This window comes from Amycolatopsis sp. NPDC052450 (genome assembly GCF_044547565.1).
Classification (GTDB): Bacteria; Actinomycetota; Actinomycetes; order Mycobacteriales; family Pseudonocardiaceae; genus Amycolatopsis.
In genome coordinates, this window is sequence record NZ_JBIUAQ010000016.1 from 1 (window position 1) to 56,167 (window position 56,167).

Consider the following 56,167-nt stretch of genomic DNA (forward strand, 5'->3'; position numbering starts at 1 on the left):
CGAATGGTGTGTGCCCTGACATCGCGCCGATTTGGTCCGTGAAGGCCTCCTTGAGGGACTCTGGGTCCCTCAAGGAGGCCTTCACGGACAGCCGGCCGGCGCGACAACCCGAGCGGCTAGCCCTTGCCGGAGCGGCGGTGTACCCGCGGTGACACGGTCCCATCGGCCAGACGGCGCGCCGTCAGCAGGAACGCGGTGTGCGCGACCATCCGGTGATCCGGCCGCACCGCGAGGCTCACGACGTGCCAGGGCCGCATGAGGGTCTCGAACGATTCCGGCTCGGTCCAGCACTGCTGGTCCCGCAAGGCTTCCGTGATCCGCGAAAGCTGTGTGACCGTCGCCACATAAACCGTCAGCACGCCTCCGGGCACCAGATGCGCGGCGACCGTCTCGAGCTGGTCCCATGGCGCCAGCATGTCGAGGACGACCCGGTCGACCTCACCGGTGTGCGTCGACAGGTCAGCGACCGTGAGCGACCAGTTGTCCGGTTTGTGGCCGAAGAACTTCTCGACGTTCCGCTCGGCGTGTTCGGCGTGGTCGTCCCGGATCTCGTAGGACTGCACGGTGCCTTCCGAACCGACCGCCCGCAGCAGCGAACAGGTCAGCGCGCCGGAGCCGGCGCCCGCCTCGAGCACCCGCGCTCCCGGGAAGATGTCGCCCCACATCACGATCTGCGCGGCGTCCTTCGGGTAGATCACCTGCGCGCCACGCGGCATCGACAACACGTAGTCCGGAAGCAGCGGGCGAAGCGCCAGATAGTGACTGCCGCCCGCCGAGGTGACGACCGAACCTTCCTGCGCTCCGATCACGTCGTCGTGCGCCAGCGCGCCGCGATGGGTGTGATACTGCTGCCCCTCGGCGAGGACCATGGTGTAGTGCCGCCCCTTGGAGTCGGTCAGCTGAACCCGGTCACCAATACGAAACGGCCCACGGACCGACACTGAACCTCCACACGCGCGCGAACAACTGCTGAGCCCCTGCGTCCTCGGCGGGAAAGAGTGCCTCGGACGGGACGACCGATCCTCGCAGGTGGCCGCACCGCGCTACGCCGGGGGTCGGCTCCGGGTCATCGCGGCACGCAGGTCCTCACGCCGGAGCACCCCGGCGGGCCTGCCTTCGTCGTCCACGACGAGGAACTGCCACGCGGCGGTTTCCCGGACCCGCTCGGCGATCTCCTCCCCCGACTCCGAGGAAAGCAGCACCGTGTCGGCGCGGATCGGTTCCGCCGCCATCTCCGCGGGCGCGTGTGGTGACGTCCCGGCCAGTTGCGCGGCGGCCGTCTCGTCGAGCAGCCCCGCCGCGACGCCGTCGGCACGGACCAGGACCACCCCACGGCCCGCCGAAGCGGCCAGCGCGTCCGAGACGGGGCTTTCCGCGGGAAGCTGGAGAACAGGCCGGACGAGTTCGCTCAACCGCACGCCTTCAGGCCAGCCTCGACGTGTTTCGGCGGCGAGTTCGCTTCGTGCGCCGAGGATCACGAACCACGCCGTCACGACGCAGACGCCGAGCCGGAGCCAGCGGTCTTCGCTGCCCGCGGCCAGCCCCCACAGCGCCCAGACGACCAGTCCCGCCGCGACGACACCGCCACCGACGACCGCCGCTCGCGTGCCCTTCTCCCGGTGGCCCGTCGCCGCCCAGACCCCGGCGCGGACCAGCCTGCCGCCGTCGAGCGGGAGCCCGGGGAGGAGGTTGAAGATCCCGACGGCGAAGTTCGCGACGGCGCATTCGGCGATGAGCAGCCATGCCGCGCTTTCCGGTGGGACGGCGAACATGAGCAGCGCGCAGAAACCGCCGAGCAGCAACGAAACCACCGGTCCCGCGGCGGCGACGAGCCCTTCCTGCCGCGGCTGGCGGGGTGTCCTGGCGACCTCGGAGAGTCCGCCGAGCAGGAACAGGCGCAGCCGCCGGACCGGGATGCCGAGGCGCAGCGCGACCAGGCAGTGCCCGAGTTCGTGCGCGAGCACCGAGAGTCCGAGAAGGACCGCGAACGCGGCCGCCAGGAGCCAGGAGGTCAAAGTCGTCGCGCCCGGCAAAAGCCTGCCGACCAGCGGCGTGTAGAGCACCACGATGATCAGGGAGCCGATCCACCACGAAGGGGCCAGCAACACGGGGATCCCGGAGACGCGGAACAGCAGGAGACCGCCCTCTGGTGCCACGCCTCGTCGAGGCGGGCCCTGCTCACCCGTCACCGCCATGGATGAGAGCGTAGATGCCCAGGTGTGGGGTGCCGGTAACCCGCCCTTCCCGTCCGGGTGGTGTCGGTCATGCCGCTCCGGTGCGTTGCGGTCCCGAAACTGTCGGTGCCCGGCGATACGCTCACCCCATGCCCGACACCGACACGGTCACCGCCGATCCGCCGCCCGGCGCCGAAGTCCCGCGCCGTCGGCCGGCCCTGTCCCCGTCGCGTGCCAGCGACTTCAAACAGTGCCCGCTGCTCTACCGCTTCCGCGCGGTCGACAGACTCCCCGAGACCCCGACGAAGGCACAGCTCCGCGGCACGCTGGTGCACTCCGTACTGGAGCGGCTGTTCTCGCTCCCGCAGGCCGATCGCACGCCGCCGCAGGCCAAGGAGCTGCTCGCGCCGGCGTGGGAGGACCTTTCCGCGGAACGTCCGGAATGGATCGAGCTGTTCGACCAGGAGGACCCCGAGGCCGTCACCTCGTGGCTCTCCTCGGCGGAGCAACTGGTCGACACCTACTTCGGCCTCGAGGATCCGCGTCGGCTGGAGCCCGAAGCGTGCGAGCTGCACGTCGAGATCGAGCTGGGCTCCGGGGTGCTGCTCCGGGGCTACGTCGACAGGCTGGACGTGGCGCCGACCGGCGAGATCCGCGTCGTCGACTACAAGACCGGCGCCGCGCCCCGCGAGATCGGCGAGGCCAAGGCGATGTTCCAGATGAAGTTCTACGCCGTGGTCCTCTGGCGGCTTCGCGGTGTCGTGCCGCGCCAGCTGAAACTGATGTATCTCACCGACGGGCAGTCACTGGCCTACACCCCCGACGAGGGCGAGCTGATCCGCTTCGAGCGCACGCTGGAAGCGATCTGGCAGGCGATCCTCAAAGCGGGCAAGACCGGCGATTTCCGGCCCAATCCGAGCAAACTCTGCGCGTGGTGCGATCACCAGGCACTGTGCCCGCAGTACGGCGGCACTCCCCCGCCGTATCCCGGCTGGCCGGAGCCGGATCCCGGTGAAGAGTCCGTTTTGGACCGTGCGGATTAGGACACGACCTAGGGTGCCTTTGTGACAGAAGCCTTCTACGTGCCGTCAGGTGACGGCGTCTTCCTCCCGACCCCGCACACCGCCGGCCCGTGGACGCCGGACGCGCAGCACTTCGGGCCGCCCTCGGCGCTGCTGGTCCGCGCGCTCGAAGAGCTCGACGCGCCGCACGCGAGCCAGCTGGCACGAGTGACGGTCGAGATCCTGGGTCCCGCGCCGCTCAAAGAGCTTTCGGTGCGAGCTTCGGTGAAGCGACCGGGCCGGTCGGTCGAGTGGCTGGAGGCCGAGCTCTCCCACGGCGAGCGAGTCGTCGCCCGTGCCGCGGCGTGGCGGATCGCGACCTCGGACACCACCGCGGTGGCCACTCCCGAAGGTCCCCCGCTGCCGTCGCCGGACGGCCTGCCCACGTCGAGCTGGCCGGAAAGCTGGCACGGCGGCTACCTCGACGCCGTCGAATGGCGGCGGATCAGCGGCGCGCTGGACACGCCCGGGCCGGCGACCGTCTGGGGCCGCCAGCGTGTCGCCCTCGTCGATGGGGAGAAGCCGAGCGCGCTGCAGCGGCTGTTCGTCCTGGCGGACTCCGGCAACGGGATCTCGAACTTCCTCGACCCGCGCGAGTGGTGGTTCATCAACTCGGAGCTGACGGTGCACCTCCGCCGCCCGCCGCTGGGCGACTGGATCGGCGTCGACGCGGCCACGCTGGTCGGCCCGAACGGGATCGGCACGGCGACGACCACCCTGCACGACGCCTCGGGCCCGATCGCCTCGGGAGCGCAGGCGTTGCTGGTGCGGCCGCGACAGGCGGGCTGATAGACGCGCTTTCCGAGCCCGTTTCCAATAGCCTTCCCGGAACAACAGACGCAGGGAGCGCTTCGGCATGCAGATCACCTCGGTGGTCAACCAGAAAGGCGGGGTCGGCAAGACCTCACTCAGCGTGGGCGCGGCGGCCGCACTGGCCGAACGCGGCCGCCGGGTGCTGCTGATCGACCTCGACCCACAGGGCCACGCGACCACCGAACTCCTCGGGCTGGACGAGGTGGCTCCGAACATGCCCAGCCTGGCGAAAGCCCTGACCAAGGTGTGGAAAGGGCCGATCGAGGAGCTCGCCGTACGGCATCCGCGCAGCAACCTCGGGCGGGGCGGGGCGTTCGACGTCATCCCCACGTCGCCGGGCATGTTCGACCTGATCCGGCGGCTGGACCAGTTCCGCGTCCCTGGCTGGCAGCTGGCCAGGGTCATCCAGTTCGCGAACTACGACCACGTCATCATCGACTGCCCGCCCGCGCTCGACGTGCTGACCAACAACGCGCTGGCCGCTTCGCACGGAATCCTCGTACCGGTGCAGCCGGACCGGACGAGCATTCGCGCGCTGCGCCTGCTTTCGGACCAGGTGCGTTACGTCGAACAGACCGTCGGCCGTCCGCCGATCGCCTACTACGGCCTCGTGCCGGGCCTGTACCGCCGACCGATCTCGCACTACGCGGCGGCGGCGTTGCAGGAGCTGTACACGTTCGGGATCCCGATGCTGTCGCACGTGCCGCTCGGCGTCGTGATGAACGAGGCCGCGGCGCACGGCGTGCCCGTGACGACGTACGCGCCGGAAACCTTGCAGGCGCTGTCGTTCCGGGAGATCGCGGAGACGCTGGACGGCTACCTGCGGAACCATCCGGCCGCGGCGATCGTGCCGGCGGACGAGGACTTCGTCTTCGAGGATTTCATCACCGAGGTGTCGGTGACTCGCAGCGCGAAGGACAACGGGACGCGCAAGAAGCTCTACGACCTCATGCCCAAGAAGCCGAACCGGCCCCGCTGACCAACGCCATGAAAGGTCCTTTCCTTGCGAAATTCGCAAGGAAAGGACCTTTCATGGCGTCCGAGGTCAGAGGCGACAGGCCCGGATGTCCGAGGCAAGCACGGCCTTGGCGCCGGTTTCGGCGAGTTCGTCCATGATCCGGTTGACCTCCTTGCGCGGCACCATCGCACGCACGGCCACCCAGTCTTCGTCCGCCAGCGGCGCGACGGTCGGCGACTCGAGGCCCGGCGTGATCGCGATGGCGGCGTCGAGCAGCGGACGCGGGCAGTCGTAGTCCAGCATCATGTAGTGCTGGGCGAAGACGACGCCCTGCAACCGCGCCTTCAGCTGGTCCTTGGGCCGGGTGTGTTCGGTGCCCGCGCGTTGCAGCAAAACCGCCTCGGACACGCAGATCGGGTCCCCGAAGGCCACGAGGTTGTGCTGGCGCAACGAACGTCCGGACTCGACGACGTCGGCGATGGCGTCGGCCACGCCGAGCTGGATCGAGATCTCGACGGCGCCGTCGAGACGGATGACCTCCGCCTCGACCCCGTGCTGCTTCAGGTTCTCGCGGACGAGCCGCGGGTACGACGTCGCGAGCCGCTTGCCCTGCAGGTCCTGCGCCTTCCAGTCCCGGCCCGCGGGTGCGGCGTACCGGAAGGTGGAACCGCCGAAGCCGAGGCCGAGGATCTCCTCGACCGGGGCACCGGAGTCGAGCGCGAGGTCGCGGCCGGTGATGCCGAGGTCCAGCTCGCCGGATCCGACGTAGATCGCGATGTCCTTGGGGCGCAAGAAGAAGAACTCGACCTCGTTGACCGTGTCCAGCACGGTCAGATCGCGGGCCTCATGTCGCTTGCGGTAGCCGGCCTCTCCGAGCATCTCCGACGCGGCGGCGGCGAGGGCTCCCTTGTTCGGCACGGCGACACGCAGCATTGTCTCTCCTTGGTTCTCCGGACGCGAACGCGTCACAGGTACCGGTACACGTCCTCTGTCGACAGTCCTCGGCCGAGCATGAGCACCTGTACGCGGTACAGCAGCTGTGAAATCTCCTCCGCGAGCCTGTCGTCGGATTCGTGCTCGGCGGCGATCCACACTTCGCCCGCCTCTTCGAGCACCTTCTTGCCCTGGGCGTGCACTCCCGCGTCCAGCGCGGCGACGGTGCCGGAACCGTCGGGGCGCGTACGGGCGCGCTCGGCAAGCTCGGCGAACAGCTCATCGAAGGTCTTCACAGTCTGGAGATCCTTCCATCCGCGCCCGCGTCGCGCTGCCCCGGGCCGGTGTGGTGCCGGTCGCGTCACACTTCAGAACAGCACCGGGCCGCCACGTTCGAAGTCGAGCAGGTGCCGCTTCCGTTCGACACCGCCGCCGTAACCGGTGAGATCGCCGTTGGAGCCGATCACGCGATGGCACGGCACGATGATGCTGATCGGGTTCTTCCCGTTCGCGAGCCCGACCGCGCGCGACGCGGTCGGCCTGCCGAGCCGGTCGGCGAGCTGACCGTAGGAGACCGTCTCGCCATACGGGATCCCCAGCAGCCCTTCCCAGACCATCCGCTGGAACGCGGTGCCGCCGAAGCTCAGCGGGAGATCGAAGTCCATCCGCTGGCCGGCGAAGTACTCCTTCAGTTGTTTCTCGGTGTCGACGAAGACCGGAGAGCCCGGATCCGGATGGCCGAAGCTCTCCTCGGCCGGACGGTGCCGCTGCTGGACCATGTAGACGCCGCAGAGGCTTTCGCCGTCCGCGACCAGGGTCAGCTTGTCGTACGGGCTGTCGATGACGGTGTGCGTGCGCATGGCGCTCCTCGGAACTCAGGCGGCGGGCAGCCGGTTGATCGGGTGATCTCCGGTCGCCCAGAGGTGCTGAACGGCGTAGGCGCGCCACGGGCGCCAGTGTTCGGCGTGCGCGGCGAACGCGGCCGGGCCGAGCCCGAGCCCTTTCGCGGCGATCTTGACGCCGAGGTCGGTCGGGAGGAAGGCGTCCGGGTCGCCGAGTGAACGCATCGCGATGCTCTCGACGGTCCACGGGCCGAAGCCGGGCAGCGCGTGCAGCCTCTCCCGGGCCTGCTGCCAGTCACTTCCCGCGCCGAGGTCGAGTCCGCCGTCGTTCAGTTCGGCGATGAGGCCGAGCAGGGTCCGCTTGCGGCTCTGCGGCATCGCGAGGCTTTCGGGATCGATCTCCGCGAGCGCGGCGGCGTCCGGGAACACGTGGGTGAGGCCGCCGTCCGGATCGTCGACGGGTTCGCCGTGCGCGAGCACCAGCCGGGCGGCGTGGGTGCGGGCGGCGGCGGTGGACACCTGCTGACCCAGCACGGCCCGGACGGCGAACTCGTCGCCGTCGACCGTCCGCGGCACCCGCCTGCCGGGTGCCGCGGCCACAAGCGGCCCGAGCAGCCGGTCCGCGGCCAGCGCTTCGTCGACCGCGACCGGGTCGGCGTCGAGATCGAGCAGGCGACGGCAACGGCTGATCGCGGTCGAGAGATCACGCAGGTCCGACAGCGTGAGACGGCAGCCGATATAGCCGTCTTCCGGTTTGAGGGCGACGACGGCGGGGCCGTGCGGGAGCCGCAGCGTCCGGCGATACGCGCCGTCGCGCCATTCCTCGACGCCGGGGACACCGGTCGCGACCAGATGGCCGAACAGGTTGTCCGGGAACAGCGGCTTCCGATACGGCAGGCGCAAGTTCAGCGTCCCGGGCGCGGTCGACGGCTCGGTGCGGCCCCGGGCCCGCAGTTCGGTCGGAGACAGCGCGAAGACCTCGCGGACGGTGTCGTTGAACGTCCGAACGCTGCCGAATCCCGCCGCGAGGGCGACGTCGATCATCGACAGGCCGGTCGTCTCGATCAGCAGCCGCGCCGTCTGCGCCCGTTGCGCACGGGCGAGGCTGAGCGGGCCCGCGCCCAGTTCGGCACGCACATGCCGCTCCACCTGCCGGACGCTGTAGCCGAGCCGGGCGGCCAAGCCGCTCACCCCATCGGTGTCGACGACGCCGTCGGCGATCAGCCGCATCGCCCTGGCCACCAGGTCCGCGCGCTCGTTCCACCGCGGTGAACCGGGGCTGGCGTCCGGACGGCACCGTTTGCAGGCGCGGAATCCGGCCTCCTGCGCGGCGGCCGCGCTCGGATAGAAGGTCATGTTCTCCGGTTTGGGCGGGACGACCGGGCAGCTCGCCCGGCAGTAGATCCGCGTCGTCAGGACAGCGGTGAAGAACCAGCCGTCGAACCGGGCGTCCTTCGCCTGGACCGCGCGGACACAGCGCTCGAAATCCTCATGCACCCGATCAGCATCACCGACCGCACGGGCCGCGGTCTAGCGGAAATGCGACATGGCGGTCAGGGCAGGAGCGCGGTCAGCGCGGGCACGTCGAGACCGACCAGCGAGGAACGGAACACGCGCCGCTCTCCCGGTTCGACGTCGACGTCGTTCGGGATCACCACCACCGTGCAGCCCGCCGCGGCCGCGGAAGCCGCGCCCGGCGGGGAATCCTCGATCGCGACGCACCGGGAAGCCGGTACTCCCAGCAACTCCGTGGCCAGCTGATACGGCCTGGCGTCCGGCTTGTTCAGACCATCGACCTCGTCACCGCAGACGGTGGCGGCGAAGTGCTCACGGCCGATGGTGTTGAGGGCGAGTTCGGTCAGCGACCGTTCGGTGGAGGTGACCAGGGCCATCGGAACGCCGTTGGCCCGCAACAGTTCGAGCAGCTCCTGCGCGCCGGGACGCCACGGAAGCGGGCCGTCGAAGAGATTGGCCGTGCGGGCGCGGATCCACTCCCCCATCTCCGCGATCGACTCCGGGGTGACGGGCCTGGCGCACACTTCGAGCAGGAACGCGGCCGTGTCGTCCATATTGGACCCGACGAGACTCAGGCGCTGTTCCTCGGTCAGTGTGCCGCCGAGGGTTTCGACGGCTTCGTAGAGCGCGACGTCCCACAGCTTCTCCGAGTCGACCAGCGTGCCGTCCATATCCCACAGCACGGCGGCGAGTCCGTCCGGTGTGGACGGTTCGGTCACGGCTCCCCCTCACGATCGGATAAACCTTCCGGGGCCCACGGTAGCCGAGACGGATTCACGTCGGCGCCGCGGTCGTTGCCCGAAATGTCGCATTGCGTCGGCTCCGCGCGTTTCGTCGCGGCGAAACGCCATCGGACATGCCCAACGGCGCACGGCCGCCTGGTCGTAGGCTGGTCCGGTGAGTGAGCCCGTCGACGAGACCCAGCGGCCCGGCCGCGACCAACCGGATGACACAAAGCCGATCATGATCGTCGCCTTCGAAGGATGGAACGACGCAGGTGACGCGGCCAGCCGGGCGGTCGAGCATCTCCAGCTCAACTGGGATGCGACCCCGCTGAGCGAGCTGAGTCCTGACGAGTACTACGACTTCCAGGTCAGCAGACCGACCGTACGCATGGTGGACGGCGTCACCCGGAGGGTCGACTGGCCGACCACGCGGCTCTCGGTGTGCCGCCCGGAGGGCATCAGCAGGGACATCGTGCTGGTCCAGGGGCCCGAACCGAATATGCGCTGGCGCGCCTTCTGCGCCGAACTACTGGAGTACATCCAGCAACTGGACGTCGCCACCGTCGTCACCCTCGGCGCGCTGCTGGCCGACACCGCGCACACCCGGCCCGTCCCGGTCACCGGGACGGCGTACGACAAGGACACCGCTTCGCAGTTCGGCCTGGAGCTGAACAACTACCAGGGGCCGACCGGCATCGTCGGCGTCCTGCAGGACTACTGCGTGCAGGCGGGCGTCCCGGCGGTGTCGATCTGGGCGGCCGTGCCGCACTACGTCTCGCACCCGCCCTCGCCCAAGGCCACCCTCGCGCTGCTGCACAAACTCGAGGACGTCCTCGACGTCGAGATCCCGCTCGGCGCGCTTCCCGAGCAGGCCGAGGAGTGGCAGCGGACGGTCACCGAGATGGCCGAGGAGGACGAAGAGATCAGCGAGTACGTCCGGGGACTCGAGGAGCGCGGTGACGCGGAGACCGAGTTCACGCTGGACGACGTGAGCGGGGACAAGATCGCGGCCGAGTTCGAGCGGTACCTGCGGCGGCGGCGCCCGGGTCAGGACGGTCCCGGACGAGGCTGAGTTCCCCGTCTCGTGAGCGGCACCGCCCTGCCGCAAGTGTCATGAAAGGGTCGTTCCTGACGTTTTTCGTCCTGAACGACCCTTTCCTGACATCCGGGACTCACCCCGGCCCGGGCGCAGGCTGCCAGCCCTCTCAAGCGCTATGAAAGGCCCCTTCATTGCAAAATTTGCAATGAAGGGGCCTTTCATAGCATCCGGGTGACCGCTCAGAAGATTCGCCGCAGCGGGATCGGCCCCCGCGACCGCTTCCGCCATTCCCGCGGATAGCCGAGCGAGACCTCTTCGAACCGCACGCCGTCCGCCTCGGTGGAGCGCGGGATGTGCAGGTGCCCGTAGACGGCGACCTCCGCCCGGAAGCGCAGGTGCCAGTCCTCGGTCTCGGTCGTCCCGCACCACAGCGCGAACTCCGGGAAGTACAGCGGCTCGGTCGGGTGGCGGTGCAGCGGCCAGTGCGACATGAGAATCGTCCCGTGGTCCTCGGGGATCGCCTCCAGCCGTTCCGTGCTGATCTTCACCCGGTCGGCGCACCATGCCTGCCTGCTGGGGTACGGGTCGGGGTGCAGGAAGAACTCGTCCGTGCAGAGCACGCCGGCCTCGCGCGCCTGCTCGATGGCGGCCAGCATCGGCAGCCCGTCGGCCGCGGGGGTCCGCCAGCTGTAGTCGTACAGCACGAACAGCGGCGCGATCGTCAACGGCTTGTCCTGGTGCTCCCACACCGGGTACGGGTCCTCCGGGGTGAGGACGTCGATCTCGCGGCAGCGCTCGACCAGATGCTCGTAGCGCGCCTGGCCCCGCAGCTGACATTCATCCTTCTGGGTGGTCCACAGCTCGTGGTTGCCGGGGACCCAGACGACCTTCGCGAAACGTTCACGCAGGGTCTTGAGCACCCCGATCACCGATTCGACGCGTTCGGCGACGTCACCGACCACGAGCAGCCAATCGTCCGGGGTCCGGGGGACGACCTCGTCGACGAGCGGGGCATTGCCCTCATGGGTGACGTGGAGGTCGCTGGTGGCGAAGAGATGCGGCACTCCACCACCGTAGCTTCACCCGGACCGGGGAATCACCGAAACCGCGTCACGACGCGGCCGGCCCGACGCCGACACGCCGAGCACCACCAACGCCGAGACGGTGTGCAGACCCGCCTGGACGTTCAGCAGCACTCCGGTACCCAGCACGTTCACCAGCGCGCCCGTCAACAACGCCCCCAGCGCGGTGAACCCCGCCGTGCCGGCGAAAACGGTGCTCAGGACGCGGCCGGACCGTTCGGGGGACGCGGTCGTCTGGACCAGTGAGAGCAGCCCGGAGCCGGCGAGCACGCCAGGGGCGCCGACCAGGCCGAAGAGCCCGATGAAGACACCCAGCGACGTGGTCAGTGCCGGCAGGTTCCAGATCACCGCCGACAGCAGACCGAGTGCCAGTCCGCCCCAGCCGAGCAAGGCGGCGGGTGCGACCTTGCGGGCGACGGTGGCGACGGCGAATCCCGCGGCCAGCCCACCAAGCGCCTGCACACCGCGAAGCAGGCCGACGTCGCCTTCGGTGCCGTCGAGGATGTCGAGCACGAAGACCACGAACAGGACCAGGAACATCCCTTGCGCCAGTGACGTCAGCACCACGACCACCCCGGCGAGGCGAAGGCGTCCTTCGCGGCCGATCTCGCGAAGCCCGTCGATCCACGCTCGCAACACCGGCTCGTGCGGTCCTGCCGCTTTCGGCGCGGCGACGCGCGGAAACGGGCGCGCCAGCAGGGCCGAACCGATCACCAGCACGCCGAGATAAGCCACCACGACCCAGCCCAGACCGCCGAAGCCGAGCAGAAGACCGCCCGCCCAGCCGCCGGCGAGCCGCGCGACGCTCCCGTTGATGCTCATGAGGCCGTTGGCGCCGATCAGTTCCCCGGGGGCGACCAGTTCGGGCACGAGCGCGTTGCGGGCGGGCTCGAACAGCGAAGCCAGCCCCGCTTGCGCGGCCATGACCGCGTAGATCACGTACACCGGGCCGCCGGACGCGACGAAGAGCAGCGGCAGCGCCACGAACGCCTGGCCCGCGCACACCACGCACAGCACCAGCCGCCGGTTCCAGCGGTCCGCGATCACACCGGCGACCGGGCTGAGCAGCACCGCGGGCACCAGGCCGAGGACGATGCTCAACGCCGTGGTGGCCGCCGAACCCGTCGCCTGGAAGACGAACACGGGCAACGCGATCTGCAGCATCCACTCGGCGGTCTCGGAGAAGAAGGCGGCGATCCACAACCGCGCGAAGGCGGGTTCCCTCAACGGTTTCATCTGCTCGGCTTCCCCTCGGCGTCGATGCGGAGGAACGCCCGCAGTCCCAAGTGGACCGGCAGGGCCCCCGTAGGAGCGTCTTCACGGATCGCGCTGACGTAGGGCCGCACGAGCGCGTCGATCCCCTGCACCAGCTCGTCCAGCTCCGCCGCGGTCACCCGCAGCGAGTAGTTGTTGATCCCCGACGCGTCCCGCCAGTCCTTGTCGAGCCGGTCGGCGGCGTCGAGATAGCGCTCGGTCAGCTCCTTCTCCCGCGCGAGGGTGGTGCCCACGACCGCCAGTTGCGCGCCGTGCAGCTCCGGGTCGTCGCCGAACTCGATGCCGACCTGACACGCCCGCCAGGGCCGCTCGCGTGCGTCCTCCCCCTCGACCCGTTCCACGAGGCCGTGCTGCGCCAGCTGCCGGAGATGCCAGCTGCAGTTGGAAGCGGTCGACCCGACGGCCGCCGCGCATTCGCTCGCGGTCCGTGGACCGACCGCCATGAGGTGGTCCACCAGCGCCGAGCGCAGCGGATGCGCCAGCGCCCGCATCAGCTCGACGTCTTCGATCCGCTTGCGCGGCGGCAACCCGGTCATCGCCAGATCCAATCTGAAAGACTTCTTTCGAAAGTTATCTTTCAGATTCACAGGTGGCCGACGGGATGTCAAGCGAGTCGCCGGGTATCCTTGCCTGGACAGTTGCTGCACGTAACAGTAACTGCGCCAATCAACTACTGACTCAGGGAAGCGCATGCCCGACCAGCGAGAACTCGCCACCGCGGCGGCTTTGGAGATCCCCCGGTTCGTCAGCGCGACCGTCCTGTTCCAGACGGCCATGGCGGAGCGACTCGGGATCAGCGCCACCGAACTGCACGGGCTCCAGCTGGTCATCAGCGGCGCCGCGACCTCGCCGACCGGGCTCGCGCGAGCGCTCGGCATGACCACCGGCGCGGTGACCCGGATGCTCGATCGGATGGAGACACAGCGACTGGTCGAGCGCGTCCCCGATCCCGCGGACCGCCGCCGGATCGCGATCCGTCCGCTGCCCGACCGGCTCGACGACGTCGCCGGCCTCTACTCCCCCATGGCCAGGTTCTTCGGCGACCGCCTCGGCAGGCTCGACCGGCGTCAGCTCGCCGCGCTTCTCGGCGTCATGACCGACGGGCGCGCGTTCGCCGAACAAGAGGCCGCGCGACTGCGATCCGATTCCGCTGAAAAGAGGGGTTGACTAACGCTACATAGGTTGCGTTAGACTGCTCGCATCATGGACAACTGACATCGCACCTTCCCCGCTCCGAGGCGGCTTCGGTCGAGCGCTGCTCCCGTAAGCCACGACGCCCGGCAGGGATCCCTCATGTCCGAAGAAGCACGGTGATGTCGTATGTCTCTTTCCCTGATCGCCAAGGACCTCGTCCACTCCTACGGTGCCCGCGTCGTGCTCGACGGCGTGAACCTGACGGCTTCGGCCGGGCAGCGGCTCGGACTGGTCGGCGAGAACGGCGTCGGCAAGTCCACGCTCCTGCGCTTGCTGGCCGGGGTCGAAGAGCCCGACGCCGGCGAGGTGCTGCGAGGCGACGACCTCGGATTCCTCTTGCAGGAACTGCCTTTCGCGTTGACCGCGCGGTTCTCCGACGTCATCGACGACGCACTCGCCGAAATCCGGCAAGCGTCGGCGAGACTCGACGAACTGACCGAAGCGCTCGCTCGGCATCCGGACGACGCCGCCGTGCTCGACGAGTACGGGACCGTCCTGGAATGGGCCCAGGCGCACGATCTCTGGGACGCCGACCGGCGAGCTGAGATCGTCTGCGCGGGTCTGGGGCTCGCCGGGATCGACCCGGCGCGCGAACTGGGCACGCTGTCGGGCGGGCAACGGTCGAGGCTCGGCCTCGCGGCGTTGCTGATCCGGCGGCCGGGCACGCTCATCCTGGACGAGCCGACGAACCACCTCGACGACGCCGCGATGGAGTTCCTGGAACAGCATCTCGCGTCGCTGACCGGTGTCCTCGTGCTGTCGTCGCACGATCGCGTGTTCCTCGACGCGGTGTGCACCGACATCGTCGACCTCGACCCGGCGCTGGGCGGCCCGACCCGGTACGGCGGCACCTATTCCGACTATCTGGACCAGAAGCGGGCCGAGCGGGCGCGCTGGGAACAGCGCTATGCCGAGGAGCAGGACGAGCTCAAGGAACTGCGCGAATCGGTGGCCGTCACCGCGCGCGCCGTCGCGCACAACCGGCCGCAACGCGACAACGCCAAGATGCTCTACGACTTCAAGACCGGGAGGGTGCAGAAGCAGATCTCACGCCGGGTCCGCAACGCCCAGTTGCGGCTGGACGAACTGGAGCGTGACCAGGTGCGGAAGCCGCCCGCGCCGCTGCGGTTCCAGGGCGGCCTGACCGGCGAACCCGGGGAGGACAAGACGGCCATCTCGGTGCGGGACATCGAGATCGCCGGACGGCTGCGGCTGGAGACCCTGGACGTCACGACGACGTCGAGGTTGCTGATCACCGGCGGGAACGGCGCCGGGAAGTCGACGCTGCTGTCCGTGCTCGCCGGCTCGCTGACGCCGGACTCCGGGACCGTCCTTTCCGGACGCGGGGTGCGGATCGGTCTGCTGGCGCAGGCTGTCTCGTTCGCCGAGCCGGAGAAGAGCGCGCAGCGGACCTACGCCGAAGCCCTCGGCGAGGACGCTCCCCCGTTGCGCGGCCTTGGCCTGCTGGCTCCGCGCGATCTCGGGACCCGGGTGGGCGCGCTGTCGGTCGGGCAGCGGCGGCGGCTCGCGCTGGCGCTGCTGATCGCCGATCCGCCGGAGGTACTCCTGCTGGACGAGCCGACGAACCACATCTCGCTCACGTTGGCCGAGGAGCTGTTCGCCGCACTCGATTCCGCGCCGGGTGCCGTCGTCATCGCGTCGCATGATCGGTGGCTGCGGCGGGATTGGGCCGGTGACCACCTCCGGCTGGAGGCCGGCCGCGTCGCCGTGTAGGGCGTTATACGGAGGTCATGAAAGGGTCGTTCAGGACAAAAGATGTCCTGAACGACCCTTTCATGACGTTTTCAGAGCTCGATGCCGAGCAGCGCGTCGACGGCGTTCCGGATCAGGCCGGGGGCCGCCGGGTCGGTGCCGGAGCGGTTCAGCGCCTGCTCCGCCCAGGCGTCGACGGCCGCGAGCGCCTTGGGCGTGTCGAGGTCGTCGGTGAGGTGGTCACGCAGTCGCGCGACGGTGTCCTCCGCCGACGGACCCGTGCCGATGGAGACGGCTTCGCGCCAGCGGGCGAGGCGCGCTTCGGCGTCCGTGCGCAACTGCTCCGTCCACGGCCGGTCCTCGCGGTAGTGACCGGCGAACAGCGCGAGCCGGATCACGCCGGGGTCGACCTTGTCGGCACGCAGCCGCGAGACGAACACGAGGTTCCCGCGCGACTTCGACATCTTCTCGCCGTCGAGGCCGATCATCCCGGCGTGCACGTAATGCCGCGCGAACGGCCGGTCCCCCGCGACGGCCTCCGCGTGCGCGGCGCTGTACTCGTGGTGAGGGAAGATCAGGTCCGAGCCGCCGCCCTGGACGTCGAAGCCGAGGCCGAGCCGGTTGACCGCGATCGCGCTGCACTCGATGTGCCAGCCGGGCCGCCCCGCGCCCAGTTCGGACTCCCACGACGGCTCGCCCGGCCGCGCCATCCGCCACAGCAACGCGTCGAGCGGATGCTGCTTGCCGGGGCGATCCGGGTCGCCGCCGCGTTCGGCGAAGAACTTGGCCATGGTCTCGGCGTCGTAGTTCGACTCGGACCCGAAGTGCCCGGTCGCGTTGTGGGCGAAGTAGATGTCCGGGTACTCCGCGTCGTCGGCGCGGTACGCGCTGCCGTTCGACAGCAGCTTGGCGATGACCTCGACGATCTCCGGGATGCTCTCGACGGCGCCGACGAACTGCCGCGGCGGCAGCACCCGCAACGCGGTCATGTCCTCACGGAACAGCGCCGTCTCGCGCATGCCGAGGACGACCCAGTCGTCCTTGTCCCGCTCCGCTCGCTCCAACAGGGGTTCGTCGATGTCCGTCACGTTCTGCACGTAGTGGACGTCGTGCCCGGCGTCCCGCCACAGGCGGTTCACCAGGTCGAATGTCAGATACGTGGCGGCGTGCCCCAGATGGGTGGCGTCGTACGGCGTGATGCCGCAGACGTACATCCGGGCGGTCGACCCGGGCGCCGTGGGGCGGATCTGCCCCGTCGCCGTGTCGTGGAGCCGCAGCGGACGGGGGGTGCCGGGGATACGGGGCACGTCGACCGATGACCAAGTCTGCATACCCCGACTGTAAGCGGAGCCGCCACGCCGTTCCCGTCCGGTGGGAGCCGGACACGGCCGGAGTAACCGAAGACGCTTTTCCGGCACCCTGGCCGTACTTGGGGAACGACTTCGCGCGCCATCGTTGTGCCTGGTGGGGCTACTGGGGCTGGAGGCGCATGTTTCGAGTCCGTGAAGGCCTCCTTGAGGGACCCAGAGTCCCTCAAGGAGGCCTTCACGGACCTGCGGTCCCGCGATCAGCCGAAGCCGGAGCCGCCGTGGCCCACCCCTCACTACCGCTTCCTGACCCGCAGGTAGTCACCGACCACGGCGGCACCGAGCCCGTCCAGATCCGGAGCGACGACGCGGCCGCCCGAGCGGCGGGCGATGAGGTCGACGAACTCCGTCAGGCGCGGGTCGTCCCCGAGCCTGAACACCGTCACCGACGCGCCCAGCTTCGCCATCCGGTCCACTTCGGACAGCGTCTTGAGCAGCGTCCTTGGCTGGGGCGGATAGTCGAACTCCGCCGAACCGTCGGGTTCCAGATGCGCCGTCGGCTCACCGTCGGTGACCATCAGGACCACCGGCTGCGCGTCGGGATGCCGCCGCAGATGCCGTCCGGCCAGCAGCAGGGCGTGGTGGGCGTTGGTTCCCTGCTCCCAAGCGCCCTCCAGCCCGACGAGTTCAGCCAGTTCGACCGATGTCGCGTAGCGGCCGAAGGTGATCAACTGGAGGGCGTCGTTGCGGAACCGGGTGCTGATCAGCTGGTGCAGCGCGAGCGCCGTCCGCTTCATCGGCAGCCAGCGGCCCTCCTGCACCATCGACCACGAGGTGTCCACGAGCAACGCCACCGCCGCCCGCGACCGGTGCTCGGTCTCGATCACCTCGACGTCGGAGACGTCCATCCGGACCAGCCGCTCCCCCACCGAAACCGAGCGCAGGACGGAGTTGCGGACCGTCCTGGAGACGTCCCACGGCTGCATGTCCCCGAACCGCCACGGTCTGGTCGCACCGGTCGGCTCGCCCGCGGCGCCGGCGGACTCGGTCTCCCGCTGCCCCGTCTTGCCGCGCAGCGCGTTCACGACATCGGCGAGCGCTGTCTCTCCGAGTCGACGCAAAGCTTTGGGAGACAGGCGAAGCGTGCCATCGGGGGCACGTTCGAAGAGACCTTGCCGCCGGAGCTCGCGTTCCAGCTCGGATAGCCGCCGAGCGTCCACGCCCGCGTCCGGTCCGAGCTGGCGTTCGAGCGCGTCGACGTCGATGTCCTCCAGCCGCGCGCCGGGATAGGACTGGCCGAGCTGTTCGGCCAGCGCGTCCAGTTCGGCGAGATCGGACATCGCGCGGGCACCCTCACCGAGACCCAAGGGATCGTCGCCCCGGAACCGTTCCGAAGACGTCCAGTCCTCGCCGGGCCGCAGCGCGCGCAGCTGGGCGTCCAAAGTGGACAGCTGCTGCGCGAGCCGGGGATCGCCGAACGCCTGCTGCGACAGTTCGGCCAGTTCGGCTCGTTGCTCCGGTGTCATCGAGTTGAGCATCCGCTGCGCGGCCGCGGCACGAGCGGCGAGGACGTCGATCAGCTCCTCGACGTCCTTCGGGTTCTCCGGGAAGAATTCGCCGTGCTCGCGCATGAACTCCCCGAACCGCTCCGGGACGTCCTCACGGCCCTGCGCGTGCGCGGCCAGCAAGTCGTTCAGATCGGCGAGCATCCGATTCACCCGCTCGGCCTCTTCCGGCCCGGCGTTCCGCAGCGCCTCCTTCATCCCCTCGAAGCGGGAATCCAGCAGCTCACGGCCGAGCAGGTCACGGATCTTCTCGTAGTTCTCCCTGCCCTCCCGCGAACGCCAGTCGTACTCGGCGAGTTCGCGTACGGCCGCCGCCGTCCCCGGCGGCAACGCGTCCAGCTGAGCCTCACGGAAACGGGCGTCGTCGTCCGGATCGGGGAACAGCTCGCGCCGCTCGGCCTCCAGTGCCTGGTCGAGCAGCCGCTGGACCTCCTGGAGCGTGCCGTCCAGCCGGTGCCGCCGCTGGATCTCCGACCGGCGCTGCCAGAGCCGCCTGGTCAGTTCGTCGAGCCCGGCAGTGCGCGGGGTGCCGCGCCGCAGCAGCTCTTCCAGCGCGGACCGGGGCGAGGCGCCCGCCATGACGTCGCGGCCGATCTCGTCGAGCGCGTCCCGCAGATCCGCCGGCGGCGCCAGCGGATCCGGACCGTCGTGCCACGGCCCGTACGAGTAGCCCTCCGGGGCGGCGCTCATCGGCCGTAGACGGTCGTGCCGTCGTCGGAGTCCTTGGCGAGTTTCCTCGACAGGAACAGGGATTCCAGCGCCAGTTCGACCGCGGCCGCGATCCGGCCCGCCGGTTCGTCCGGGCCGACACCGGCGCGCGCGGCGACGTCGTGGAGCACGGGCAGTTCCGGCAGCGCGGCGAGGACGTCCTTGCCGGGCACGCGTTCCCCGGTGGAGACCAGATGCCCGGACTCGACGGCATCGGCCAGCGGCAGCAGATCCAGGCCGGCGAACCGCGAACGGGCCGTCTCCGCGACCGCCCGGCGCAGCAGGTGCACGAGGTGCTCGGTCTCGCGGCCCTCCTCGCCCGGCTCGAATTCGAGCTTGCCGCGCAGGACGGCGGGCACCGCGTCGAGGTCGACCGGACGCGCCACGGCGGGTTCCTCGCCGGTCAGCGCGGACCGGCGCAGCGCCGCCGCGCCGACCGTTTCCGCCGCCGCGACGGCGAACCGGGCCGAGACGCCCGACCGCTGGTCGATCACCGGCGACTCGCGCAGGTTCCGCACGAACCGGGCCAGCACCTCCAGGAGCGGCTCGCCGACCTCGGCGACCAGATGCGCCTCCTGCCGGACGACGGCGATCTCCGACTCGACGTCGAGCGGGTAGTGCGTCCGGATCTCGGCGCCGAACCGGTCCTTGAGCGGGGTGATGATGCGGCCGCGGTTGGTGTAGTCCTCCGGGTTGGCCGTCGACACCAGCAGCACGTCCAGCGGCAGGCGCAGGGTGTAGCCGCGCACCTGGATGTCGCGCTCCTCCATCACGTTCAGCAAGGCGACCTGGATGCGCTCGGCGAGGTCCGGCAGCTCGTTGATCGCCACGATGCCGCGGTGGGCACGCGGGACGAGTCCGAAGTGGATGGTCTCGGGATCGCCGAGGCTGCGGCCTTCGGCGACCTTCACCGGGTCGACGTCGCCGATCAGGTCACCGACCGAAGTGTCCGGTGTGGCCAGTTTCTCCGTGTACCGCTCGTCGCGGTGGCGCCAGGTCACCGGCAGGGCGTCGCCGAGTTCGGCGGCGCGACGGCGTGATTCCGGGGTGATCGGGTCGAGCGGATGCTCGGCCAGCTCGGCCCCGTCGATGACGGGAGTCCATTCGTCGAGAAGTCCCGCGAGGGTGCGCAGCAGCCGGGTCTTGCCTTGGCCGCGTTCGCCGAGCAGGACGACGTCGTGCCCGGCCAGCAGCGCGCGTTCCAGCTGCGGCAGCACGGTGCGCGAGAACCCGACGATCCCGGGCCAGGCGTCTTCCCCGGCGCGGAGCTTGGCGAGCAGGTTGTCGTGCAGTTCTTGTTTGACCGACCGCGGCAGGTGACCCGCCGCGCGGAGGTCCCCGGCGGTCCGGGGCAGGTTTGCGGGAACATCGTTCACCCGTTCGACGCTACGTCGCGACCGTGGCCTCTGTCGACGTGAAGCAACTCCAGCTCCGGTACGTTCACCTGCCCTCCCCCTCGATAACGCGCCCATTTCCGGGTTTCGCCGGAAGCACGACTAAAATCAGTCCAGTGTGCCGTCCTAGTGCGACCCTCGCGGTCTGGTCTTCGGCGTGGCTGAACGGAGCCGCCGCCTCCGACGACATCCTTGACGCCCTTCAGGTCTGGGGCGAAGCCCACGACTTCGTCGCCGCGGACGCGGCGGCCGCCGAGGCGTTCGACCTGCCGCTCGCGTTCAACCGGGCGGCGACCCCGGTCCAGCTGCTGCTCGCCCTGCGCGCGCAGGGCGCCAAGAGCATGCACCTGCTGCTCCCGGTACCCGGCGACGTGCGGGGGCTGGGCGGCGGTGGACAGTTCACCGAGGCCGCGCTTCGGACCGGTGAGGCCGTCCTGCTGCCGGATCTCGGCTACGGCGTCGTACCCGAGGCCATCGCCGAAGGTCTCATGCGGTGGACCGTGTACTCGGTGCCCACGCCGGGCGTCCTCGAGTACCGCCCGCTCGGCGAGGCCGAGCACGGCCTGACCGACGCGATCCGGGCGAGCGCGGGCGCACTCCAGACCCTGGACGTCGCCAGCGAACGGCCGGGTGTGCGGGCGGAGCTCTCGGCCCGGCTGCGGGCGGTCACCGACGCGCCCTGGCCCGCGGGCATGCCCGGCAGGGCACTACGGGTGCTCCAGCGATCCCAGGAGATCGCGGCGATCCTCGCCATCGCCGAATCCGACGATCCAGGCGGAGCGCTCTCCGCGTCGGCGGCGCTTCGGCGGGCGGAGGCCTTGCGGCCGCTGACCGAAGCCGTCCGCTACGCGCGGTGCGCGGCGATCAACGAAGCCGTGCGGGAGTTCACCGAGCAGGCGGACAGGCACCCGTAGCCGTTCACGTGGTCACGGAGTGCTTTTTCTGGATCTTCTCGGCATACCGGACGGACCACAGCGAAAGCCCGCCGATGACCGCGATCAGCAGGACCACGCTGAGCGCGTTCATCACATCCGCCGACAGGGTGTAGACCAGCGGCACGCGGACCGCGGCCTCCAGCAGCAGCACCACTCCCCACACCGCCGACATCCGGGTGAACGCCCGGCGGAAAGCGGGCACCTCGGCGGTGAGACGGTCGATCTCGGCACGTTTGGCCGCGTTGGAACCGGCCCGCACGGCGACGAGCACCATGGGCGTGCGGCTGAAGCAGCTCACCAGCAGCACGATCGCGGCGGTCGCGGTGGCGAAGGATTCCTTGAGCAGCAGGAATTTCGCGTCACCGCTGACCAGCGAGAGCACCAGCCCGACCCCGAGCACGCCTGCCAGCAACGCGGCGAAGCCGTCGAAGGACCGGTCGCGGACGGCGACCCACGCGATCCGGGCCGCGGCCACCACCGCCCCGGCCAGCAAGGAGACCTGCTCGCTCTGCCCGGCGAGCCGGAGCCCGTAGTACGCGGCCAACGGGAGCGCGACATCCCAGAGCAGCAAGGAAAGCGTCGGATTCCTGCCGTGCCCGGTCATGACGGTGTTTCCTCCACCGCCAGGAACGCCAGGATCCGCGCGTTGACCTCGTCCGCCGCTTCGCCAGCGATGGCGTGGGTCGCCGACGGCCATAGTTCGACTTGCCCCCGCGGCAGAAGCTCACGAGCCCGTGCGGCCGCGCGGTCCGGGTGGTGGATGACGCTGCGCCCGGCGATCAGGGCCAGTACGGGCATCCGCAGTGAGCGCAACTGCGCGTCGGTGATCAACCTGGGTGACGGCAGGGCGATGCGGTAGGTCCGCATCCCTTCGTCGATCACCCGCGCGACCGGATCCGTGGTGTCGACCTCCGCGCCACCGGAGATCCAGTGCAGGAACGACGGCCGGGCCCACCGGTTGATGCCGGGGATCGCGGTGAGCGTGGCGCGGACGACCAGCCCCGCGGTCAACCCGCCGAACGTCAGCACAGGGTCGATCAGCGTGAGCGACCTCAGCCGCTCCGGCGCCCGCGCGGCGAGGTTGGCCGCGAGCCAGCCACCGAACGAGTACCCGATCAGGTGCACCGCCGCCAGGTCGAGTTCCGCGAGCACCGTACTCAGCCAAGCGGCTTGGTCCACACCGTCCCGGATCGGGGCGGTCTGTTCACTGCGACCGGGTTCACCGATCAGGTCCACCGCGTAGACCTCGCCGTGCCCGAGCAACGCGGTGAGGTTGGGTTCCCACATCACCGCGGTCCCGGCACGGCCGGGCAACAGCACGATCGGCGTTCCACCCGGCTGCCCGAACCGGTACACGCGCGCCACCCCGAACGCCGTCTCGACGTCATGGATCCCGGCCGGCGCGGGCAAAGCCGCCAGACCTCGTTCATAGACGACCTCGTACTCGGCCCGTGCCTCCGACGAGGCGAAACCGCCCACCTTCATGTGCGCCCCTCCTTTTACGATACGATCGGATTGTAAACAGTTGGTGAGAAGTTTGCAATCCGATCGGACTGCCAAAAGGAGGAGCGGGTGCCCAAACGAGTCGATCACGAGGACCGGCGGCAGCAGATCGCCGCGGCCGTCCGGCGTATCGCGGCCGACCGGGGACTCGAAGGGGTCAGCCTGAACGAGGTCGCGGCCGAGGCGGGCATCTCGAAAGGGTTCGTCCAGCACTACTTCGCGTCGAGAGACGACATGCTGCGCTTCGCGACGACCACTTTGCGAAGCGGGCTCGAGGAGCGCATCGCGACCCCGTCAGGACTCGGCGTCCGGGACCTGCTCATCGCCCTGCTCCCCTTGGACGAGGCCGCCAGGGTCGACGCGCTGGTCGCCAACGCCTTCCTGATGCGCGCGCTCAAGGATCCGGAGATCGCCGGCCACTTCCGGACCGGCCACGGCCAGCTCCGCGACGCGGTGGCGGCCATGCTCACCGCCGCCAGGGACGACGGCGAACTCGTGCCCACCGTCGACCCGGTCACCGAAGCCGCACTCCTGCTGGCGCTGGTCGCCGGCCTCGGCGACGCGGTGCTGCTCGGCTATCAATCCGGCGAAGAGGCCATCGCCCTGGTCGACCTCCACCTGTCGAGGATCGCCACCTGACGACGATCGACCCCGTGAGTGGTGATGACGGTTCGGGCCAGCCGTGTCATAGGTACCTACGTGGATCCGGCTGCGGTTGATGCCACGCCCAAGTCCGTGAAGGCCTCCTTGAGGGACTCTGGGTCCCTCAAGGAGGCCTTCACGGACTCGATAACCGCCACGTTCACCCCACCTGCACCAGCAGTCACAACAGCTACGCGTAAAGGCCCCTTCCCTCGGCTCAGCCGAGGAAACTCGACCTTCATGTACCTCGGGCGGGCAAGGTACCGAGCCGGTCAAGCCTCGTGAGTGACAAGGAGGGTCTAACCGTCTTACCACTCACGAGGCCTGGGCTGCCTCAAGGGCGTGCGGGCCTCTTCGCGGGTTCGCAGCAGCCGATCGCACAAGGCGCACCGTTGACCGTGCACCCGGCAGACGGGAACGGCGACAGTTTCCGCGCGGGCACCCCGTCGGTGTGCTCCCGGATCAGTTCCACGACGAGCTCGGCGAAACGCGGGTCGGAGTCCGGCGTCGCGGCGCGCGCGAAGCCCATGCCGTGCTCCGCGGCCCGTTCGGCGGCCTCGTTGTCGAGGTCCCAGATCACCTCGAGGTGGTCGGACACGAAACCCACGGGGCAGACCACCACCGAGGTAACGCCTTCCGCGTGCAGCGCGTCGATGTGGTCGACGATGTCCGGCTCCAGCCACGGCACCTGCGGCGGGCCGGAGCGCGACTGCCACACGACGTCGTAGGTCTCGATCCCCGCTTCGGCCGCGACGAGGCGCGCGGCCTCGGCGATCTGACGCGAGTAGCGCCGGCCGCCTTCCGCGGGCGGTCCGGACGCGGTGTCGGCGGATTCGGGCACCGAGTGGGCGCAGAAGACGGTCCTGGTCCCAGGCTGGTTCCCCAGCTTCGCGTGCGCGGCGCGAACGGCGTCGGCGAAGGCGGCGATGAACAGCGGGTGGTCGAAGAACTGCCGCAGTTTCACCAGTTCCGGCGCGCCGTCGCCGACCGCCGCACGGGCGCGTTCGATGTCCTCGTCGTACTGACGGCAGGCGGAGTAGCCGCCGTACGCACTCGTGGGGAAGACCAGGACCCGCCGGGCCCCCGCCTTGGTGATCTCGGCGAGGGTGTCCTCGACCATCGGCCGCCAGTTGCGGTTGCCGAAGTGGACGGGCAGCTCGATCCCGGCGGCCGCGAGCTGCTTCTCCACCGCGGAGATCGCGTCCCGGTTCAGCCGGTTGATCGGCGAGACCCCGCCGAAATGCTGGTAGTGCTCGGAGACCTCGAGCAGTCGTTCCCGGGGGACCCCACGGCCCCGCGTGACGTTCTCCAGGAACGGCATCACTTCGTCAGGCCCCTCGGGACCACCGAACGAAAGCCAAAGCAGCGCGTCGTAACCCACCCTGTCATCTTGCCGTTGTGGCGCCCCGCACGCTGACCCGGCCCGTTTTGAACCGAGCGATCCAAAACCTGGTACGGTCACTTCCATGGCCAGGCCGAAGGAATTCGACGAGCGCGCCGCGGTCGGGCGCGCCATGGACGCGTTCTGGCTTCGCGGCTACGAGGGCACGTCGACGCAGGCCCTCTGCGAAGCCACCGGCCTGGGCCGCAGCAGCATCTACAACACCTTCACCAGCAAGCACGAACTGTTCATGCGCGCGCTCGACCACTACGCCGAACGCGGGATCGTGGCCAGGACGGCCTTGCTGGAGGAGTCCGGGACCGGCCTCGAACGGTTCCGCACCCTGTTCTCGTACACGATCGACGAGGAAGTCGCGAACCACGGCCGAGGCTGCCTCGTGGTCAACACGGTGGCCGAGTTCGGTGATCGCGATCCCGAGATCAAGGCGCGGATCGACGCCGACACCGGACGGCATCTCACCCTTCTCTCGGCCTGCGCCAGGGAAGGACAGCTCGACGGGACGGTCGACGGCGACCGCGAACCCGGCGCCATCGCCGAGTTCGCGCACAGCACCGTCGCGGGACTGCGGCTGATGTCCCGCCGCGGCGCCGGACGGGCGGCCATGGAGGCCGTCGCCGCCATCGCGCTGGACGCGATCGCCGCGAAGTAGCACCTGGAACGAAACCCCTGTGCGCAACGCTGCCCATATTTTGGACTGATCAATACAAAACTGGAGGGAATCCCCGTGCCTTTGGCAGTCTGCGTACTCGGACTGAGCGTGTTCGCGCTCGGCACGTCCGAGTTCATGATCACCGGCCTGCTGCCCGGGATGGCGGCCGATCTGAACGTCGGCATCCCGGAGGCCGGGCTGCTCATCTCGGCTTTCGCGATCGGCATGGTCGTCGGCGCTCCCCTGCTCGCGATCGCGACGCTGCGGGTGCCGAGGCGCGCCACCCTCATGGCCTTGCTCGTCGTCTTCGGCATCTCGCACGTGGTCGGCGCGCTGGGCTCGGGATACGCCCTGCTCTTCGCGACCCGCGTGGTCAGCGCCGTCGCCTGCGCCGGATTCTGGGCGGTCGCGGCGGCCACCGCCGTCGCGCTGGTCCCGGTCGAGCGCCGCGGCCGCGCGCTGGCCATCCTGGTCGGCGGGCTCACCGTCGCGAACATCGCCGGCGTGCCCGCCGGGACCTTCCTCGGCCAGCACGCGGGCTGGCGGGCCGCGTTCTGGGCGGTCACGGCACTGACCGTCGTCGCGCTGATCGGGGTCTTCGCCTTGGTCCCGGAGACGCAGAACGGCGAGACCAAGACCGACGTGGCGACCGAACTGCGGCTCTACCGCGGCGGCCGGTTCTGGCTGGCACTCGGCGTGATCGCGTTCGCGCAGGCGATGATCTTCGCGACCTTCAGCTACCTCGCGCCCATGCTCACCGAAGTCGCCGGACTGCCGGAAAGCTGGGTTCCGGGCGTGCTTTCCCTGTTCGGGCTCGGCGCACTGATCGGTATCACCGTCGGCGGACGGCTCGCCGACGCGAGGCCCTTCGCGACCCTCTACGGCGGCCTCGCCGTCGCCCTGCTCGCCCTCGTGCTGCTCGCGTTGTCCGGCCCGGCGACCCCGGTCGCGATCTTCGCCGTCTTCCTGTTCGGCGTCGCCGGATTCGGGGTCAATCCCGCCTTGAACGTCCGCGCCTTCGCCGTGGCGGGCAACGCGCCCACGCTCGTCGGCGCGAGCACGACTGCCGCGTTCAACGTCGGCAACACCGTCGGCCCGTGGCTCGGCGGCGAGTCGATCGACGCCGGTCTCGGCTATCCCAGCGTCGCCTGGGTGAGCGTCGGCCTCGGTGTCGCCACTGTCGTCGCGCTCACCTTCGCCGCCGGTGTCCAGCGCACCGACGACACCCGCCTGCTCCGCGAACCCATTACCCAGTAAGGAGAATCATGTCCGAACGAACCCGAGCCATCCTCGAAGAGTTCTTCCGCCGAATGTCCACAGGGGACACCGACGGTGCCACGGAACTGTTCGCCGACAGCGTCGCGTGGGACATCCCCGGTGCGACCGAGCTGGTCCCCTGGATCGGCCCGCGCCGGAACGGGGCGGAGATCCGCGAGTTCTACGAACTGCTCGACAAAGGACTCATCAAGGACCGGTTCGACGTCGAACGCGTCCTCGTCGACGGGCCGCACGCCGTCGCGATCGGCCGTCTGCGCTCGACGATCCGCAGCACCGGCAAGGTCATCGATTCGGCCTTCACCATCGAGTTCGAGGTGAACGACGACGGGCTGATCACCAAGTACCTGCTGCTCGAAGACTCGTGGCACGTCGCCAACGCCGTCCTGCCCTGATGCGTGTGAAGGCCCCCTTCCCTCGACTGAGCCCGAGGGAAGGGGGCCTTCACACGCATTGAGAGAACCTAGAAGCCGGTGGCGTGCAGACCGCCGTCGACCATGATCATCGAGCCGGTCGTGGCAGGCAGCCAGTCCGACAGCACGGCGCAGACGGACTTCGCCGTCGGGTCCGGGTCGGAGCTGTCCCAGCCGAGCGGAGCCCGGTCGCCCCAGCCGTTCTCCAGATCCGCGAAGCCGGGGATCGACTTCGCGGCCATGGTCTTCATCGGGCCGGCGCTGACCAGGTTGACCCGGATGCCCTGCGGCCCCAGGTCGCGGGCCAGGTACCGGTTGACCGACTCCAGCGCGGCCTTCGCGACGCCCATCCAGTTGTAGGCGGGCCACGCGACGCGCGCGTCGAAGTCCATGCCGACGATCGACGAACCGCGCGACAGCAGCGGCAGGGTCGCGACGGCGAGGGCCTTGAAGGAGTACGCCGAGACGTCGACGGCCACCTTCACGTCCTCGCTGGGGGCGTCCAGGAACGGCGCGCCGAGGCAGGACTGCGGGGCGAACCCGATCGAGTGCAGCACCCCGTCGAGGCCGTCGACGTGCTCACGGACGCGGTCGGCGAGCGAGTCGAGGTGCTCCTGGTTGGTGACGTCCAGCTCCAGCACCGGCGCCTCCTCGGGGAGACGCTTGGCGATGCGCTCGACGAGCGACAGCCTGCCGAAGCCGGTGAGCACGACCTTCGCGCCCTCCTGCTGCGCGATCTTGGCCGCGTGGAACGCGAGCGAGGCGTCGGTGATGACGCCGGTGATCAGCAGGCGCTTGCCTTCGAGCAGTCCTGGCACGGGACCTCCAGTCCGGGTGGTTTCGATCGGTACGGGAAAACGGGGACGTCAGTGGCCCATGCCGAGGCCGCCGTCGACCGGCAGCACCGCGCCGTTGACGTAGCCGGCCTCTTCGGAGGCGAGGTAGCGGACGGCGGCGGCGATCTCCGACGGCTCGGCGTACCGGCCGGAGGGAACCTGGGCGAGGATCTCCTTCTTCCGGTCCTCGCCGAGTTCGTCGGTCATGTCCGTGGCGACGAAACCCGGCGCGATGACGTTCGAGGTGATGTTGCGTGAGCCCAGCTCACGCGCGAGCGAACGGGCGAGACCGACGAGACCGGCTTTGCTCGCCGCGTAGTTGACCTGGCCCGCCGAGCCGGTGAGGCCGACGACGGACGAGATGAAGATGTAGCGGCCCCACTTGCCGCGCAGCATGCCGCGCGAGGCGCGTTTGGCGACCCGGTAGGCGCCGGTGAGGTTGGCGTCCACCACGCGGGTGAACTGCTCCTCGCTCATCCGCATGAGGAGGGTGTCGTCGGTCATGCCCGCGTTCGCGACGAGGACCTCGACCGGGCCCTGGTGCTCCTCGACGAGCTTGAAGGCGGCGTCGATCTGCTCGGCGTCGGTGACGTCGGCCTGCACGCCGAAGAGACCTTCGGGTGCTCCGGAACCGCGGTGCGTGATCGCGACCTTGTGCCCCTGCGCCGCGAGGTCCTTCGCGATCGCCAAACCGATGCCGCGGTTGCCGCCGGTGACCAGTACCGACCGTCCCACAGAGCTCTCCTCGCCTCGTCGTGTCGCGCTGACGGCACTGAGGTTATCGGCTCGCCCGGCGCCCGCCGGAGCCGCGCCACCCCTACCTCCGGGTAACCGCGACCGTCCTAAGCGGATGTTAGGAACCGCGCCGAAACCTTGCCCGGCGGTCACGGATTGTTCACCGTGAGCCGGAACACAGGAGGTCAAAGATGACAACCCGGATCGGCGAAGCGTCGCCGCCCGTAAGCGAGAGGCGAGTCGTCGGCAACGTGCTGCGCGGCTCGATCGGCAACCTGGTCGAGTGGTACGACTGGTACGCCTACGCCGCCTTCACCACGTACTTCGCCAAGTCCTTCTTCCCCACCAAGGACACGACTGCGGCCTTCCTCGGCACCGCGGCGGTCTTCGCCGTCGGTTTCCTCATGCGACCGCTCGGCGGCTGGATGCTGGGCCGCTTCGCCGACCGCTTCGGGCGACGAAGCGCACTCGTGCTTTCCGTCACGTTGATGGCGGCGGGGTCACTGATGATCGCGGTCACCCCGACCTACGCCTCGATCGGGATCGCCGCACCGATCCTGCTCCTGGTGGCCCGGCTCATCCAGGGGCTCTCGGTCGGCGGTGAGTATTCGACCTCCGCGACCTATCTGTCCGAAGTGGCCACTCCGGGCAAACGCGGCTTCTACTCCAGCTTCCAGTACGTGACGCTGTACGGCGGCCAGTTGCTGGCGCTCGGTCTCCAGTTGCTGCTGCAGGCCATCCTGACCGAACAACAGCTGACTTCGTGGGGCTGGCGGATCGCGTTCGTCGTCGGCGCGCTCGCCGCGGTCGTGGTGATGTTCCTGCGCCGCGGGATGGACGAGTCGGCAAGCTTCGAAGAGGCCAAGGCGTCCGGCACCGGCAAGGAGGCGGGCGACAAGGGCACGCTGCGCGCGCTCATCAAGTACCCCAAGGAGATCGCGCTCGTCGTCGGCCTCACCCTCGGCGGCACCGTGTCGTTCTACACGTTCGCCACCTACAGCCAGAAGTTCATGGAGAACACCGCGGGCATCCCGCGCCGGACGGTCACGCTGATCCTGTTCTGCGCGATCCTCGTGGCCGCGATCCTGCAGCCGTTCGCGGGCAAACTCTCCGACCGCATCGGCCGCCGTCCGCTGCTGATGTTCTTCGGCATCGCCGGCACGCTGCTGACCGTCCCGATCATGACGCTGATGGGCGGGACGAAGGAGCCGGTGCTCGCCTTCCTGCTGATGCTGGCCGGGCTGGTGATCGTCACCGGCTACACCTCGATCAACGCGATCGTGAAGGCCGAGCTGTTCCCGACGAAGATCCGCGCCATCGGCGTCGGTCTCCCCTACGCGCTCACCGTGGCGATCTTCGGCGGCACCGCCGAGCTCATCGCGCAGGCGTTGAAGGGCGCCGGTCACGAATCGGTGTTCTTCTTCTACGTCGCGGGCTGTGTCCTGGTGTCGCTGATCGTGTACGGCACAATGCGGGAAACCTCGAAGACCTCGGAGCTGGACAAGAAGAGCCGGCCCGAGCCCGAGCTCGTGTCCGGCCGCGAAGGCTAGGCGGGAAGGTATGGCCGTGCGGGTGCTGCTCGTCGAAGACGACGCCGGTGTCGCCGACGCGCTCTCCGAAGCCCTGCAATCGCGCGGCCATACCGTCTCCCACGCGATCCGCGGCAGCGACGCGCTGCACCGGCATCGCGCGGCCGACGTGATCCTGTTGGATCTCAACCTGCCCGACATGAACGGACTCGACGTCCTCAGGAAGGTCCGGCAGGTCTCGCCGGTTCCGGTGCTCGTGCTCACCGCGATCGGGGACGAGCGGTCCGTGGTGCGCGGGCTGCGGCTCGGCGCCGACGACTACCTGACCAAACCGTTCCGCCTGGCCGAACTGCTGGCGAGGATGGACGCGGTCGTCCGGCGTGCCGCGGTCTCGGCAACGCCGCAGGACGGCGTCGTCCGCGTCGAGGACGTCGAGATCGACCTCGGCGCGCGGCGCGTGCTCGTCGCCGGGACCGACATCGGGCTCACCGCCAAGGAATTCGCCGTCCTGGCCGTGCTCGCCGCGCGGCCGGGCACCGCGGTGAGCCGCCAGCAGCTGATGGACGAGGTCTGGGGCGACGCGTACCTCGCCGTCTCCCGTTCGCTCGACGTGCACCTCACCCAGCTGCGCGCGAAGCTCGACCGGCCGGGACTGCTCACCACGATCCGGGGTTTCGGCTACCGCCTCGGCCGGGACTGACCGGTGCGCACCCGGCTGCTGGTCGTCCTCGTCGCGCTCGCGCTGACCGTGGTCGCCGCGTTCGCGATCCCGCTGTTCGGGTCGACCGCCGCGCAGCGGACCCAGCAGCTGGTGATCGCCCGCAACGCCGACGTCGACCGGTTCGTCGTCCTCGCCCAGCAAGCCGTCGACGCCGGCGACACGACCACGCTGATGGTCGACGCCGCGCGGTATTCGTCGTTATACAGCGAGGCCGTCGTGGTGGTCGACGCGCGCGGCGGGCCGCTGGTCGAAACCGGCGGGATGACCGCCGCGGAACCGGGGGTTCGCTCACTCGTCGAGGCCGCGCTGCGCAACCAGCCCGCGAAGGGACCAGAGCAGCTGAGCCCGTGGTCGGCGGATCCGGTCTACTTCGCCCGCCCGGTAGGCACCGGGACCCGAGTGGCCGGAGTGGTCGTCCTTCGCGCGTCGGTGACCGCGGCCGCGGCCGACGTCGCCACCCGCTGGGCCACGATCGTCGCGGGTGCGGCGCTGGTCGCGGCGCTGTTCGTGCTGCTCGCGGTCCTGCTGGCCCGCTGGATGGTGCGGCCGCTGCACGAACTGGAGACCGGCGTGCAGGCGGTGACCGAGGGGCATCGCGCCCAGGTCCCCGACCGGGCGGGGCCCCGTGAGCTGCGTTCGCTCGCGACGTCGTTCAACCGGATGTCCGACGCCGTCGTCGAGGCCTCCGAACAGCAGCGGCGGCTCGTCGCGGACGCGTCGCATCAGCTGCGCAATCCCATGGCCGCCTTGCGGTTGCGGGTGGATTCACTGGCCGCGCGGATCGATGGGGACGGCCGGCGGGCCTACCGGGCGACCGTCGCGGAGGTCGAGCGCCTCGAGTCCCTGCTCGACGGGTTGCTCGCGCTGGCGCTCGCCGAAAGCGCGGCGACCCGGCTCGCCGCGGGTGAGTCCGGTGACGAGCCCTGCGATCTCCCTGCCGTACTGGCCGAACGGGTCGACGCGTGGCGTCCCTCGGCGGACGACGCGGGAGTCCGCCTCGCGGGGTCGGAAGGCCACGACGAGCCGGTGCCCGTGCGGTGCCCGGAAAGCGATCTCGCCCAAGTGCTGGACGTCTTGCTGGACAACGCGGTGCACTACGCGGGCCGCGGCGCCACGATCACCACCGGCTACGAGACCGGCGACACGACCGCCACGGTCTTCGTGTCCGACAACGGTCCTGGACTGTCCACAGAGGATCGTGAACGGGCGATCGAACGGTTCTGGCGGGCAGGCGGCGACGGCGCGCCGCGCGGGACGGGACTCGGCCTCTCGATCGCGAACCAGCACGTGCTCGCCCGGGGCGGGAAACTCGAACTGCGCCAAGCCGAACCGCACGGACTCGAAGTCCGCGTCGAACTCCCTCTCGCCACGGGAGGGACACCGTGACCGTCACCAGGCGTACGGCGATCCTCGCCGGGCTCGCCACGCTCGCGGGCTGCTCGACGGCGAGCTACCGGGGGGCGGAGCGGGAGGTCGTCATCGCGGCGGGCGAGAGCGGCGGTTTCTATCTCGCCTTCGCGGAGCTGCTGGCCCAGCAGCTGAACCGGGCGGAGCCGCGGCTGCGCGCGACGGCCGTCGCCACCGAGGCCAGCGTCGAGAACCTGCGGCGGCTGCGGGACGGCCGGGCCGATCTCGGGCTCGTCCTCGGCGACGTCGCCGAGGCCGCCTTCACCGGCGCGGAGCCGTTCTCCGTCCCGATCGCCTTCTCGGCCATCGGCCGCGTCTACGAGAACTACCACCAGCTCGTGGTCCGCGCGGACGGCCGCGTGCGGTCGCTCGCCGATCTGGCCGGACGGCCGGTGGCGATGGGCGCGAGCGGCTCCGGCGTGGCGGTGTTCAGCTCACGGCTGTTCGGCCGCGCCCAAGTACCGGTGAAGGCGAAGAACCTGCTCCTGGGTGAAGCGATCAACGCGTTGGCGGCGCACGAGGTCGACGCGCTGCTCTGGTCCGGCGGGATCCCGACCCCCGCGCTCACCGAGCTCAACCGGACCACCGCGATCACCCTGCTCCCCCTCGACACCCATCTGCCGGCGCTGCGGGCGGGCTACGGCCCGGTGTACGACCAGGTCCACGTCCCGGCGCAGGCCTACCAGGGCGTCGGCGAACTGCGGACGATCGGCGTCGCGAACCTGTTGCTGGCCGCGCCTTCGCTGCCCGACGACGTGGCGGCCGCGGTCGCGCGCGTACTGGCCGGACACGCCGCCGACCTCGTCCCGGCACCCGCCGTCGGAACCCAGTTCCTCGACGTCCGGACGCTGATCGGCACCGGCAAGGTCCCGCTGCACCCTGGTGCCGCGTCGGCCTACCGTGCCCTGCACGGGTGACCCACGCTCCAACCTCAGAGGGATGCGCGCCGACCTGGAGCACTGCCAGGGTCGGAGGCAGGCGGCCACCGGGCCGCCCCGATCCGGAAGGACTCCAGCAGTGTCATTGAGACACACCAGGGTGGTGCGGGGTTCGGCGCTGATCGCGGGCCTCGCGCTCGCGGGCGGGCTCGCCACGGCGGCCCCCGCAGTCGCGGCCGACCAGGCCAAGCTCGCCGCACCGGCCCTCACCGGCCACCACGACGTCGGCACCACCGACCTCCACCTCGTCGACCAGTCCCGCCCCGATCCGTGGAAACCGGAACGGCGCCGGGAACTCATGGTCACCGTCACCTATCCGGCGGACCGGTTCGCAGACGGCCCGCGCGCGCCGTGGCTCACGCCCGGCATCAGCGGCGTCGTCGACCAGACGCTGGCGAGCAAGGACTACCTCGATCTCCCGGCAGGCTCCATCGACTGGGCTTCGGCGAAGCGGCGGGCCGAGCTCGGTGTTCCCGCGGCGCACGGCGCGCCCAAGCCGGTCGCGCTCTTCTCGCCCGGTTTCGGCGGGCCCCGGGAGACGTACTCGGCGATCGTCGACGATCTGGCCAGCCGCGGCTACCTCGTCGTCTCGCTTTCGCACACCTACGAGAGCGCGGCGGTCGAATTCCCCGGCGGGCGGCTCGAAACGGCCCTGCCGCCGGGCGAGGGACCCGAGTACATGAAGAAGGCGCTCGACGCACGGGTCGGTGACACCCGATTCGTCCTCGACCAGCTCGCGAAGATCGCCCGCGGCGAGAATCCCGACGCGGAGCAACGGCAGCTCCCCCGCGGCCTCGGCTGGTCACTCGACCTGTCCCGGGTCGGTGCCTACGGGCATTCCTACGGCGGGTTCACCTCCGGCGAGGCGATGGTGCACGACCGCCGGATCGACGCCGGAATCAACCTGGACGGCGCGATGGCGACCGCGTTCGGCTACCCGCCGGGCAGTGCCTACGTGCCCGGCGAGGTCACGAAACGCGGCCTGGACCGGCCGTTCATGCTGATGGGCGCCGAGGGCGTCGACGAGAACGGGAGGCCGCTGGAGCACACGCACAAGCAGCCCGATTTCGACCGAAGCTGGGCGGACTTCTGGGCCAACCAGCGGGGCTGGAAGCGGGACCTGCTGCTGCGCGGCGGCAGCACGCACATGGCCTACAGCGATCTTCAGATCGTCGTGCCACAGCTCGGTTCGCGAGTGGCGCCGGAGAAACGTGAGGCGGTCATCGGCACCATCGATCCCCGCCGATCGCTGGCGGCGCAACGGGAGTACATCGGCGCGTTCTTCGATCTGCATTTGAAGGGCCGCGACCGGCACCTGTTCGACGGCGAGTCGCCGCGCCACCCGAATATCGATTTCATCGAGTAGCCGAAGGGCGCTTTCATCGCGTGGATGCGGTGAAAGCGCCCTTCAGCCTCTAGGTTGGAATCCGTGACAGAGCCACGGAAACCGATCGTCGAAATGCCGCTGCGCGTGCGCTACCACGAATGCGACGGACAGGGCATCGTGTTCAACGCGAACTACCTCGCCTACGTCGACATGGCCATGTTCGAAGTGGAGAAAGCCCTCTTCGGCTCCCATGAAGCGGCACTGGACCGCGGCGTCGACGTCGTGGTCGCCGAGTCGAACCTCCGCTACCGCGCGCCCTGCCGCTACGACGACGAATTGGTCGTGGCCGTGTACCTGAACCACCTCGGCACGACGTCGCTGATCATCGATTTCGAGATCACCCGCGGCGGCGACCTGTGCACGGAAGTGAAGACCCGCTACGTCTTCGTCGACCCGAAGACGCTCAAGAAGGCGGCGCCACCCGCGTCGGTACGCGAGGTGTACGCCGCCCTCCTACCCGCTCAGGCGGACTGAACGCCGGGGCGCCGATCCTCGACGACGTAGCTGGCCCGCGTGCTGATCGGCGCGCCGGGGGTGTTGACGAACGGCACCACCCGGAAGTCGCTCCGCCAGCGCTGCCGGTTGACGTTGACCCGGACGTATCCGCGCTGGCTGTTGAAGAACTTCATGTGCGGGTTGGCCTTCAGCAGGTTCTCACCGCCCGGCGTCATGTCGGCGCCGTTGCCCCCGCTGGTGATCGACGTCCCGACGAACTCGCTCGCGACGGTGGGCGAACCCGGGTCGCCGAAGTCGCGTTTGAGGTCCCAGGCGTAGTTCTGGTGCCTGTCGCCGGTGATGACCACCAGGTTCCGCACCCCGCGGTCCTGCGCGGCCGCGAGCACACGGTCGCGGTCGGCGACGTAGCCGTCCCACGGGTCGAGGTAGACGTTCGTGGCCTCGCCGGCGTCGGTGTCGGTCTGGCCCATCGGCGCCTGGTTGCCGAGGATCTGCCACCGCGCGCGGGACCGGGAGAAGCCGTCGAGCAGCCAGTCCCGTTGTGCCGAGCCGAGCAGCGTGCGGTCCTGGTCGAACCGCTCGGTGCAGTTCGCCGACTGGCCGTCACCGCACGGTTGGTCGTCGCGGTACTGGCGGGTGTCGAGCATGGTGAAGTCGGCCAGCGTGCCGTAGCTCAGCCGCCGGTGAAGCCGCGCGTCCGGCCCCTTCGGCAGCTGGGCGATGCGGTACGGCAGGTGCTCGTACATCGCCTGGAACGCCTCGGCGCGCCGCTGCCGGAACACCGCGCGGTCCTGGTCCGGTTCCTTGTCGATCTGCGAGATGTCGCCCGCCCAGTTGTTCTCCACCTCGTGGTCGTCGTTGACGTGGATCCACGGGAAGGCGGCGTGCGCGGCCATCAGCGGTGCTTCGGATTTGTAGAGCGCGTACTGGAGCCGGTAGCGGGCCAGGTCGAAGGTCTCGCCCTTGAACTGCGGCCCCACCGGCGTTCCGCGGCCAACCCCTGTGACGCCGCTTTCGTAGAGGTAGTCGCCCAGGTGCACGACCAGGTCGAGGTCCTCCGCCGCCATGTGCTCGTACGCGGTGAAGTGCCCGGCCTCCCAGCTCTGGCACGACGCGAACGCGAAGTTCAGCTCGCGCGGCGACGACCACGCGACGGGCGCCGTCCGGGTGCGGCCGACCGGAGAGATCTCACCGCCCGTGCGGAAGCGGTAGAAGTACTCGTGGTCCGGCGCGAGACCGTGGATCTCGGGATGCACGGAGTGGCCGAGTTCGGGCGTGGCGACCACGGAGCCGCGGCGGATCACAGCGCGGAAACGCTCGTCTAGCGACACTTCGTACTCGACGCGGACCGGCGTCCTCGGCATACCGCCGAAGCCGTCCGCCTCGTAGGGCTTCGGCGCGAGCCGGGTCCAGAGCACGACACCGCCGGGCAACGGGTCACCCGACGCGACACCGAGGGTGAACGGATTACCGGCACCGCTGGCGAGCGGCATCGCGCCGGCGGCGTTCCAGGCACCGGTCCCCAGCAGGACGGCGGCCGCGCCGGCGGAGCCATAACCGAGGAAGCGACGCCGCGACAGGGGGTGAGGGAGCGAAGGCATGAAGCCCTCCTGTGGTGGGATGGTCACGGGCGGGCCTCATGCTCGTCCGGCTTGATGGCCACCCGGCCGCGCTCAGGCGAAGCGCCCGTGAACGAAAGACGATCAACCCTCGTGTTCCGCATCCTGTTCTACCGCCCCGAAATCCCGCCCAACACGGGTAACGCGATCCGCTTGACCGCGAACACCGGCTGCGAACTCCACCTGGTGGAGCCGCTCGGTTTCACGCTGGAGGACAAGCAGTTGCGGCGAGCCGGGCTCGACTACCACGACCTCGCGCGCGTCCGTGTCCACGCGGATCTCGACGCGGCTTGGGCGGCCTTGCTGCCTGCCCGGGTCTTCGCGTTCAGCGCTTCGGCGACACGGCTGCACACCGACGTCGCGTACGAGCCCGGAGACGTGCTGATGTTCGGACCGGAGTCGGCCGGGCTGCCCGCGGAGGTGCAGGAGTCCGCGCAGGTGACCGACCGGGTACGGCTGCCGATGCTGCCGACGAGCCGGTCGCTGAACCTGTCGAACACCGCGGCGATCGCCGTCTACGAGGCTTGGCGGCAGAACGGCTTCGGGACCCTCTGAGGGCTCTCGCCCCACTGCAATGAAGGGGCCTTTCATAGCAAATTTTGCTATGAAAGGCCCCTTCATTGCAGAGCCTGAGCGTCTACGGCAGTCGCTGCCCCAGGAAGAGCGAAGCCGCCGCCCCGATCATCAAGACCAGCGTCCCCAGAATCACCCAGGGCCGGCTCGCGTCGGCGTCCTTCAGCTCGTATCCGATCTGCTCGCCGAGGTCGTCGTACACGCGTTTCAGTTCGTCCGCGCTCGCCGCCTTGTAGAAGTCGCCGCCCGAAAGCCGGGCGATCTCCTCCAGCGATTCGTCGTCGACCTTCACGTCCTGCGGTTTGCCGTCGATGTCGACCGAGCCGTGCGTGGTCCCGAACGAGATCGACGAGATCGGCACTTGGGCCTGCTTCGCCGCCTGGGCGGCCGTGTAACCGCCTCGTGGGGCGTACAGGTCGTCCGGGACCGTCTGCTTGCCGTCACTCATCAGGACGATCCGGGCGGGCGGCGGGCCTTCCGCTCCGCCGACGATCGCCGAGAAGCTCTCGATCGACTGCAACGCGGCGAAGATCCCCTCACCGGTGGCCGTCGACTGCGCCAACTTGAGGTTGTCGATCGCCTTCACCACGCCACCGCGGTCGGTGGTCGGCGCGACCAGCACGGTCGCCGTCCCCGCGAAGGAAATCAGCCCGAGGTTCACCCCTGGGGTCATGTTCTGCGCGAACGACCGCGCCGACTCCTGGGCCGCCTTCAACCGGGTCGGGGCGACGTCGGTCGCTTCCATCGACAGCGAGGTGTCGATCACCAGCATCACGGTCGCCCGGTTGCGCGGCACCTTCTGCTCGGCCGTCGGCCCGGCGAGCGCGACGGTCAGCACCAGCAGCGAAAGCACGATCAGGATGGCGGGAACGTGCCGCACCCATCCCTGGCTCTTCGGCGCGACCTTCTCCAGCAGTTCCAGGTTGGCGAACCGCATGGTGCGCTTGCGCCGCGCGCGCTGCGAGAGTACGTACCCGACGGCCACCGCGGCGACCGCCAGCAGCAGCAGGAACCACCACGGCGACGCGAATCCGGTCAGGCTCACGCGACACCACCGGACCAGCGGCGCTTGCGGGCCACCACGAACCGGACCATGTCCGCGATCCAGTCCGAATCGGTGCGCAGCACCAGATGCGCGGCACCGGCCCGGCGCAGCGCGGCCGCGACCTCCTGCCGGTGAGCATGCGCCGCGGCGCCGAATTCCTTGCGCAGCAAGGCCGAAGCGTGCACTTCGCGCTGTTTCCCTGTCTCCGGGTCGGCCAGCACGACGGTGCCCACGTCGGGCAGGTCGATGTCGCGCGGGTCGAGGACTTCGATGGCGATGAGGTCGTGGTGCCCGCCGAGCGCGCGCAACGGACGCTGCCATTCCATGTCACCGAGGAAGTCGGAGATCACGACGGCGAGCCCGCGACGGCGGGGCGGGCGGCGCAGCTTCTCCAGCGCCGCGGCGAGATCCCCGCGGACACCTTCCTCGGCACGCGGGGTTTCGGCGATCTTGCGGACCAGTCCCCGCGCGTGCGGGAGCCCGCCGCGCGCCGGGATCCGCGTGAGGCTGCCCGCCCCGTTGGACACGAGCGCGCCGATCCGGTTGCCGCCACCGCCGGTCAGGTGGGCGACCGCGGCCGTCGCGCAGACGACCAGGTCTCGCTTCTCGCACAGCGCCGTGCCGAAGTCGAGGCTCGCGGACACGTCCGCCACCAGCCACGTCTCCAGTTCGCGGTCGGCGACGGTCTCCCGGATGTGCGGGCTCGTCGTGCGCGCGGTGACCGCCCAGTCCATCCGGCGGACGTCGTCACCGGGCTGGTACGGCCGGGCCTCCCCCGGTTCCGACCCGGGCCCCGGCACCAGGCCGAGATGGTTTCCCTGCAGCAGACCGTCGAGACGGCGGCGCACGTCGAGTTCGAGCGTGCGCAGGCCCGCCTCCATCCGCTCCCCGCGGAGTACCGGCGGAGCCCAGGAAGGACGTTCGCCCTTCTCGTTCTTCACGCGAGTTCCTTACCTGACGGGTGCGCCGGCCGGGACCGGGCCGCTCTGCCCGGCGCCGCCCTGCGGACGGGCCGAGACCTGCGGCAACGGCACGGTCTGCAGCACCCGCGTGATGATGTGGTCGATGGGGACGCCGTCGGCCAGCGCGTCGTAGGACAGCACGAGCCGGTGGCGCAGCACGTCGGGAACGACGTCGACGACGTCCTGCGGCAGCACGTAGTCCCGGCCGCGGACCAGGGCCAGCGCCCGCGAGGCGGCGATGATGCCGAGGCTCGCCCGCGGCGAGGCACCATAGGACACCCAGCCCGCGACGTCGGCGAGGCCGTGGTCGTTCGGGGTACGGGTGGTGAGCACGAGACGGACGACGTAGTCGACCAGCGCGTGGTGCACGAACACCTGCGAGGCCACGCCCTGCAGGCGGACCAGTTCACCCGGGGACAGCACCTCTTGCGGGGTGGGCGCGGTGACGCCCATCCGGTAGATGATCTCCCGCTCTTCCTCGGCGGTGGGGTACTCGACGACGATCTTGAACAGGAACCGGTCGCGCTGCGCCTCGGGCAGCGGGTACACGCCCTCGTTCTCGATCGGGTTCTGCGTGGCGAGCACGAGGAACGGGTCGGGCATCGCGAAGGTCTGGCCGCCGATCGACACGTGCCGCTCGGCCATCACCTCGAGCATCGCCGACTGCACTTTGGCAGGCGCGCGGTTGATCTCGTCGGCGAGCACGAAGTTCGCCACCACCGGGCCGAGTTCGACGTCGAACCGCTCGGCGCCCTGCCGGTAGATCCGGGTGCCGAGGATGTCGGCGGGGACGAGGTCCGGGGTGAACTGCACGCGCGAGAACGAGCCGCCGACCACTCGCGCGAAGGTCTCGACGGCGAGGGTCTTCGCGACGCCGGGAACGCCTTCGAGCAGGAGGTGCCCCCTGGCCAGCAGGCCGACCAGCATCCGTTCGACCAGCCTGTCCTGGCCGACGATGATCCGCTTGACCTCGAACACGGTCCGCTCCAGCAACTGGGCGTCCCGCGCCGGCGTTCCGGGCTGCTGCTGCGCGCCATCGGCGTAGCCGGGCTCGGTCACTCGTGCCTCCTGTGTTCCCCGCTTGCGTTCTTGCGTCCGGATGTGACCGTAGTGGTCGGTGACACAGCCGTTCGTGAAGGTAGCCAACCCGATCAGCGGTATGACGGCTGTGAAGGCCTCGGTGACGTCTGGGGGCCTACGGCGAACATGGCGCGCGAAGGCCCAAGTACACGGAGGCCCCTTTCAGGACCAAGGGGGCTTAGGCACCTACGTGGTTTCCGGTTGCGATCGACTCACGCTGCGTCCGTGAAGGCCTCCTTGAGAGACCCAGAGTCCCTCAAGGAGGCCTTCACGGACGCGGCAATCGCCACATTCGCCCCATATGCACCAACAGTCACAACAGTGGCGCGTGAAGGACCCATTCCCTCGGCTCAGCCGAGGAAACTCGACCTTCACACCTTGCCGGAGGGCAAGGACACCGGTGCCGAGCCGGTCAAGCCGCGTGAGTAGTAGGAACGGACAGAACCGACCACACCTAGGAGAGCCGGTCCAGATCCTCCGGCGTGTCGATGTCGTCGCTCTCACCCGGCTCCTCGGGCACCTCGACGATGTCCAGCCCGCCCAGCGTCCGCCGCAGCGAGGCGTTCTCCACCGTCTCCGGCAAGGCCGCGCGCAGCGCCTCCGCGCGCCAAGCGCCGAGCAGCCACTGCCGCTCCCCCGAACCGTCGACCAGAACCGCGCCCGAGGCGGCACCGAGTGCGGCCACCAGCCGATCCACTGTGGACTTCCGGACGCCGGCGAGGTCGCCGGCCAGCACCACGACGATCTCCGTGCGCACCAGCGCGAGTCCGGCGGCCAGCGCGGCCACCGGACCCGTTCCTGGCGAAGTTTCCCGGGTCCAGACGACGTCGCCGAATCCCGGCCGTTCCGGGCCGACGACGATCACCGGATCCGCGTCCTCGAGCGCGGCCAGCGCCCTGGCCAGCAACGGTTTTCCCCCGACGGGGAGCGCGGGTTTGTCCACACCGGACAGGCGACGCGCGGCGCCGCCCGCCAGCACGACCCCCGCGTGAGTCACGCTCAGCCGATCAAGCGGGTCGCGTACGGCATGATGCCGCCGTAGCGCACCGGCGCGATGCGGACCCGCAGACCCGACTGCGGCGCCTCGACCATCTGCCCGTTCCCGAGGTACATCGCGACGTGGTGGATGCCCCGCGCGCTGCCGCCCCAGAAGAGCATGTCACCGCGGCGCATCTGCGAGAGCGGCACTTTCCGCCCGGCGTTGTACTGGTAGCCGCTGTAGTGCGGGAGCGACCGCACCCCGGCGAACGCGTAGATCATCAGGCCGGAGCAGTCGAAGCCGATCTTGTTGTAGTCGCCGTAACGGTCGGCCGTGCCACCGTCGCGGATGCCGCGGGTCGGACCGGCCGTGTTGCCACCGCCCCAGGCGTAGACCACGCCGAGTTGCGACAGCGCCCGCCGGACGACGGCTTCGACGCTCGCCCCGGCGGGGGCCGACTGGACGGGCCTGCCCGTCGGACGGCCGCCTCCACCCTGGCTGGGGCTGGGCCTCGACGCGGCGAGAGCGGCCTGACGAGCGCGTTCCTCGTCCTCGCGGGCCTTCTGCGCCTTCCAGTCCTCGTAGCGCTGCCGCTGCCCCTGCAGGCCGCTGACCTTCTGCTGTGCTTCGAAGAGCTGCTTCTCGACGCCCGCCTTGTCGGCTTCGAGCTTCTGGTTCTGTGTGGCCTGGTTGTCCTGCGCGTGCTGAGCGGCGCTCTGCGCGTTGTCGGCCTCGTGTTTGGCCGCTTCCGCCGCGCGCTTGCGCTCCTGCGCGATCTCCAGCTTCTTGCGCGCGGTCGCGTCCTTGTTGGACTTGTCCGTCTGCGCGCGCTTCATCGTGTCGAGCGCGTTGAGCCTGCTGCCGCCGACCGCGTCGAGCATCTGGGCGCGGCCGAGGAGCTCCTTCGGGCTGTTGGCCGTGAGGTACGCCGACACCGAGCCGACGGTGCTGCCCTGCTGGAAGCTGGCGGCGGCGAACTTGTCGAGGTCGGCGCGAGCCTTGTCGATGGTCGCCTGCGCGGCGTCGGATTCGGTGCGCGCGGACCGCGCCTCACGATCGGCCTGCGCGGCTTCGTCCTGCGCGGTCTCCGCGTCGACCCTGGCCTTGTTCGCCTCTTCCATCTTCAGCTCGACGTCGTCGTTGAGCTGAGCGAGCTTGGACTCGGCCTGGGCCAGCTGGTTCGTGAGCCTGCCGACGTCGCCCGCCTTGGCGTTGGCGTCGGCCTTGCTGGAGTTGATCTCGGAGTCGCTGGGGTTCGGCGGAGGCGGCGGAACCGCGACGGCCGTGCCCGTCACCCCCAGCAACAGGGCGATGCCGAGCGCGCCGATGGTCATGCCACGGCGGGCGACGGCCCCGGACCCGGCTTCACCACGCACGATCCACCCACCTCCTGATCTTGAACAATGGACTCACTGTGCCACTGCCGTCACAGCATTACCAGAAGCACCACCAGGAACTTACACACCGTAGGCACCATTTCCCCTCAACGGGGGACGAACAGACGAACGTTTCGTCACTCGAACGGCCGCAGGTCGGTGAGACCTTCGCGACCCGCGTGTCGGCTTGCTTCCCAAAGTGAGCGGGAAGGGTCCGGAACCGGGGGCCGACTTGAATTTAAAAAAGGACGGGCGTACTGTTTGAAGAGACGAACGAGGTGTGCCATCCCGCGTCCGGACTTACGGTGGGGGTGCGCAAGACTCGCTCCCGGCCGACCCGAACGGCCTGGAGAACTCACCGAACTGACCCGCCACTGGAGTTAGAAGTGACCGCACCCGCCAGCAAGGACAGCTTCGGCGCCAAAGACACGCTGAAGGTGGGCGACGCCTCCTACGAGGTGTTCCGCCTGAACAAGGTCGAGGGCTCCCAGCGCCTTCCCTACAGCCTGAAGATCCTGCTCGAGAACCTGCTGCGGACCGAGGACGGCGCGAACATCACCGCCGACCACATCCGCGCGCTCGGCAACTGGGACGCCAAGGCCGACCCGTCGATCGAGATCCAGTTCACGCCCGCCCGCGTGATCATGCAGGACTTCACCGGCGTGCCCTGCGTCGTCGACCTCGCCACCATGCGCGAGGCCGTCACCGACCTCGGCGGCGACCCGGACAAGGTCAACCCGCTCGCCCCCGCCGAGCTGGTCATCGACCACTCCGTCATCATCGACGTCTTCGGCCGCGCGGACGCCTTCGAGCGCAACGTCGAGATCGAGTACGAGCGCAACCGCGAGCGCTACCAGTTCCTGCGCTGGGGCCAGGGCGCCTTCGACGAGTTCAAGGTCGTCCCGCCGGGCACCGGCATCGTGCACCAGGTGAACATCGAGCACCTCGCGCGCACGGTGATGGCCCGCAACGGTCAGGCGTACCCCGACTCCTGCGTCGGCACCGACTCGCACACCACCATGGTCAACGGCCTCGGCGTACTGGGCTGGGGCGTCGGCGGCATCGAGGCCGAGGCCGCCATGCTGGGCCAGCCGGTCTCCATGCTCATCCCGCGTGTCGTGGGCTTCAAGCTCACCGGCGAGATCCCGACCGGCGTGACCGCCACCGACGTCGTGCTCACCATCACCGAGATGCTGCGCAAGCACGGTGTGGTCAGCAAGTTCGTCGAGTTCTACGGTGAGAGCGTCGGCGCGGTGCCGCTGGCCAACCGCGCCACCATCGGCAACATGAGCCCCGAGTTCGGCTCCACCGCGGCGATCTTCCCGATCGACGAGGAGACCGTCCGCTACCTCAAGCTCACCGGCCGCTCCGAGGAGCAGGTCGCGCTCGTCGAGGCCTACGCCAAGGAGCAGGGCCTCTGGCACGACCCGTCGCACGAGCCGGAGTACTCCGAGTACATCGAGCTGGACCTGTCGACGGTCGTCCCGTCGATCGCCGGCCCGAAGCGCCCGCAGGACCGCATCGAGCTCACCGACGCGAAGAACTCGTTCCGCAAGTCGATCCACGACTATGTCGGCGGCGAGCAGGACACCCCGCACACCAACGTCGACGAAGCCGTCGAGGAGTCCTTCCCGGCCAGTGACCCGGCGGCCCTCTCGTTCAAGGACGAGGGCGCGGTCGACATCCAGTCCGCGGCGAACGGCCACAGCGGCCGCCCGAGCAAGCCGGTCAAGGTCAGCACGTCGGACCGCGGCGAGTTCGTCCTCGACCACGGCGCCGTGGTGATCGCCTCGATCACCTCCTGCACCAACACCTCGAACCCGTCGGTCATGCTCGGCGCGGCGCTGCTCGCCCGGAACGCGGTCGACAAGGGCCTCGCGGTCAAGCCGTGGGTCAAGACCTCGATGGCGCCTGGTTCGCAGGTCGTCACCGACTACTACAACAAGGCCGGTCTCTGGCCGTACCTGGAGAAGCTGGGCTACCACCTGGTCGGCTACGGCTGCACCACGTGTATCGGCAACTCGGGCCCGCTCTCGGACGAGATCTCCGCGGCGATCCAGGAGAACGACCTCACCGCGGTCTCGGTGCTCTCGGGCAACCGGAACTTCGAAGGCCGGATCAACCCCGACGTGAAGATGAACTACCTCGCGTCGCCGCCGCTGGTCATCGCCTACGCGCTCGCCGGCACGATGGACTTCGACTTCGAGAACCAGCCGCTCGGCCAGGACACCGACGGCAACGACGTCTTCCTGAAGGACATCTGGCCCTCGGCCAAGGAGATCCAGGAGACCATCGACTACGCGATCACGCAGGAGATGTTCACCAAGGACTACGCCGACGTCTTCGACGGTGGCGAGCGGTGGAAGTCGCTGCCGACCCCCGAGGGCAAGACCTTCGAGTGGGACGCGGAGTCCACCTACGTCCGGAAGCCCCCGTACTTCGAGGGCATGCAGGCGAAGCCGGCCCCGGTCACCGACATCGCCGGCGCGCGCGTGCTGGCGAAGCTGGGCGACTCGGTCACCACCGACCACATCTCCCCCGCCGGCGCGATCAAGCCGGGCACCCCGGCCGCGCAGTACCTGACCGAGCACGGCGTGGAGAAGAAGGACTTCAACTCCTACGGCTCGCGTCGCGGTAACCACGAGGTCATGATCCGTGGCACCTTCGCGAACATCCGGCTGCGCAACCAGCTGCTGGACGACGTGCAGGGCGGCTACACCCGCGACTTCACCCAGGACGACGCCCCGCAGGCGTTCATCTACGACGCGGCGCAGAACTACGCGGAGCGGAACATCCCGCTGGTCGTACTGGGCGGCAAGGAGTACGGCTCCGGTTCGTCGCGTGACTGGGCGGCCAAGGGCACCTCGCTGCTGGGTGTGCGCGCGGTGATCACCGAGTCGTTCGAGCGCATCCACCGGTCGAACCTGATCGGCATGGGCGTCATCCCGCTGCAGTTCCCGGCGGGCGAGTCGGCCTCGTCGCTCGGCCTCGACGGCACCGAGACGTTCGACATCTCGGGCATCACGAAGCTGAACGACGGCGAGACCCCGCGCACGGTCCACGTCACCGCGACGAAGACCGACGGCACCAAGGTGGAGTTCGACGCGGACGTCCGCATCGACACCCCTGGTGAGGCGGACTACTACCGCAACGGCGGCATCCTGCAGTACGTCCTGCGGAAGATGACCCAGGCGTAAGCACCTCCCACGTCGGCCCCTTTCCCCGCACTTCAGGGAAAGGGGCCTTCGTCGTTCTTCGGTACCGTGCGGTATGACCACGGGGAGAATTCAGGTCGAGAACGGCGAATTGGCGTACGAGATCCGCGGCGAAGGCGATCCGGTGATCCTGCTGCACGGCGGGATCCTCGACTCCCGGATGTGGGACGCCGAGATGGCGGCGCTCGCACCGCACCACACCGCCATCCGGTACGACGCGCGCGGACATGGCGAATCGTCCACGCCGACAGAACGGTTCAAGCACTACGAGGATCTCCGCGAGCTGATGGCCGCGCTGGAACTTCCCCGCGCGTCACTGGTCGGCTTGTCCGGCGGCGGGCGAATCGCGGTCGACTTCGCGTTGACGTACCCGGACCTCGTCGAGAACCTCGTCCTCGTGGCCACCGGCCTCAGCTCGATGGTGACAAGGGACCCTTTCGTCTTGGAGCAGACCAAGAAACTCGAGGAGGCGGGCGCGCGAGGTGATCTTCCCGCCGCCATCGAATGCATCCTGCGCATGTGGGTGGACGGGCCGCGGCGCGCGCCCGCGGCCGTCGATCAGGACGTCCGGCGGCTGTGTCAGGAGATGTACACGCAGACGATCGTGCGGCACGGGCTCTCCGGCTTCACGCTGATGGACGAACTGCGGGCCATCGAGCGCATCGGCGACCTGTCCCCGCGCACGTTGACCTTGGTGGGCGATCTGGATTCCTCGGACATCCTCGCCATCTCTGACCAGATCGAAAGCGAAGCACGCGACGCCCGGAAACTCGTCGTTCCCGGGGTCGCGCACATGACCAATCTGGAGAAACCCGCCGAGTTCTCGCGGATATTGCTGGAGTTCCTGGCCTGCTCGTGAGGTGACCCCGCAGGCCGTGTCGCGGTTCCGGTCCGTGAAGGACTCCTTGAGGGACTCTGGGTCCCTCAAGGAGTCCTTCACGACCCAGCCGACGAGCAGGCGACGCTAGGCGGTTTCCCGCTCTTCCTCGTTCTGGTGGTCCGGGCGGCGGTCCACCACGCGGCCGAGCGGCCGCAGCAACACGTTGACCCCGACGATCACTACGGTCCCGGCGAGCGCGACGACGTAAAGTCCCGCTCCCGCAAGGGATCCGACGGCTGCGGAGCACCACAGGGTGGCGGCGGTGTTGAGCCCGCGCACGTTGAGCCCGTCCCGCAGGATCACGCCGGCGCCGAGGAATCCGATGCCGGAGACGATCTGGGCGGCCACCCGCGTCGGGTCGGCGTCACCACTGGTGTTCAGGCCGCCGAAACCGTGGGCGGACAACAGGACGAAGAGGGTCGCGCCGACGGCGACGAGGGCGTTGGTGCGGAGACCGGCCATCCTGGCGCGGTACTGGCGCTCGATCCCGATGACCGCGCCGAGGCCGACGCCGGTGCCGACCCTGAGCAGCATTTCGAAGGTGTTCATGATTCCGGCTCTTTTCTGGCGTGCGTACACAAAGCCAGACAGGGAAAGGCGACCGGAAAAGGTCAGCGCACCGCGCACACGGGTGAACGGCGACCGCTTCCGGTCGATCCAGAACTGTCTTCCGGCATGTGCCGCTCACCTCGCTTTCGTACTCGAACGGTGTTGATCAACCTTCGGAAGATACCACGCCGCTCAGGGCTTCCAGCGCACGGCGACCGCGCCGGACCGGCCGACGATCACGCCGTGAACGTTGACCGAAGTCGCGAAGGTGATGGTTCCCGGCCCTGCTCCAGCCGCCCTTCCGAGGTCGGTGAGGCTTCCGTCGGAGTTCCAGCGGACGGCGGTGTAGCGACCTTCTGTGTCCTTCGACATACCGACCGCGGTGTTGTCCGGGCCTGCTGCCCGCGCTTCGCTGGACGGCTTGTCGGTGAGCGGGAACCCGCCGAGGTCCGTGACGACACCGTCCGCCTTCCACCGCGTGGCGGACACGCCATAGCTGGAGCCGATCGACCGCTGCACCCGGCCGACGATCGTCCCGTCGGCGGCGATGTCCATCGCTTCCGCGAAGTAGCCCGACGGCAGGTATCGCAATTCGGCGACGGTGCCGTCCGCCGACCACCGGGTCGCGTGCGTCGCGTGGTCCTGCGCGTTCGACCAGCCCGCGACGGTGCCGTCGTCGGCGATCGTCAACGCCCGGCCGGAGGTCCCGCCGGCGAGGGTGGCCAGTTCGGTCACCTTGCCGTCGGCGCTCCAGCGGACCGGGCGCCCGTAGTAGCTCGAGTCGGAAGCCGAGCAGTAGCCGGTGATCTCACCGGTCGCGTTGATCGCGTCCGCCTGGCAATACATGGTCTCCGCGAGGGAGTCCAGGACCGTGACCCGGCCGTCGGCGGCCCAGCTGACCGCGCGCTTCCCCTTGCTGTTCGAGGACAGTCCGACGATGGTGCCCGCGTTGTTGATCGCGGTGGCCTCGCTCCGGGTGTCGCCAGCCGCGGTGCCGAGATCGGTGACCTTGCCGTCCGCGCTCCAGCGCACGGCGTGCGAGGTGCCGCCCGCCCGTGACCAGCCGGCCGCCACCCCGCTGTCGTTGATCCCGGCCGCGCCCGCGACCGACGAACCGGGCAGCGCGGGAAGCTCGGCAAGGACAGGGGCCGCCGAGGCCGAGCCGGGCACGAGCACGGCCAGCGCGACAGCCGACACTCCGGCGATGGACAGAGTTCTCTTGGTACGCAAAAGGTTTCCTTCCCCCATTTGCGGCACACGCCGCAGAACCAAGATCACCTTAACAACGGGACAGCAGTCGTTCCAGGCCATTTCCGCACTGGGAAAACAGGAAGAAACGGCGTCAGGGCCGGGGGCTGAACGCGTCGCGGATCGTGTCGCGCAGCCAGCGCTGGGCCGGATCGGCGTCGAGCCGCGCGTGCCAGAGCTGGCAGACCTCGATCGCCGGGAGATCGGCGGGGACCGGGAACCAGCGGATGCCGAGTGACCGGCCGTACTGCTCGGCGAGCCGCTGCGGCGCGAGACCGATGTAGTCGCTCGAAGCGACCAGGAACGCGGCGACGGCGGAAGTGGGGACGACCGCCGCGACCCGGCGCTGGAGACCGGCCGCTTCGAGCACGTCGTCGAGCGGTCCCCTGCCTCTGCCGCGCCGGGAAGCGGAAACATGGGGATATCGGCAAAGCCGCGCCAGCGTCGGACGACGTACGCCGCCGAGCGGGCCGTCCGCCCGGACGATCGCGACCACGCGTTCGTGGTACAGCAGGGTCGAATGGATGTCGGGCGCCGCGATGTCGCCCGCGCCGATGTCCAGGTCCACCGATCCGTCTCGCAACGCCTCGGTGCTCTCGCTGCCCTCGGCGACGAAACGCAGGACCACACCCGGCGCGACGGCGGCGGTCGCCTCGACGGCCGCCGTCGCCAGCGTCGCCGCGACACCGTCGTTGATGCGGATGGTGAAGGTGCGTTCGAGGTCGGTGATCGCGAGGTCACGGTCGGCGCTGATCAGTGCCGATGCCTCGTCGAGCAGCGACCGCACGCGCGGGGCGGTCCGGAGTGCGAACGGCGTCGGCACCATCCCGCGTCCGGCGCGTACCAGGATCGGATCCCCCATCGCCCGCCGCAACCGGCCCAGCGCCCGGCTCGCCGCCGGGATCGACAGGTGCAGTCGTTCGGCGGCCGCCGTCACGCTGCCCTCCCGCAGCAGGGCGTCGAACACCCGCAAAAGGTTGAGGTCCAGTTGATCCATAGTTGCACGGTACGCAACTACTACTTGTCAAAGTTGCGTGGCACGAAGAATGTGCTGGCCCATAGCGTCGTGGACATGCCACTCCGACTCCAACTCCGTGACGCCCCCGAAGCCGCAGCGGACCGACGCGGCCTGCTGACCGCCATGTGCGCCTGTGTCGTACTCGTGGTCGGGATGGTCGCCGCCATCAACCTCGCCGTCCCGATGCTGGCCGCGAGCGACCTCCACCCGTCCGCGTCGGCGCTGATCTGGATCGTCGACACCTACGTCGTCTTCTTCGCCTGCCTCGTGATCCCCGGCGGCGCGGCGGGCGACCGCTTCGGCCGCAAGGGGGTCCTGCTCGCCGGCCTGGCCCTGTTCGCGATCGGCGCGCTGCTGTCGGCGATCGCGCCGAACGTGCCGATCCTGCTGGCGGGCCGGGCTGTCACCGGGATCGGGGCCGCCGCGGTGCTGCCCAACACGCTCGCCGTGCTGCTGCACGCCGTACCCGCCGAGCGCAAGGGCGTGACGATCGCGACCTGGGCGTCGATGACCGGGATCGGCGGTGTCGTGGGAAACGCCGGCGGTGGCGCGCTGCTGGCGGGCGGATCGTGGCGCTGGTTGTTCGCGGCCGTCGTCCCGCTCACCGTCGTGCTCGCCGCGTTCGTCGCCCGGATCGCGCCGGTGTCCCCTCGGAACGACCGGCCGCTCAGCCTCCTCGGCGCCGCCCTCCTCGTCGGCGCGTCGGTCGCGTTGTTACTCGGCATCGTCGAAGGGCCCGAAGAGGGTTGGGGAAGCCCGATCGTCCTGGCCGGATTCGCCGGCGCGGTCCTGCTGTTCACCTTGTGGACGGTCGTCGAACTGAGGGCCCGGCACCCACTGCTCGATCCCCGGTTGTTCCGTGTGCCCGCGCTGCGCAGTGCCTGTCTCGGCATGACCACGATCTTCTTCGGGATGTTCGCGCTGTTCTACGTCAACGCGTCCTTCCTCCAGTACGGCAAGGGTTTCGATGTCCTGCTGACCGGGCTCGGGATCATCCCGCTGACCGTCCCGGTCATCCTCGGCGCGCGGCACGTCGGCAGGCTCGTCCGCCGCGTCGGCGTCGACGCCACGGTCGCCATCGCGTTCGTCTTCTGCGGCTGCGGCCTCATCGGACTGTCCACAAGCGACAGTTCGACGCCGTACCCGGTGTACGCGGCCTGGCTCGTGGTGACCGGTATCGGTGTCACGCTGGCCCTTCCGACGCTGTCCGCCGCGATCTCCGGTTCGCTGCCGCCCGCACAGGCCGGTGTCGGCGCCGGACTTCAGGCCACCACCCGCGAATTCGGCAGCGCACTCGGCGTCACCGTCATCGGCACCGTTCTCACCGGACGCTTCGTGGCCGCGCTTCCGCCGGACATCCACGCCGAGCACGATCCGCACACCGTCGCGCAGGCGCTGGCCGTCACCGCGCCCGGCCGCGCGCCCGAAGTGGTCTCCGCGTTCGTCACCGGCGCGAGCACGGCCCTCCGGGTGATCGGCGTGAGCGTGCTCGTCCTCGGGGCGCTCGTCGTCCTGCAGTCCCGTCTTTCCCGTGATACCAAGTAAAAGGAGTACTCCCATGCACGTATTCGTCACCGGGGCGACCGGCTGGATCGGCTCGGCCGTCGTGGACGAGTTGCTCGACGCCGGCCACGAGGTCACCGGCCTCGCCCGGTCGGAGGCTTCCGCGGCCGCGCTGGAGCGGAAGGGCGCGAGGATTCGGCGCGGCGACCTGGACGACCTCGACGGCCTCCGCGCGGGCGCCGAAGAGGCCGAGGCCGTCATCCACCTGGCGAACAAACACGACTGGGGCAACCCCGCCGAATCCAACCGGGCCGAGCGGGCCGCCGTCCAGACCTTCGCGGACGCTTTGACCGGGACGTGCCGGGCTTTCGTGCTCGCCGCCGGACTCTCGACCCTGGCCAAGGGCAGGCCCGCCACCGAAAGCGACCTCTCCCCCGCCATCGGCCCCGGCACCCATCGGGGCGGTAGCGAGAACCTCGCGCTCGAGTACGCCGAGAAAGGTATGCGGGTGATCAGTGCCCGCTTCGCACCGTCGGTGCACGGCGTGGGCGATCACGGTTTCGTCTCCGCCCTCGTCGCGGCGGCCCGCGAACACGGCGTGTCCGGCTACCTCGGTGACGGCACCGCCTCCTGGGCCGCCGTGCACCGCACCGACGCGGCCCGGCTCGTCCGGCTGGGCCTGGAAGGCGCGCCCACCGGCTCGCTGCTGCACGCCGTCGCCGAGGAAGCCGTCACGACACGGGAAATCGCCGAGGCCGTCGGACGGATGCTCGACGTCCCGGTGGTTTCCGTGGCACCGGAGAAGGCAGGCGAACACTTCGGTTTCGTCGGCCGGTTCTTCGCGCTGGACATGTCCGCGTCCAGTGATCGAACCCGCGAACTCCTCAAGTGGACGCCGTACGGACCGAGCCTCGCCGAGGACATCGAAGCCGGCGCGTACGCCTGATCGAAAGGAACCACCATGTCCGAAGTGACCGCTTTCATGCTGGTGAAGACCACGCCGGAATGGCTCGGCCTCACCGTCGAGCAACGGGTGGAGGCCTTCAAGACCGAGGTGCTCCCGGCGATCGAGAGCAAGGTGAAAGGAGTCCGGTCCCGGTTCTTCGACACCGAGTTCTACTCCGCGCGAGTGACCGATGTGTGGGTCTGGGAGGCCGAGGACCACCACTCGTACCAACTGCTCATCGAGGCGCTGCGCGAGACGCCGTTCTGGGACCGGTATTTCGAGGTCGTCGACCTTCTGGTCGGCGTCGAGAACGCATACGCCACGAACTACGGGTTGGACGCCTACGCGAGCGTCAACGTCTGAAGCCGGTGGGCGCGTCCCGCCGGTAGCCCACCACGAGACGGCCTCCGACGCCGTCGAGGACATCGGCGGCGACCCGCCGCAGCAAGTCCGGATCCGCCGCGCACACGACCTGCCGGTAACCGAGCAGAAGTTCCCGGCTGGTCTCGGGATCGGCTTCCCGGAGGCGTCTGAGCAACCACTTGCCGTGCGAACACCATCTCCGCCGCACGACAAGGATCAGCTCGGCCACCGCGACCAGCAGCCTGTCGGCGATGAAGACGAGTTCGTCGGGATCATCCGCGCCGGCGAGATCATCCAGCTGGCCGGTGAGCTCGTAGCGGCGATCTTCCAGCTCGGCACGGGAAAGCGGAGGAGGCCCGGCACGCAACCGCGTCAGGGCTTCCTCCTGCGTCCGGCGGCCCGAACCGTTCCTGTCCAGCAGTACGACGCCTTCGCCGCACATGTGCAACAAGGGCGAGCGCCGGTCCGACGTCTCCCGCTCGACGAACTCGTCGTAGGACTCCGCGGTGTGGCAGAACCACTCCACCGGCAGGTCCGCGTGCTCGGTCGTCTCGCGGTACGGCGCGAGCGGGCCCTCGAGGAATACGACGATGTCGAGATCCGAGAACGGTGTCCGACGCATGGTGTTCGCGCTGCCGCCCAGAAACGCGGCGCGCGCGTCGGGGAAGCGAGCGGTGACGAGATCACAGGCGGTGCGAACGGGATCCATCGTCCCAGCATGCCCCAGCGAGCGGCTCCCGATCCCGGTCAACGGTGGGCGGCCAGGTACACCGGCGGCCGCGACCTTGGCCGTAGCCGGTGCCCTGGTTACCCACCCGGGTCACCCGGACGAGAATCCCGTCCGGGTGATCCGGCCTCCCCGCCGGAACCCTAGGCCGGGATGTTCGGGACCGGTCCCCGGACGCCACGAAGGCCACCGCCGCGACGGTGGCCTTCGTGTTCACGAGCCCAGGATCAGGCAGTGGTTTCGAACGGCTGGACGTTCGGCTGGAACACCTGGCCGTTGGCCGGGACCTTCAGATCGATCAGGTAGTCGGCCGTCACCTTGTCCACCCCGAGCGAGTCGCCAAGGATGCAGTGCCCGAAGGCATCGACCGAGAGCAGCCGGGCGTTCCCCAGCTGGTCGGCCATCCGCTTCGAGAACAGGTACTGGGTCGCCGGGTCGTAGTAGTTGCCGACGACCAGGACCGGGGTGTCGGTCTTGGCCTGCCACGGGCCGCGGTAGACGTCCGGCTTCTTCACCGGCCACACCGGGCAGCCTGCCACATCCGAGAACGCCTGGTAGCGACCGAAAGTGGGCGATTCCTTCTCCCACTTCGCGGCGATCTCCGGGACCTTCTCCTGCTTGATCGTGATCTTCTTGTCGGAGCAGTTCACGGCGAAGTAGGAGTCGTCGCCGACGTACGGGCTGTCCGGGTTCGCGTCCGCACGCCCGTTCGCTCCCGACCGCAGCACCTTCAGCTCGACGGCCCGTGCCGTCTGCGCCTGCGCCGCCGGCGGGTGGACGACGTTGTACAGCGCCTGCAGGTCGTCGGCCAGCGGCGGGAACGACGTCGGCGAGTACAGCACCCCGGCCACCGTGCTGGTGAACGCGTTGATGTCGTAGTTGCTCCCGTCCGGCAGCTTGATCGGCTGCTGGCGCAGGTGATCGCGGATCTCGTCGAACTTCTCCCGCGGCGTGCCCGGGCTGAAGGAGCACTTCGGCCCGACCTGCGCGCACTTACGCAGGAAGGCGTCCAGCGCGATCTCGAACCCGCGAGCGCGCTCGCGGTCGTACTGCACGCCGTCGCTGGTGCGCAGTGCCGGGTCGACGTTGCCGTCGATGACGATCGCGCGGCTCTGCTTCGGGAACATCGACGTGTACGTCGACCCGATCAAGGTGCCGTACGAGAAGCCGACGAAGGTCAGCTTCTGGTCGCCGACGGCGGCCCGCATCTTGTCGAGGTCACGCACGACGTCCTTGGTGGACATGTGGTTCAGCAGCGCGCCGGCGTTGTTCTTGCAGAACTGGCCGTAGTCGCGGTACGACGCGAGCGTGCCGGAGATCTCCTGCCGCGACAACGGCACGGGGATCTGCGCGGCGAAGACGTCGTTCGCGTCCTCCTGCGTGGTGAAGCATTTGAGCGGGTTGCTGGCGCCGACCCCGCGCGGGTCGAACCCGATCAGGTCGAACCGGTCGAGCACCTGCGGCTGGAAGTAGTTCACCGCACCGATAGGCATCCGGAATCCGGAGCCACCGGGGCCGCCCGGGTTGAGGAACAGCGAACCGACCTTCTTGTCGGGCGTCTTCGCCGCCCGCTTCAGCATCGCGATGTCGATGGTGCCGAGCGCCGCGTTGTCGTGGTCGATCGGCACGCGATACCGCGCGCAGCTGTAGAACTTGACCTGGTCGGCGGGAACACCGCGGATCTGGTCCGCTGTGCAGGCACCCCAGGTCACCGGCGCCGTCGCACCGACTTGGGCGGCCGGCGTCCCGGCTTCCGGTGCGGCGACCGCCGTCCCGGACGCACCGGTCAACGCGGCGCCGGCCACGAGTGCCCCTACCAGTGCGAAACCGCGCACCGGCCTCCTTGTGGATCTCGGCAAAACGACTCCTCCCTCGGCTGGCGACGTGACGGACACGTCGCACCATGCGCCGCCGACGTCACGGCGCGTAACACCAAGCGAGCCTCGCACAAGCCGGTAACCCAGTCACCGGCCGAAAGGATGGTACGAACCTATCGAGTGGTGGTCTTCAGCTCGAAAATCGGTAACACACGGCGAGCGGCGTGGGCTTCCATGGAGTAACCGGGCCAGAAGTCCAGCAGCAGTTTCCACATCGCTTCGTACTCCTCACCGAGGAGTTCCCTGGCCCTGACCGGGATCTCCTTGCCTGCCAGTGCGACGACCGCGTCCGGACGCGCGCGCAGATTGTGTGTCCACGCGGGATCGTTCGGTCTCCCCCAATTGGAGCCGACGAGCACGAAATCCTCCCCGTGCGGGAAGTACAGAAGGTTGGTAGCGCGGGACAGCCCGCTCTTGCGGCCGATCGTGGTCAGCCGCAAGGAAGGGAGCCCGGCCAGCGCGACCAGGCTCACCTTCCCTTTGAACAGGCGGTGGAGTCTCTTGTCCACCCAGATGATCCCGCCCGCGAGCCCCATCAGCCACGGTTTCGTGCCGAGCGCGCGGGCGAGCGACGTGAGAGGGTTAGCCACGGACAGATCTTGCCAGGCTCACGCCGAACCGCGATTCCGAGTCCGTCCACCATTTCTCCACCGAGAACCCGGCTTCGGCCAGTTCCGCGGCGATTCCCTCCCGCCGGAACTTCGCGGAGATCTCCGTGCGCACGTACTCGCCCTCGGCGAACTTCACCCGCAGGTCCGCACCGGGGATGTGGATGGTCAGCGGCTCACGGGCACGCAGGCGCATTTCGATCCATTCGTTCTCCTCGTCCCAATACGAGACGTGGTCGAAGGCGGCCGGATCGAAGTTCGCGCCGAGGCCGTTGTTGATCACGTGGAGCATGTTGCGGTTGAACTCGGCGGTGACCCCGGCCGCGTCGTCGTAGGCACGCTCCAGCGTTTCCCTGTCCTTCACCAGGTCCGTCCCGAGCAGGAGCCACTCCCCTTCGTCGAGCACCTCGCGGACCGAGCGCAGGAAGGTGGCGCGATCGGCGGGGAGGAAGTTGCCGATCGTGCCACCGAGG

General features: G+C 69.5%; 53 protein-coding genes and 1 pseudogene (1 of these 54 cut by a window edge). 23 read left to right on the top strand and 31 right to left on the bottom strand.

Annotated elements, in window-relative coordinates; all coding sequences use genetic code 11:
• Positions 1-116 precede the first annotated feature (116 nt).
• On the bottom strand, positions 117-941 hold the full coding sequence (locus ACIHAO_RS24855; RefSeq protein WP_396561578.1) for a tRNA (adenine-N1)-methyltransferase: 825 nt from the start codon (positions 939-941) through the stop codon (positions 117-119).
• Between the two features lie 102 nt (positions 942-1,043).
• Positions 1,044-2,195, bottom strand: coding sequence for a M50 family metallopeptidase (locus ACIHAO_RS24860; RefSeq protein ID WP_396561580.1), 1,152 nt, complete (start codon positions 2,193-2,195; stop codon positions 1,044-1,046).
• 128 nt (positions 2,196-2,323) lie between these two features.
• On the opposite strand from ACIHAO_RS24860, the gene ACIHAO_RS24865 reads away from it, so the two are divergent.
• The 3 genes from ACIHAO_RS24865 to ACIHAO_RS24875 all read left to right on the top strand — a co-directional run bounded on the left by ACIHAO_RS24865 (position 2,324) and on the right by ACIHAO_RS24875 (position 5,027).
• Positions 2,324-3,217: a RecB family exonuclease gene (locus ACIHAO_RS24865; RefSeq protein ID WP_396561582.1), complete on the top strand. Its 894-nt coding sequence runs from the start codon at positions 2,324-2,326 to the stop codon at positions 3,215-3,217.
• A gap of 21 nt (positions 3,218-3,238) precedes the next feature.
• A complete protein-coding gene (locus ACIHAO_RS24870; protein WP_396561583.1) occupies positions 3,239-4,024 on the top strand; it encodes a thioesterase family protein in 786 nt (261 codons plus the stop codon).
• A gap of 67 nt (positions 4,025-4,091) precedes the next feature.
• Positions 4,092-5,027 carry a ParA family protein gene (locus ACIHAO_RS24875; RefSeq protein ID WP_396561585.1) on the top strand — a complete coding sequence of 312 codons (936 nt, stop codon included), beginning with the start codon at positions 4,092-4,094 and terminating at the stop codon, positions 5,025-5,027.
• A 66-nt stretch (positions 5,028-5,093) separates the two neighbouring features.
• On the opposite strand, the gene hisG is transcribed toward ACIHAO_RS24875, so the two are convergent.
• From hisG to ACIHAO_RS24900, 5 genes are all read right to left on the bottom strand, one after another.
• Positions 5,094-5,939, bottom strand: coding sequence for an ATP phosphoribosyltransferase (gene hisG / locus ACIHAO_RS24880; protein ID WP_125794125.1), 846 nt, complete (start codon positions 5,937-5,939; stop codon positions 5,094-5,096).
• A gap of 32 nt (positions 5,940-5,971) precedes the next feature.
• Positions 5,972-6,235 carry a phosphoribosyl-ATP diphosphatase gene (locus ACIHAO_RS24885; RefSeq protein WP_007035378.1) on the bottom strand — a complete coding sequence of 88 codons (264 nt, stop codon included), beginning with the start codon at positions 6,233-6,235 and terminating at the stop codon, positions 5,972-5,974.
• 72 nt (positions 6,236-6,307) lie between these two features.
• A complete protein-coding gene (locus tag ACIHAO_RS24890) occupies positions 6,308-6,799 on the bottom strand; it encodes a methylated-DNA--[protein]-cysteine S-methyltransferase (RefSeq protein WP_396561588.1) in 492 nt (163 codons plus the stop codon).
• 15 nt (positions 6,800-6,814) lie between these two features.
• Positions 6,815-8,278 (bottom strand): DNA-3-methyladenine glycosylase 2 family protein, encoded by a 1,464-nt coding sequence (locus ACIHAO_RS24895; RefSeq protein WP_396561590.1) that lies wholly within the window; start codon positions 8,276-8,278, stop codon positions 6,815-6,817.
• Positions 8,279-8,334: 56 nt separating this feature from the next.
• On the bottom strand, positions 8,335-9,015 hold the full coding sequence (locus tag ACIHAO_RS24900; RefSeq protein ID WP_396561592.1) for an HAD family hydrolase: 681 nt from the start codon (positions 9,013-9,015) through the stop codon (positions 8,335-8,337).
• Positions 9,016-9,193: 178 nt separating this feature from the next.
• On the opposite strand from ACIHAO_RS24900, the gene ACIHAO_RS24905 reads away from it, so the two are divergent.
• Positions 9,194-10,093: a PAC2 family protein gene (locus tag ACIHAO_RS24905; RefSeq protein WP_125789985.1), complete on the top strand. Its 900-nt coding sequence runs from the start codon at positions 9,194-9,196 to the stop codon at positions 10,091-10,093.
• 206 nt (positions 10,094-10,299) lie between these two features.
• Here the strand turns inward: ACIHAO_RS24905 and ACIHAO_RS24910 are convergent, their stop codons facing one another.
• From ACIHAO_RS24910 to ACIHAO_RS24920, 3 genes are read right to left on the bottom strand one after another with little or no spacing between them, the layout of a single operon-like run.
• Positions 10,300-11,124: a metallophosphoesterase gene (locus ACIHAO_RS24910; RefSeq protein ID WP_125789984.1), complete on the bottom strand. Its 825-nt coding sequence runs from the start codon at positions 11,122-11,124 to the stop codon at positions 10,300-10,302.
• Positions 11,125-11,139: 15 nt separating this feature from the next.
• Positions 11,140-12,378 carry an MFS transporter gene (locus tag ACIHAO_RS24915; protein ID WP_396561595.1) on the bottom strand — a complete coding sequence of 413 codons (1,239 nt, stop codon included), beginning with the start codon at positions 12,376-12,378 and terminating at the stop codon, positions 11,140-11,142.
• Positions 12,375-12,953: an ArsR/SmtB family transcription factor gene (locus ACIHAO_RS24920; protein ID WP_396561597.1), complete on the bottom strand. Its 579-nt coding sequence runs from the start codon at positions 12,951-12,953 to the stop codon at positions 12,375-12,377. The genes ACIHAO_RS24915 and ACIHAO_RS24920 overlap by 4 nt, the downstream gene beginning before the upstream one ends.
• A gap of 154 nt (positions 12,954-13,107) precedes the next feature.
• Between ACIHAO_RS24920 and ACIHAO_RS24925 the strand changes: the two genes are divergently transcribed.
• On the top strand, positions 13,108-13,584 hold the full coding sequence (locus tag ACIHAO_RS24925) for a MarR family winged helix-turn-helix transcriptional regulator (protein ID WP_396561599.1): 477 nt from the start codon (positions 13,108-13,110) through the stop codon (positions 13,582-13,584).
• A 153-nt stretch (positions 13,585-13,737) separates the two neighbouring features.
• The gene (locus ACIHAO_RS24930; RefSeq protein WP_396561601.1) at positions 13,738-15,345 is read left to right on the top strand and encodes an ABC-F family ATP-binding cassette domain-containing protein; all 1,608 of its coding nucleotides are present in this window, start codon (positions 13,738-13,740) and stop codon (positions 15,343-15,345) included.
• Between the two features lie 71 nt (positions 15,346-15,416).
• On the opposite strand, the gene mshC is transcribed toward ACIHAO_RS24930, so the two are convergent.
• The 3 genes from mshC to ACIHAO_RS24945 all read right to left on the bottom strand — a co-directional run bounded on the left by mshC (position 15,417) and on the right by ACIHAO_RS24945 (position 20,280).
• On the bottom strand, positions 15,417-16,655 hold the full coding sequence (gene mshC / locus ACIHAO_RS24935) for a cysteine--1-D-myo-inosityl 2-amino-2-deoxy-alpha-D-glucopyranoside ligase (protein ID WP_125794135.1): 1,239 nt from the start codon (positions 16,653-16,655) through the stop codon (positions 15,417-15,419).
• Positions 16,656-16,927: 272 nt separating this feature from the next.
• A complete protein-coding gene (locus ACIHAO_RS24940; RefSeq protein ID WP_396561603.1) occupies positions 16,928-18,886 on the bottom strand; it encodes a VWA domain-containing protein in 1,959 nt (652 codons plus the stop codon).
• Entirely contained in the window at positions 18,883-20,280 is a 1,398-nt protein-coding gene (locus ACIHAO_RS24945) for a sigma 54-interacting transcriptional regulator (protein WP_396561605.1), read from the bottom strand. Before ACIHAO_RS24945 ends, ACIHAO_RS24940 begins: the two co-directional genes overlap by 4 nt.
• Positions 20,281-20,414: 134 nt before the next feature.
• Between ACIHAO_RS24945 and ACIHAO_RS24950 the strand changes: the two genes are divergently transcribed.
• Positions 20,415-21,212 (top strand): hypothetical protein, encoded by a 798-nt coding sequence (locus tag ACIHAO_RS24950; RefSeq protein ID WP_396561607.1) that lies wholly within the window; start codon positions 20,415-20,417, stop codon positions 21,210-21,212.
• Positions 21,213-21,216: 4 nt separating this feature from the next.
• Here the strand turns inward: ACIHAO_RS24950 and ACIHAO_RS24955 are convergent, their stop codons facing one another.
• Positions 21,217-21,837: a VC0807 family protein gene (locus ACIHAO_RS24955; protein WP_396561609.1), complete on the bottom strand. Its 621-nt coding sequence runs from the start codon at positions 21,835-21,837 to the stop codon at positions 21,217-21,219.
• Positions 21,834-22,718 carry an alpha/beta fold hydrolase gene (locus ACIHAO_RS24960; protein ID WP_396561611.1) on the bottom strand — a complete coding sequence of 295 codons (885 nt, stop codon included), beginning with the start codon at positions 22,716-22,718 and terminating at the stop codon, positions 21,834-21,836. Before ACIHAO_RS24960 ends, ACIHAO_RS24955 begins: the two co-directional genes overlap by 4 nt.
• Before the next feature lie 87 nt (positions 22,719-22,805).
• Here ACIHAO_RS24960 and ACIHAO_RS24965 point away from each other — a divergent pair, with 87 nt between their 5' ends.
• Positions 22,806-23,375 carry a TetR/AcrR family transcriptional regulator gene (locus ACIHAO_RS24965; RefSeq protein WP_396561613.1) on the top strand — a complete coding sequence of 190 codons (570 nt, stop codon included), beginning with the start codon at positions 22,806-22,808 and terminating at the stop codon, positions 23,373-23,375.
• A 337-nt stretch (positions 23,376-23,712) separates the two neighbouring features.
• Here ACIHAO_RS24965 and ACIHAO_RS24970 read toward each other — a convergent pair whose 3' ends face one another.
• Positions 23,713-24,759, bottom strand: coding sequence for a ferrochelatase (locus ACIHAO_RS24970; protein WP_396561615.1), 1,047 nt, complete (start codon positions 24,757-24,759; stop codon positions 23,713-23,715).
• Positions 24,760-24,844: 85 nt separating this feature from the next.
• Between ACIHAO_RS24970 and ACIHAO_RS24975 the strand changes: the two genes are divergently transcribed.
• The 3 genes from ACIHAO_RS24975 (at position 24,845) to ACIHAO_RS24985 (ending at position 27,099) form a co-directional block, all read left to right on the top strand.
• Positions 24,845-25,429, top strand: coding sequence for a TetR/AcrR family transcriptional regulator (locus tag ACIHAO_RS24975; RefSeq protein ID WP_396561617.1), 585 nt, complete (start codon positions 24,845-24,847; stop codon positions 25,427-25,429).
• Positions 25,430-25,504: 75 nt separating this feature from the next.
• Entirely contained in the window at positions 25,505-26,686 is a 1,182-nt protein-coding gene (locus tag ACIHAO_RS24980) for a Cmx/CmrA family chloramphenicol efflux MFS transporter (protein WP_396561619.1), read from the top strand.
• Positions 26,687-26,694: 8 nt separating this feature from the next.
• Positions 26,695-27,099 carry a nuclear transport factor 2 family protein gene (locus ACIHAO_RS24985; RefSeq protein ID WP_396561621.1) on the top strand — a complete coding sequence of 135 codons (405 nt, stop codon included), beginning with the start codon at positions 26,695-26,697 and terminating at the stop codon, positions 27,097-27,099.
• A 68-nt stretch (positions 27,100-27,167) separates the two neighbouring features.
• Here the strand turns inward: ACIHAO_RS24985 and fabI are convergent, their stop codons facing one another.
• Together fabI and fabG are read right to left on the bottom strand one after the other, a co-directional pair.
• On the bottom strand, positions 27,168-27,935 hold the full coding sequence (gene fabI, locus ACIHAO_RS24990; RefSeq protein WP_061986623.1) for an enoyl-ACP reductase FabI: 768 nt from the start codon (positions 27,933-27,935) through the stop codon (positions 27,168-27,170).
• Positions 27,936-27,983: 48 nt separating this feature from the next.
• A complete protein-coding gene (gene fabG / locus ACIHAO_RS24995; RefSeq protein WP_016334125.1) occupies positions 27,984-28,688 on the bottom strand; it encodes a beta-ketoacyl-ACP reductase in 705 nt (234 codons plus the stop codon).
• A 191-nt stretch (positions 28,689-28,879) separates the two neighbouring features.
• Between fabG and ACIHAO_RS25000 the strand changes: the two genes are divergently transcribed.
• From ACIHAO_RS25000 to ACIHAO_RS25025, 6 genes are all read left to right on the top strand, one after another.
• The gene (locus tag ACIHAO_RS25000; protein WP_396561624.1) at positions 28,880-30,238 is read left to right on the top strand and encodes an MFS transporter; all 1,359 of its coding nucleotides are present in this window, start codon (positions 28,880-28,882) and stop codon (positions 30,236-30,238) included.
• A gap of 10 nt (positions 30,239-30,248) precedes the next feature.
• Entirely contained in the window at positions 30,249-30,917 is a 669-nt protein-coding gene (locus ACIHAO_RS25005; RefSeq protein ID WP_396561626.1) for a response regulator transcription factor, read from the top strand.
• 3 nt (positions 30,918-30,920) lie between these two features.
• Positions 30,921-32,324 (top strand): sensor histidine kinase, encoded by a 1,404-nt coding sequence (locus ACIHAO_RS25010; protein WP_396561628.1) that lies wholly within the window; start codon positions 30,921-30,923, stop codon positions 32,322-32,324.
• Complete coding sequence (locus tag ACIHAO_RS25015) at positions 32,321-33,262, top strand: TAXI family TRAP transporter solute-binding subunit (RefSeq protein ID WP_396561630.1); 942 nt, start codon at positions 32,321-32,323, stop codon at positions 33,260-33,262. Before ACIHAO_RS25010 ends, ACIHAO_RS25015 begins: the two co-directional genes overlap by 4 nt.
• Positions 33,263-33,362: 100 nt before the next feature.
• The gene (locus ACIHAO_RS25020; RefSeq protein WP_396561632.1) at positions 33,363-34,649 is read left to right on the top strand and encodes an alpha/beta hydrolase family protein; all 1,287 of its coding nucleotides are present in this window, start codon (positions 33,363-33,365) and stop codon (positions 34,647-34,649) included.
• Positions 34,650-34,712: 63 nt separating this feature from the next.
• On the top strand, positions 34,713-35,144 hold the full coding sequence (locus tag ACIHAO_RS25025) for an acyl-CoA thioesterase (protein ID WP_396561634.1): 432 nt from the start codon (positions 34,713-34,715) through the stop codon (positions 35,142-35,144).
• Here the strand turns inward: ACIHAO_RS25025 and ACIHAO_RS25030 are convergent.
• On the bottom strand, positions 35,132-36,727 hold the full coding sequence (locus tag ACIHAO_RS25030) for an alkaline phosphatase D family protein (RefSeq protein ID WP_396561636.1): 1,596 nt from the start codon (positions 36,725-36,727) through the stop codon (positions 35,132-35,134). The genes ACIHAO_RS25025 and ACIHAO_RS25030 overlap by 13 nt on opposite strands.
• Before the next feature lie 111 nt (positions 36,728-36,838).
• On the opposite strand from ACIHAO_RS25030, the gene ACIHAO_RS25035 reads away from it, so the two are divergent.
• Positions 36,839-37,300: a tRNA (cytidine(34)-2'-O)-methyltransferase gene (locus ACIHAO_RS25035; RefSeq protein WP_396561638.1), complete on the top strand. Its 462-nt coding sequence runs from the start codon at positions 36,839-36,841 to the stop codon at positions 37,298-37,300.
• Between the two features lie 82 nt (positions 37,301-37,382).
• Here ACIHAO_RS25035 and ACIHAO_RS25040 read toward each other — a convergent pair whose 3' ends face one another.
• The 5 genes from ACIHAO_RS25040 to ACIHAO_RS25060 form a co-directional block, all read right to left on the bottom strand.
• The gene (locus ACIHAO_RS25040) at positions 37,383-38,363 is read right to left on the bottom strand and encodes a VWA domain-containing protein (RefSeq protein ID WP_016334115.1); all 981 of its coding nucleotides are present in this window, start codon (positions 38,361-38,363) and stop codon (positions 37,383-37,385) included.
• Positions 38,360-39,244 carry a DUF58 domain-containing protein gene (locus tag ACIHAO_RS25045; RefSeq protein ID WP_396561858.1) on the bottom strand — a complete coding sequence of 295 codons (885 nt, stop codon included), beginning with the start codon at positions 39,242-39,244 and terminating at the stop codon, positions 38,360-38,362. Before ACIHAO_RS25045 ends, ACIHAO_RS25040 begins: the two co-directional genes overlap by 4 nt.
• Before the next feature lie 69 nt (positions 39,245-39,313).
• Positions 39,314-40,384: an AAA family ATPase gene (locus tag ACIHAO_RS25050; protein ID WP_396561640.1), complete on the bottom strand. Its 1,071-nt coding sequence runs from the start codon at positions 40,382-40,384 to the stop codon at positions 39,314-39,316.
• Between the two features lie 475 nt (positions 40,385-40,859).
• Positions 40,860-41,402, bottom strand: a complete 543-nt coding sequence (locus ACIHAO_RS25055) for a molybdenum cofactor guanylyltransferase (protein ID WP_396561642.1) — start codon at positions 41,400-41,402, stop codon at positions 40,860-40,862.
• A 2-nt stretch (positions 41,403-41,404) separates the two neighbouring features.
• The gene (locus tag ACIHAO_RS25060) at positions 41,405-42,760 is read right to left on the bottom strand and encodes an NlpC/P60 family protein (RefSeq protein ID WP_396561644.1); all 1,356 of its coding nucleotides are present in this window, start codon (positions 42,758-42,760) and stop codon (positions 41,405-41,407) included.
• 386 nt (positions 42,761-43,146) lie between these two features.
• Here ACIHAO_RS25060 and acnA point away from each other — a divergent pair, with 386 nt between their 5' ends.
• Entirely contained in the window at positions 43,147-45,957 is a 2,811-nt protein-coding gene (gene acnA, locus ACIHAO_RS25065) for an aconitate hydratase AcnA (RefSeq protein WP_396561646.1), read from the top strand.
• 73 nt (positions 45,958-46,030) lie between these two features.
• Entirely contained in the window at positions 46,031-46,834 is an 804-nt protein-coding gene (locus ACIHAO_RS25070; protein ID WP_396561648.1) for an alpha/beta fold hydrolase, read from the top strand.
• A 126-nt stretch (positions 46,835-46,960) separates the two neighbouring features.
• Here the strand turns inward: ACIHAO_RS25070 and ACIHAO_RS25075 are convergent.
• The 3 genes and pseudogenes from ACIHAO_RS25075 to ACIHAO_RS25085 all read right to left on the bottom strand — a co-directional run.
• Positions 46,961-47,404: pseudogene (locus tag ACIHAO_RS25075) on the bottom strand (MgtC/SapB family protein); the annotation flags it as partial.
• A 192-nt stretch (positions 47,405-47,596) separates the two neighbouring features.
• Positions 47,597-48,634: a hypothetical protein gene (locus ACIHAO_RS25080; RefSeq protein WP_396561650.1), complete on the bottom strand. Its 1,038-nt coding sequence runs from the start codon at positions 48,632-48,634 to the stop codon at positions 47,597-47,599.
• 112 nt (positions 48,635-48,746) lie between these two features.
• Complete coding sequence (locus ACIHAO_RS25085; protein ID WP_396561652.1) at positions 48,747-49,649, bottom strand: LysR family transcriptional regulator; 903 nt, start codon at positions 49,647-49,649, stop codon at positions 48,747-48,749.
• A 144-nt stretch (positions 49,650-49,793) separates the two neighbouring features.
• Here ACIHAO_RS25085 and ACIHAO_RS25090 point away from each other — a divergent pair, with 144 nt between their 5' ends.
• The 3 genes from ACIHAO_RS25090 to ACIHAO_RS25100 are packed head-to-tail and all read left to right on the top strand — an operon-like array spanning position 49,794 to position 52,482.
• On the top strand, positions 49,794-51,215 hold the full coding sequence (locus tag ACIHAO_RS25090; protein ID WP_396561860.1) for an MFS transporter: 1,422 nt from the start codon (positions 49,794-49,796) through the stop codon (positions 51,213-51,215).
• Positions 51,216-51,228: 13 nt separating this feature from the next.
• Positions 51,229-52,119 carry an SDR family oxidoreductase gene (locus ACIHAO_RS25095; protein WP_396561654.1) on the top strand — a complete coding sequence of 297 codons (891 nt, stop codon included), beginning with the start codon at positions 51,229-51,231 and terminating at the stop codon, positions 52,117-52,119.
• Positions 52,120-52,134: 15 nt separating this feature from the next.
• Complete coding sequence (locus ACIHAO_RS25100; RefSeq protein ID WP_396561656.1) at positions 52,135-52,482, top strand: darcynin family protein; 348 nt, start codon at positions 52,135-52,137, stop codon at positions 52,480-52,482.
• On the opposite strand, the gene ACIHAO_RS25105 is transcribed toward ACIHAO_RS25100, so the two are convergent.
• From ACIHAO_RS25105 to egtD, 4 genes are all read right to left on the bottom strand, one after another.
• Complete coding sequence (locus ACIHAO_RS25105) at positions 52,472-53,191, bottom strand: nucleotidyltransferase domain-containing protein (RefSeq protein WP_396561658.1); 720 nt, start codon at positions 53,189-53,191, stop codon at positions 52,472-52,474. The genes ACIHAO_RS25100 and ACIHAO_RS25105 overlap by 11 nt on opposite strands.
• A 245-nt stretch (positions 53,192-53,436) precedes the next feature.
• The gene (locus ACIHAO_RS25110) at positions 53,437-55,044 is read right to left on the bottom strand and encodes an alpha/beta hydrolase (RefSeq protein WP_396561660.1); all 1,608 of its coding nucleotides are present in this window, start codon (positions 55,042-55,044) and stop codon (positions 53,437-53,439) included.
• A gap of 155 nt (positions 55,045-55,199) precedes the next feature.
• Positions 55,200-55,622 (bottom strand): nitroreductase family deazaflavin-dependent oxidoreductase, encoded by a 423-nt coding sequence (locus tag ACIHAO_RS25115; RefSeq protein ID WP_396561862.1) that lies wholly within the window; start codon positions 55,620-55,622, stop codon positions 55,200-55,202.
• A 46-nt stretch (positions 55,623-55,668) separates the two neighbouring features.
• Positions 55,669-56,167, bottom strand: partial view of an L-histidine N(alpha)-methyltransferase gene (gene egtD, locus ACIHAO_RS25120; RefSeq protein WP_396561662.1) — the 3' portion only. The gene runs 479 nt beyond the window's last position; the window shows 499 of its 978 coding nt (coding positions 480-978); its start codon lies beyond the right edge, outside the window; it ends in the stop codon at positions 55,669-55,671.

Bases quoted from the DNA above. Each gene is read 5' to 3' on its own strand.
- ACIHAO_RS24860 (WP_396561580.1), bottom strand. From the start codon at position 2,195: ATGGCGGTGACGGGTGAGCAGGGCCCGCCTCGACGAGGCGTGGCACCA.
- ACIHAO_RS24865 (WP_396561582.1), top strand. From the start codon at position 2,324: ATGCCCGACACCGACACGGTCACCGCCGATCCGCCGCCCGGCGCCGAA.
- ACIHAO_RS24875 (WP_396561585.1), top strand. From the start codon at position 4,092: ATGCAGATCACCTCGGTGGTCAACCAGAAAGGCGGGGTCGGCAAGACC.
- hisG (WP_125794125.1), bottom strand. From the start codon at position 5,939: ATGCTGCGTGTCGCCGTGCCGAACAAGGGAGCCCTCGCCGCCGCCGCG.
- ACIHAO_RS24890 (WP_396561588.1), bottom strand. From the start codon at position 6,799: ATGCGCACGCACACCGTCATCGACAGCCCGTACGACAAGCTGACCCTG.
- ACIHAO_RS24915 (WP_396561595.1), bottom strand. From the start codon at position 12,378: ATGAAACCGTTGAGGGAACCCGCCTTCGCGCGGTTGTGGATCGCCGCC.
- ACIHAO_RS24920 (WP_396561597.1), bottom strand. From the start codon at position 12,953: ATGACCGGGTTGCCGCCGCGCAAGCGGATCGAAGACGTCGAGCTGATG.
- ACIHAO_RS24925 (WP_396561599.1), top strand. From the start codon at position 13,108: ATGCCCGACCAGCGAGAACTCGCCACCGCGGCGGCTTTGGAGATCCCC.
- ACIHAO_RS24930 (WP_396561601.1), top strand. From the start codon at position 13,738: ATGTCTCTTTCCCTGATCGCCAAGGACCTCGTCCACTCCTACGGTGCC.
- mshC (WP_125794135.1), bottom strand. From the start codon at position 16,655: ATGCAGACTTGGTCATCGGTCGACGTGCCCCGTATCCCCGGCACCCCC.
- ACIHAO_RS24940 (WP_396561603.1), bottom strand. From the start codon at position 18,886: ATGAGCGCCGCCCCGGAGGGCTACTCGTACGGGCCGTGGCACGACGGT.
- ACIHAO_RS24955 (WP_396561609.1), bottom strand. From the start codon at position 21,837: ATGACCGGGCACGGCAGGAATCCGACGCTTTCCTTGCTGCTCTGGGAT.
- ACIHAO_RS24960 (WP_396561611.1), bottom strand. From the start codon at position 22,718: ATGAAGGTGGGCGGTTTCGCCTCGTCGGAGGCACGGGCCGAGTACGAG.
- ACIHAO_RS24975 (WP_396561617.1), top strand. From the start codon at position 24,845: ATGGCCAGGCCGAAGGAATTCGACGAGCGCGCCGCGGTCGGGCGCGCC.
- ACIHAO_RS24985 (WP_396561621.1), top strand. From the start codon at position 26,695: ATGTCCGAACGAACCCGAGCCATCCTCGAAGAGTTCTTCCGCCGAATG.
- ACIHAO_RS25000 (WP_396561624.1), top strand. From the start codon at position 28,880: ATGACAACCCGGATCGGCGAAGCGTCGCCGCCCGTAAGCGAGAGGCGA.
- ACIHAO_RS25005 (WP_396561626.1), top strand. From the start codon at position 30,249: ATGGCCGTGCGGGTGCTGCTCGTCGAAGACGACGCCGGTGTCGCCGAC.
- ACIHAO_RS25030 (WP_396561636.1), bottom strand. From the start codon at position 36,727: ATGCCTTCGCTCCCTCACCCCCTGTCGCGGCGTCGCTTCCTCGGTTAT.
- ACIHAO_RS25045 (WP_396561858.1), bottom strand. From the start codon at position 39,244: ATGGAGGCGGGCCTGCGCACGCTCGAACTCGACGTGCGCCGCCGTCTC.
- ACIHAO_RS25070 (WP_396561648.1), top strand. From the start codon at position 46,031: ATGACCACGGGGAGAATTCAGGTCGAGAACGGCGAATTGGCGTACGAG.
- ACIHAO_RS25085 (WP_396561652.1), bottom strand. From the start codon at position 49,649: ATGGATCAACTGGACCTCAACCTTTTGCGGGTGTTCGACGCCCTGCTG.
- ACIHAO_RS25090 (WP_396561860.1), top strand. From the start codon at position 49,794: ATGTGCGCCTGTGTCGTACTCGTGGTCGGGATGGTCGCCGCCATCAAC.
- ACIHAO_RS25095 (WP_396561654.1), top strand. From the start codon at position 51,229: ATGCACGTATTCGTCACCGGGGCGACCGGCTGGATCGGCTCGGCCGTC.
- ACIHAO_RS25100 (WP_396561656.1), top strand. From the start codon at position 52,135: ATGTCCGAAGTGACCGCTTTCATGCTGGTGAAGACCACGCCGGAATGG.
- ACIHAO_RS25105 (WP_396561658.1), bottom strand. From the start codon at position 53,191: ATGGATCCCGTTCGCACCGCCTGTGATCTCGTCACCGCTCGCTTCCCC.
- ACIHAO_RS25115 (WP_396561862.1), bottom strand. From the start codon at position 55,622: ATGGGGCTCGCGGGCGGGATCATCTGGGTGGACAAGAGACTCCACCGC.